This window comes from Comamonas sp. 7D-2 (assembly GCF_022749555.1).
In the GTDB taxonomy this organism is placed as follows: domain Bacteria; phylum Pseudomonadota; class Gammaproteobacteria; order Burkholderiales; family Burkholderiaceae_C; genus Comamonas; species Comamonas thiooxydans.
Genome location: NZ_CP094238.1, coordinates 640,344 through 697,109 on the forward strand (window position 1 = coordinate 640,344; position 56,766 = coordinate 697,109).

The following is a 56,766-nucleotide window of genomic DNA, read 5'->3' on the forward strand; positions in this document are numbered from 1 at the left end:
GAAGGATCGTCTCCCTTATTCCCTTGTTGACCTTGGTCGACTTCCCGAGAAAGGAGCGCACATTGCCCTCGAGGAGTCTGCTTCCGTAGGTGTCGTAGATGCGTGCAAGCGCCTCCCCAGGAAGGACGCAGAGATAGCCGTTGTACTGCGACTGGTTCAGGCTCGCGTGCAGGCAGCGAATGCCTCCCTCGGCTAGGTCAGAGAAGTCGACGGTCAGCGGTTCCCGTCCTCCCCTGCTCGAAAGGGCTGAGGCGAACCGCGTCGCGTCCCAGATGTGGAATTCCGCAGGTATACCTGCGACCAGCGCGTCGGGCCAGTCGCGCAGCTTGTCGCTCAGGATGCCGTCGGTCACGAGGTACAGCCGCAAACGCGGAATCGCCTCGCGATGCGACGCGAGAAGATCGGCGAAGTCGGTCACAGGGTCCTCGTCGGCAGGGAGATGGCCGTCGTTTCCTGTGAAGGTTTCCTCGATGAACGCGCTGAGACGGTTGAACTCCGTCTTCGCCGAAGTCGGCGTCACCGAGTGAGGTTGCTCTTCGCCCCCGAAATCTGCGATCACGACACGAAGCGATCCGTCAGCGTCGTCGAATGCATATCCATCAACACCCAGACTCCGTCTACGCGTACCTATTCCTCGATAAGGACAAGGCATGAAGTCGACGACCTCTTCCACCTCCTCGAGAATTCGACCGGCAACAGCAACGAATCCAGCTTCGGGATCCGATCCGCTGAACTCACTTATAGCCTGCGACAGCAAGTCGCTTCTGAATTGCAGAACCACGTTGTCCAAAACGTTCTCCTCCAGCTACTTAATTTCGGCTACACCTACTCTTCTTCGCCGCGTCAGTGCTTGACTTGTTACTTCATGTATCCTATTAGTGTAGCAAGCAAGATTTGGAGGAGAGAGAGTCCTATGCAGGACGGCACGAATGCGGGTGGAGCCCCGTACAAAGGGCGATTGCAGCTAGTTATAGGCGCAAGTACGAGGGAATTGCCGCCATGGGCCGACTGGCTCATGAGTCTCGGTGAATGGATGCGTGAGCAGTCACCCAAGTCTGGCAAGCGCGCTGTCATCGTGAGTTTGCCGTCGCGTCCGCTGGCCTCGGCCTTCGTTTGTTTGGGCTCTCTGTGTGCAGCAGCTCGGATGCACGACGAATCCCTAGACTGGGAGGCGCTCCGCGGATTAGCGGTTGGCACTAACGTGCACTGGCGAAGCCTAAACGGGGTAAGGTCGAAACGATTCTCCGGACGTGTTGCTTCGCTTGTCTCTGGGGACGATGGAGACTTCCTCATCATCGATGAGGTTGACTCGCGGGGCCGGCCCAAGGGGAACAAGACATACTTGCCCAGGAAGACAGCGCTCTCCTACGGTGTGACTTTGGGGGCGGTCTCCGCTCGTGCAGATGCAAGTTTGACGTCCGCAGCCGCACTCATGCAGGCACTCAACAGTGACTCGTCAGTGGCGTGGTCGCGATCCCCGATGGCAGATAGCACCGTTGTCACCGAACGGAGCAGTTTCTTGCTGAACCTGGAAGGGATCCAACTTCGTGCGCATCAGAGTTACGCGGTGCCGATGCTTGACGCTCTCTCGATCGCCGATGCCCAGGGACGAGAACACGGAAAGCTCATGGTGGCCTCAGCTCGAGCGGAGGTCGTCAATGACGCTCCCGATGGTGTGACGGTCCTGGACGGGGCGCTGGCTGTGTCGAAGCTCGGATACCTGAAGGCCCGTAGTGTGGTCATCCTGCTCTCGCATTCGGAGTATGACGAGGAAGTCATGCATGAGATCCGACCATTCCTGAGTCATGCAACGGATTCCGGGATCCATGGTTGGACTCCGAATGCAAGGGTCGGTGATGTGCCGCCAGGCATTGAGGTATTCGTCTTCGGTATGGACGCCCGGGACGTGGGAGATGCGTGTGATGTCGCCTGACCAGACCGTCTCCGGAGCGCGCATGCCAGAACGAGTTCCGCTCTTCGATGTCATCGACGGACGCTATGCGAACGCCGGATCTTGTCGAGTTAGGAGGATCGTCATCGATCATCCACTTTACGCGGACATCGCCAGCTGTTGCGCTCGCGTCTTCTCGATGGTGGATCGTGAGGATGACCATCAACGGCAGCTCGCCAGGAGTGTTTGGCTGCTGAAGTCGACGATCGCTCAGACCCTGCTTCCATTCGATGACAGTCGTCTGGGGGTTCAGCCCATGATCGAGAAGCTCGTACAGCAGGCGGAAACGGTACCTTCGGTCTCGGGGACAGTCAAAGCGCTCTCCGACGCGGTCGCATCTCTGGTTTCATCAGGGCGGAATCCGAAGCGCGAGATGTTCCTTGATACGCTGGGGAAGTCCACCTCGCAACCAGATGGCACCGGGGTGTTTGCGGGGCTTCAGGGTGGCCTGACTCCAGGTTGGCCTGCCACGATTGATGCGTCGCAGGATTTTCCCGCTGGCGCTTGCACGGTACTCAGGTCACGAAAGGACATTGCTGACAGCGGCTTCTCGGTCATCGTGATTCCCGGCACGCTCAAATTTGTCTCCACGCGGATAGCTATCGATCTCTTGTATGGCGGGCGAGCCAGGGATGTCGTGCTGCTCGTCTATCGACGCGAGAACCTGTTCGTTCCTGAGCCGGTAGGGCTTCCGATTGATGGAAGATTCCACAGAGCGACGCGAACTTCGGAAGAAGTAGACGTCGTGGAGGGGGGGGAGGATCAGCCTCTCGATCAATGGGCTAACGACACTTTCTGGCAGGAAATCCGTAATCAGCAAGTCGGAGGAGTTCCGCTTTCGGAAAGAGATGTCGCGGTGCCCGCGCGTTTTGTGCTCTTCGCAGACGGCAGCGGCACGTTTCTTCCGGATGAGGGCAGCGTGGTGGAGATCTCTCGACTGCTAGATCGGCCCGAGCAGCCGCTGGCGGGGACCGGTCAACTGCCGCGCAAGTCGGTACGGGACCTGGAGGAGCGGGATCTCGTGATGATGAGACTTCGAGGAAGTGGCGACTATCTCGACGAAGTGGCCGACCGAATGATGGCGCGGGAAGGGCAAGCTTCACTAAGGAGCACTGCGACGGCTTGGAAGGGCGAGCTCTTCCGAGCGCTCAAGCTGCACGGCGAAGGGGTCGTCGCGCGTCGCGCACGCGAAGCCGGCCTGAAGTTGCGCTCCGCAAGCTATCTATGGACGTGGGCAAGCGACGACGTGATCGCACCGCACGATGTCGAGAGCTTTCGCGCTTTGATGCGCGCCCTTGGTGACCTTCGGGTCGGCATGGAATCTGATTCGTGCGATGAGTACGCCTTGGACAAGTGGGCCGAGATGGAGCGGTTGAAGCACTTCCACCAGCACGCTGCATCTGAGATTCGCAAGGCCTTGCTGGAACGGGTCCACATGCTCGTTGTAGCGCGCTCGCGCGTGGACGTGGTCGAGTCTATCCAGTTGCCCGGACTCGAAGCTGGCTCCATTGGACTTCTCAGGGTGTCCGCTGTTGATGTGTCCTCGTTACGAGTACCGTTGTCGCGTCTCTTCCGTCTCGTTACAGTGAAGGTGTCCTAGTGGCTCGAATGATTCCACCGCAGATTTCGGCGAAGGCGCCCAAGGGCGAACAGTTGATTTTTCGCAAGCTGCGTGATGATCCAGGATCCCGGGATTGGATCGTCTTCCATTCCTTCGACATCCGTCGCCATGCCGTCCGGATTGAGGGCGAGGCAGACTTGGTCGTTGTCGTACCGGGCCTGGGTATCCTGTGCATCGAGGTTAAGGGCTGCGGCGTCAGCAGATACGACGGACTGTGGACCTACGAGTACGACCCTCCAAGGACATCGCCGGTTGGCCCCTTCAAGCAGGCGAGCGAGGCATCTCACTCTCTGCGCGACTACCTATTCCGACGGAATGCGAGCTTGGCGCCGTTGGTGTTCTATTCGGCAGTGATCTTCACCGAGATCGAATTCGATGAGCGGTCACTCGAGTGGGACCCCTGGCAAGTGATCACGAAGTCGATCCTACTCAGGAATCCGATCTCGCGGATTGTCGAACGAATCCTCGAGAGCGCCCATTCCAAGCTGGCGTCAATTCGTCCGAAGCTCGCTTGGTATGGCGAGCGAAGCCGACCGACGGCAAAGCAGTTGGAATCGATAACTGCGTTGATGCGTGGCGACTTTGAGTATGTGGCTATCGGCGGCATGGCCCTCGATGTGGCGGAGCAGTCCATCCGCCGGTTCACCGAGGAACAGTTCATCGCTCTGGACCTCCTTGCCGAGAACGATCGGGTACTGTTCAAGGGACCAGCCGGCACAGGGAAGACTCTGCTGGCGATCGAGGCCGCCCGACGTGCTGTGAGGGCAGGAAGGAGCACCATCCTGGTCTGCTTCAACAGTCTTCTGGGGTCATGGCTCAAGCAGGAGGCGGCTGTGGTCTCGGAAGAAGCTAGAGCGCTGGGTGTCTCGTTTCAAGTGGGTACGCTTTCGGGACTGATGCTCGGCCTCCAGAAGTCGCCTGTCCCTGACAGACCCGAGCCTAGCTTCTGGACCGTGGACCTCCCTATGCGCGCCACGGAAGCTCTGCTGACGAGTGAGTCGAAGTTCCCTGCCCACGACGTCCTAATCATCGACGAGGCACAGGATCTCCTCTCGGATGCGATGCTCGACGTCCTCGAGCTCATCACGCGCGGCGGCTTGTCGGCCGGCCGATGGGCGCTGTTCGGTGATTTCGAGCGACAGGCTATCTATGCGGGGCTGGACGGGCAGGCAGGCCTCGATCGGCTGAGATCCAGGGCAGGAGGCAACTTCACGACGTCGCCCCTTCGGATCAACTGCCGAAACTCGCCGCGGATCGCAGAGGCGGTAACGCTAACGAGCGGCCTCGCGCCGGGATACAGCCGAGTCCTAGCGGAGACGGAATCCTCGGATGTCGATCCGGTTTTTTACAAGTCCGCATCACACCAGGTGGAACAGCTCGCGAGGACGCTCAAACGCCTACTCAAGAAGTTCCCTCCCGATCAGATCGTTGTCCTTTCTACGCGCGCGGACACTTCCTCGTGTGCCGCCGGACTGGCCGCCTCGAACGGCGATATCGGCCTGACGCCATACAAGGGCGATGTGTCCAACGCGGTCGGGATCCGGTATGCCAGCGTGCATTCATTCAAGGGCCTTGAGGCGGTCGCGATCGTCCTGACCGACATCGACTCGGTCGATGACGCTCACGACAAGTCGCTCCTGTACGTCGGAATGACTCGCGCGCGGCACAGCCTGACCATGCTGATCAACGATCGAGCGCGTGGTCACTATGATCGATTGCTGATGGACGGATACAAGACGCTGATGCGAGAAGGTTCCAGATAGATGACAAAGCTTGAGACGAGTTTGGCCAATCGCGAGACGATGTTGGCGCGCCTGCGAGCCGAGATCGTCGGCCCGGATCCGGCCGGAAAAAAGGTTGGACTAGTCGACAAACAGGCTATGACGTGGGACGAGTTCCGCGTCGCACGACAGCAGCTCAACGGGGAAGAGATCGTTTGGCAGGATCCACCCACGAAGCGCTTCGGCGCCGGGATCCTCTTTCCTCAGGGCACAGACGAGTTGCTCGCGCAAGTCGCTGCTGATGCCGATAGCGAAGGCTTTGCGGATGCCAAGGATCTGGAATCGGAAGGAGCCGCACTCGACGACGAATCGGGAAAGACGGATGACGGAACTCGGCTGGCTGCGACCGCGGAGTCCGAGGATCCGGACGAGCAAGGCATCACCCTGGCCAACGCATTTCGGCCATCTGCACTCGGCTTGAGCTTCCTCGCTGACCTCTCCAGCAAGGACGCCGGGTATCGCATCGATCTGGTCAGCATCGGACGCATTGCCGCTGATCGAACGGTGACCAGCGCGTGCGGTGTTTACAGGCCTCTGACGGTGATTGTGGGGGGCGCAATCGGGAAGCCTGGACTGTCGCGCAAGGTGTGGCTGAGGCACGCAGCTGTCGACACCGCCGGCGGAATGCCGGGGGTGTCGGTCTCAGGTGCGGAACTGCTAGCGGCGAAGATTCCGATTCGGCTCCCGATCAACGCAGCAGGACTGCAGCTGGAGATGGTGATCGTCTCCCGCAGCTGGCCCGGCGCTCCCTCCCAACATCATCGACTCGTCACGGCCTCCATCGTCAATACCGCGAAGGCACAGCGTGAGGAGCTCGACTCGCTGAGCTTGTTCCAGGCAGGTCTACGCGTCTCGAGCGTGTCCGGAGCACCGACGATTGATCCGTATCCGGACTACCTCGCAGGCGAATTCCGCGATGAGGATCCGCTGGCCGACGACAACGTCAACCGGGTGCTCTATAGGCAGAGTCGAACCTTTGCCATCGGTCACGGTTGCGGAGCCGACTGGATTCACGGGCGCCCCAGCCGCGTCTCCGAGGTCTGGACAGACGTCCTGCCTGTCTTCGAAACTCCGGCTATGAGCGCTGACCTGTACGTAAAAGGGGAAGACGGTAGAACGCGGAGCCTTCGCACCAGCATGCGCTGTCTCGCCGGGCTTGACCCCGATGATGACGGATTGGGCGACGTTCACGCTCTGATTAAGGAATATCGTCGATGGATCGACGAGCTCAAGTCCGTCACAGCGAACGTTCCGCTGGAGGACCGGCCGACCGCAGCGGCGCTGATCGATCGATGTCGAGACTGCGCTGACCGCATTGAAGACGGCTTACAGCTTCTGAACGCGCTAGGAGCTGAGGGCGACCTTGCGAGAAGCGCCTTCAGACTCGCAAACGAGGCGATGCTGATCGCGCAGCTGAGATCGCGTCAGCCGCTTCGGCTTCCGAAGCGCGATGCGGCGGAGAGGCTGGCATGGGACAAGCCGATCGCCAGGATCGAGCCCGCAGCGATAAACCAGTCCCAGGGCTATTGGAGGCCGTTCCAGATCGCATTCCTGCTGATGTCGCTCCGAGGCATCGTCGAACCATCTCACGCCGACAGAAAGACCGTTGACCTGATCTGGTTTCCGACCGGCGGTGGCAAGACAGAGGCCTATCTCGGGCTTACGGCATTCACGGTGTTTTTCAACGCCCTCTCCAAGGAGGATGTGACGGGCGTTGATGTACTCATGCGCTACACGCTGAGACTCCTGACCGCGCAGCAGTTTCAGCGCGCAGCCACCCTCTTCTGTGCAATGGAGAGCATCCGACGCAGAGATGTCGAAAAGCTAGGGGAGCGCGCCTTCCGAATCGGCCTTTGGGTCGGGGGCTCCGCCACGCCGAATCGTCGCGCAGATGCTCTCCAGAAGCTACGTGCGCTGACGAAAGACCCCGATGCAGAGAACCCGTACGTGCTGCTTCGCTGTCCGTGGTGCGCCTCCAAGTTCGGGCCACACGAAGCATCTTACGATGAGCCGAAGCGAGCCAGGGGCTTCGGTAAATCCAGGGGGGGCGCAACCCGCTCCGAAGTTCTCGGATACTCCAAGGAACGCTCACCTGCCGGCGACACGGTGGTGTACAGGTGCGCGGACGACGCGTGCGAATTCGGCGGACACCCGGGGTCGACAAGACCGCCACTTCCCATCGTAGTGATCGACGAGGATCTCCTGGAGCATCCCCCGAATCTTTTGATCGGCACGGTGGACAAGTTCGCAATGCTCGCGTGGAATCCTGCAGCGAGAAAGATTTTCGGTCTCAACGATGCCGGACTTCACGAGGGGGTTCCGCCAACTCTGATCATCCAGGACGAGCTGCACCTGATCTCTGGACCGCTCGGTTCGATGGTGGGCGCATACGAGGCGGTCATTGAGGCTCTGTGCGTCGATCCAATGGGCGGGGGCATCCTTCCCAAGGTAGTTGCATCGACTGCCACCATCAGTCGTGCACGCGAGCAGGTGAAGTCGCTTTATGCTCGAAGCTCAGTGGCGCTGTTCCCGCCCGCCGGACTCGATGCGGCAGACTCATTCTTTGCACGCCAAGCTGTTGATGAGCACGGCATACCCCTGCCCGGCCGGCTGTACGCGGGCGTGCTGGCACCGGCTCACGGCTCGGTCCAGACATCCGAGGCAAGAATTTTTGCCACGCTGATGCAGAGCGCTGCTCTCCTGGAGGGGGAGCCCTCAGACGTCGATCCCTGGTGGACCCTCCTCGTCTTCTTCAACTCACTCAGGGAACTGGGTGGGGCGCTGACGCTGTTTTCCGCGGACACGCGCGAATACCTGCGCGTGATGCTCGGGCGGCATGGCGTTGACTACTCGCGTATCAGGCAGATGTTCCGGGTGGAGGAGCTCACAAGTCGCATTCGCGGAGACCACATCCCGCGTCTCCTTGAGCAGTTGGAGGTCCGCCTTTCAAGTCCAGAGGGGAAGCACGGCGGAAGTTCGCTGCCCACACCCGTCGACGCGTGCTTGGCTTCAAACATCATCGAGGTCGGGGTCGACATTCCTCGCCTGTCTCTGATGGCAATCGTCGGTCAGCCCAAGACGACTTCACAGTACATCCAGGTGTCCAGTCGGGTTGGTCGCGATACCAGCAAGCCCGGCCTTGTCGTCGTGATCTATGGCCAGACCAAGGCGCGAGACCGAAGTCACTACGAGAAGTTCAGGGCCTACCACCAGAAGCTTTATGCGCAGGTTGAGCCGACCAGCGTCACGCCGTTCAGTCCTCCTGCCGTGGATCGTGCTCTCCATGGTCTGTTGGTTGCCCTCGTTCGTCAGATGGGCAGTCGCGAGCAGGAAGCTTCCTTGCCGGATCCGTTTCCGCTGAAAGCGGGAAGCGTACTCCGCGCCAGGATCGAGGGAATCATTCGTGATCGCGTCCTCGCGATCGCGCCGCACGAAGAGAACTCTGTGATGCGGAAGCTCCAGCAGAGGCTCGATGAGTGGAAGGCATGGAGCCCCGTCGAATACGGTAGGTTCGGACAGCCGCCCGAAGACGCCCCGCTGATGCATCCTGCGGGAAGTGCGGAGCGACCCGAGTGGAATCACCGCAGCTGGGCCACCATGTCCTCCCTTCGAAATGTCGATGCCAGCTGCGAGGCCGACGTCACCGATGCATACATTCCGACCCCAGGAGCCCAACCATGAACCGACCCGTTCGACGATCCCAGGCTATCTCGCCTTTTGGCATCGGTGCGCTCATCGACTTCCCCGGCCCAGTCTCGCTAGTGCACGCCGGCCTCGACGCCTGGCCGTTCGACCCCGCCAAGCCGGAGCATCGCGAATTCAAGGTCGAAGATGAACCCAGGCTTGCCCGGCGCCTGGGGGTCGACTTCTTTGTGCAGCCGCCCGACTTCCGCATGCCGAACGGTGCGGGATCAACGGAGGCGGTGAACGTTGGGCTGAAGCTGCCATTTCTCCGGTTCCCGCTCTGGCACTCGTGCCCTCGGTGCGGGCGCATGTTCGAGACTAGGTATCAGGATCGATCAGCCCCGCAATGCACTGGGCCGGTTGGAAGTGGGGGCGACAAGGGTAAGACACACAAGGCCCGCCGAACCGTGCAGGTTCGATTCGTTACGGTCTGCCGAGACGGACACCTGCGCGACTTTCCGTGGATAGAGTGGCTTGGTCTCGAACCTGAAGAATGGAACCGTACGCGGTCGGACCGGTGGCTTCGTCTGCTTTCCACGGGCTCGGCGTCGATCGCAGGGGTTATCGTGGTTGCCGAGCGCCAGCAGGCGGACGGTGTCGTCGAGGTCAAGCGCCGCTCCCTGACCGGTGCGTTCGGCGGCGAACTCGGTGTGAAATGCGACTCGCAGGTACCTGCTCTTGGCATCGGTGATGGGGGAGACAACCCTGGCGAAGCTTGTCCGCAGAAGCTGCAGGCCGTGCTGCGAGGCGCGAGCAATCTGTACTTTTCCGATGTTCGAAGCTCCATCTACATCCCCGAGGTGAAGGACGCGGCATTCCCTCAGGACGTTCTGGATATTCTTGAAGACCATGAGTTCAAGCAGGAACTTCTGAACGCGGCGATCCTTTCCGAGGAAGGAACGCTCTCGCGAAAGGCGGTGAGCGTCATGCTCAAGAGGCGACGCCCTGAATCGGAGGTCGACCCTGCCCTCCTCGCAGAGGCAGCGAACAAGCATGTACTGCACGAAGCGCTGACCCAGCATCGTCAGACGGCCACGTTGCTCGCCATAAGAGCAAAGAACAATGACGGTCGTCTGACGGCGGGGATGATCAGCGAAGTGATCAAAGCCTCGCTCGTCTCCGAATGGGAAATCGATCCCGCATTGCTCGTCGCCCAGCTCAACCACTGGCTCGAGTCGAGATTCGACGACTCGCCGGGCGATGGACCGCCCACCGGCACCGAAGTCGCGGAGGGGGCATTTCGCTTTGAGGAGTACGCGACCTTCTGCCGTGACGGGCAGGAGGGTATGCCGAAGATCAACCTTCTGGTTCGAAGCCACTCGATGGAATCGTATGAACCAATGGTTCGAGATCGATTCAGTCGGATCGCACTGCTCGACAAGCTGCGTGAGACTCGTGCCTTCGTCGGTTACAGCCGGCTATTTGCCGCGTCGTCGCAGGACTCCGACAAGCGCTGGAAGCTGATTTCACGCGCGCGGAAGAACTGGCTTCCTGCAGTCGTGGTGCGAGGAGAAGGCATCTTCCTCGTGTTCGACGGCGCGAAGCTGGATCGCTGGCAGTCCGTGCACGGGGCATTCCACCGTGAACGTCTCTTGCAGGTGAACAGGAACGTGCATGCCCAGGCAAGCCGTCGCGAGACTCTCGCCTCCGATGTAGATCCGAAGTTCGTCCTGCTACATACGTTCGCACATGCCCTGATAAACCAGTTGACGTTCGATTGCGGCTACGGCTCATCCTCTCTGCGGGAGCGGATCTACTTCTCGGATGAGCACCCGCGAATGAGCGGAGTGCTGATCTACACGGCTGCCGGTGACTCAGAGGGGACGATGGGAGGCCTGGTTCGCATGGGATCTCCGGACTTGCTCGAACCCACCATCGCTCGAGCCATAGATCGCGCTCGGTGGTGCTCAAGCGACCCTGTGTGCATCGAAAGCCTCGGCCAGGGCCCCGACAACTGCAACTTGGCTGCCTGCCATTCCTGTGCGCTTCTCCCGGAGACTTCCTGCGAGCAGCAGAATCGACTTCTCGATCGCGGGGTTCTTGTCGGCACGCTGGATCGCCCGGACACGGGCTTCTTCTTTTAGGAGAAATGAGCAACCTCGCCATTGACTTACGAAGCGGACTTGCCGGTCAGGGAGGCTTACGGAAGGCAAGCGACGGCCTGAGGACTCAGGCCTCCATCTCAGATTTGATCGCGTGAGATCGGGATTGTGGAAAGCAGCCTCCCGCTGACGCTGAGGTCGACTTTGCCTGCGTGCGGTGCAACGAACGGCCGCTCAAGCTACGCCTAGCTCGCGCGCTGATGCCCGGGGTGTGCCCATTACCGGACACTTGACGCACGGCATCGACCGACCGAGATCGCTTGTGGATTCAATCGGTCGATGCAACACATTCGTTAAACATGTCAGCCGGGGTTTTGTACCCCAAGGTCTTCCTTGGGCGCTCGTTCAATTTTCTTGCAACCGCATCCAACTCATCTTGCGAGTAGCCGGAGATGTCGAGGCCCTGAGGTAGGTATTTTTATGCAACTTCTGCTACTGAAAAGTAGCAATACACATTCCAATGCTATCTTTAGAGTGTCGATTTATAGAGTGCATAAAGGTGTACTTCTTGGGTGTCAAAGAAGTGCCTATCACCTGAAATTTTCCTTGGAAAAGCTGTGCGGAGCCGCCGGCTGGAGCTGGGCTGGTCGCAAGAGGATTTGGGCTTTGAGGCTGGACTCCATCGAACCTATGTTGGAGTTATCGAGCGCGGTGAGAAAAGTATCTCTGTAGGTAGCCTTGTTCATCTAGCAGAGACGTTGGGTGTCAAAGCTTCAGATTTACTTCATGAGGCGGGGCTATAGGCTTGAAAAGTCCTGCGAATCAACTTGGAAAATTGGCTGGTCTATGCAACTTGCCTATCCCGTTGGATGATGAGTTGATCAATGGCTTGGTTGGCCGCATAGCCAGACTGAACGGCTTGAGCACCTCTCAGGCTGTGCTGCAAGCCCTAGGGGGTGAATTTCAAATTCCTGGTCGGGGATCGCCCTTGCAGCTAGTGTCGATGTTTCTCAATTTCGATGAAAGAACATTGGCAAAGCAACATTCAATGCTGCCAGTCTTGAATCCTATCTCGGGGCGTGTCGCTGCTCTAGGCGAAGGTGATGACTGCAGATCAAAAACTAAAACCTATACCAAAAGACGTCTCCCGGTAAATGGCCTTCGGTGGTGCCCAAAGTGCGCATGCTTGGATCGTGCCGCTAGAGGCTTTAGTTACTGGCGTCGCCAACATCACCTGATTGGTGTGGATTGGTGTGTTGTGCATCGTGAGCCTTTGCTGAAGGCTCCTTTGAGCGCTGACATAGACGCTCCTGGGCATGAGCTCATAGAAGCCGGTGCTGAACACATGCCTGACGCCATTGGTGACGAAGCTCTTCACCCTGTTGTACAGCGTTTTGAGCAACTCATGGTCGGATGGCTGCTCCAACCTGCGCCCACTGATCATGCTGTGTGGTCAGCAGTCGTCAGGACCGAATGTCAGAAGGCTGGGTTACGCATCTGTGAAGTGGGGCAGCGTTCCATCGCGAGTGACCTGATATGTGATCTGTTTCCCAATAGTTGGCTAAATCGCTACATGCCAGATGTAACGATAAAGTCTCCTCAAGTCTGCGTTCGGAAAGTCGATGGTGCGTGTATTGATAAACATGTGGTCTATCCGACGCTCGTTTGTACCGCCCTCATGGCAGTGCTGTTCAGCTCCAGCGAGGAAGCATTCCGCGCGCTTGAGCAGGGCACTCGGCAGTTTAAGAATAAGGAGCGTGCAAGTCAGCAAGAAAGCCATGCCTTGGATGCATTTCTAACTGGGCAACGGCTGCACGACTCCTTTGCAAAATTTGGGGTTGACGCTTTAAGTGCAGAGGACGCAATACGAAAACTACTGAAGAGGCGTTCCGTTTCTTCGATATCTTTCAAGTAGATTTTTGGCAGTCAGTGAAGCTCTGCGTTGAGAAGGAAGCGCAGCACTTTGATTGTTTCAGGCCATCTCTCTGGGGTTTGAAGCACTTGGTTAATTTTCGGTATCGAGCGGCTGATTTCATCTAGGCTCCATTTTCTGGTGGCTGTGAATTTTTCCGCTAAATTGCGCAATGTCTTGGCGATGCGGGCATCCGAATTTTCAATTCGAACGGCTGCATGGTTGGAGCCTTTACGTTGACTGATCGACTGAGTACTGGCGATAAGCCACATCCGGTCATTGCGATAGAGCCATGCATATGCCGCTGGCTGTAGGCATCTGAGGCCTTTGATGCCAAGAAAAGCGTGCAAGCCAACAACTTTGCTCCAGGAGTCGCGTGCATGGGTACGGCGTTGCTCGTGCTTGGCAGCGTGCCATTGCGCTTGAAGATTGGGGACCGTGCGCAGAATTTTGGTAACGGAGGCGGTTGAGACCCCTAGGTCCACTGCCACACTCTCTTTGTCTTGTCCTTGAGTAAGTCGCGTGATGGCTTCTTGCAAACAAGGCTGCAATAGTGTCTTTGGGCGTCTCTTAGGCTCATGTGCCTGCTTGCTAGCCCAATGGGCCATAGTCGTGTAATCGACATTGGCGGCTTTTGCGGCAGCACTCAGTGAGATAGACCCCTGCAAAGCTCTTTCAAGACAATATTTTTGAGACTTGCTGAGGCTTGAGCGGTTGGTCGGTTCTGCATCACGTGTTGCTGGGACCTCAGCAGAGCTTTCCGCTTCGACCTTATAAGCTTTCAGAAATTCATCGAAGGTACTAAACCACGTTGCGATCCATACCAAATAGCGCAATGGATGGGTTAGAGAACGGCCAGAGATCAGGCGAAGCAACTGGCTGTTCAATAGAGATGAGTCTGATTGATGTGCCAGCTCAGGAAGACAACTCAAATGACTTGATAGCTCTTCTAACTTCGGAGTCAGACTTGACTTGCGCAGGCGACCAGATGCTGTGGTTGCGCCCATCTCACCAAGACGCCGTCTAAAAATATCACCTATTCGGATGGGATCGTCCAGACTACCAAGGGGGAGCAAAGTCAATTCAGATGCCATGGCCTCCAGTTTTAGGAGCCAGCTCTGCTGGTCTGGCGAAAGTGCTTGAAGGCTGGGAACTTTTTGGCAGTAAGCCCCGGAGGGGAGTAACCAGCCAGCACGCCCCTTTTGCGATGAAACTTGGAGTGTTTGGTGATGCTGGCGGCATAGCCAAACGCCTGGTAGCTGCTGACTTCGCCGCCAAAACGACCATCCATGTTGCCTATGGTCTTCTTGCATGCACTTTGGGCATGTTTTCAGTGGGTGAGCGGCCCCTAATCCGCTCGTCAGAAGCCCCAGTCGATACTTCATGTGGGCAATGCCATACCCTTGCATTGCAGAGATTGCTTCTAAGCCAATTCTTGCGGGTTTAAACGGTAGGTAAAACGGCAGCAGGGTTCGTTGTTGAACGATTTCCAGGCTGCTTCCTAGCGCTCCGTTGGCCCTGGTAGCCAGGGTGTCTAGGTGGGCAGTGAAGTCGTGCGTGATTGCTGTTTGTGCGGTACCAAAAAGGTGCAGCGCAGTCACTCTGTCAAAGGCGCTGGCTGCCGATCGGTGGTATCGGCTGCACCAACTGAAGATCGTTTCATCCGGAAATGGGGTGATCTGGATTTCAAAGCCACCAAGCGCAGTTTGATCATGCATCGTGGCTGTCCGGCTTCGTCACGGGCTTCGTTGTTCGACGCGTATCTTTCAGGGCTTCCCGCAAAGTCTGTGCACCTTGTAAAAGCGATTGTGCAGAAACGGGTTCACGTCGAGGTAATCGGATTACGGTGGCTGAGCTTGGTTCGCTTGAAGGTTGATCAGTAGTGCTTCTGAGAGCTTTTAGCTTCTTCCTCGCGCCGCTACTCAGGGTGCTTTCAACCATGGCTGATGGAATGTCAAGTTCAGGCCATGGCGTTCGAGCCGATGAAAGGTGACTCGCGGTAGCTTTTGTCTTCGATATGGTGTGGGGGCGGAGCTCCATGAATGGACATACCAAATCAGATCGCTTTTCCAATAGGTAGTCTGAGACAGACAGAGAATTGAGGTCCTCGACGTCCTTGCGATGGCTGCTATAGGCCGAGCTTTTATAGCTGCGACGCACATCATCTATCGTCACATGCAACTTCCCTTCGGTGCGTGCCTCCTTATAGCTTTGTAGCAGCAGGTGACGTAGGGCTCTAAACAATCCTGCGGTGTATCTATGGAGCTCAAGCGCATCAGCCTCTACGTTGAGTCTGAAGGTTGCTGGACAAATGCTCAGATACTCACTTAGACATGAGATCCACCATGGGTCGTCAGCCGTAGGTGGATGCAGCACGATGGGGTTTGACAATAAGCGGTCTCGTTCCTCCTGCGGCCTCTGAGTGAGTTTTCTGATCAGCGAAAAATTCGCGACATATACAAGGGGCGATCCAAGGTTCGCGAGCGCCATGATGAGCTGCGAAGTCTTTGTGCTGGCTGAGCTGCTTTGTGTGAAGAACTGCATCTCGTCGACTGTGAGAGTGCTGGTCGCGGTCGCCAGTAACCAGTCGCGAACATGCTCCATGAGCGCGTCAGTTGAGAGTTTCTTTCGGCCTTGCAGTGCCAGCGGATTGGCCATGCTTCTGAGAACGCCCTGTAGTGCAGACTGGCCATCAATTTCAAGTCGACGAACAGGGGTGATGCGTAGTTGCTGCTCATCGGTGAGGTACTCAGGGCCATGCTCAAGTTGGCAAATACGCTCCAAGGCCTGCATCAGGGAAGATTTGCTGACTCCTGCTAGGCCTGTCAGGCAGAGAGTCGGCTGAATGCACTTCTTGGTTGGCGGAGATGCCGAGCGCAAGCGGTTGTAATCCGTGACAGATGGATAGCGATCCATTGCGTACGCATGAGCGCGGTCCAATAGACTGCGCAGTATCTGGATATGCTGTGGACCAGGTACAAATGCTGTACTCCAACCAGCATTCAATCTTTGGCAGGCATCGTTCACGGTAAGTGAGCTGAGGCCGCGTATTGGTTTGACTGGAAGGTATGCCGCAGTACGAATTAAGCCATCGGATTGGTGGCGTGCAAACCAACTGAGCCAGGGCTGAGATTTGCTCATCGTCTGCCTCCTGCTCGCAGGTAGCCGATGCTTTCTTGCCGCTCTTTGACAGAGTTCGCTTTAGAGCGCTTTGTTCGACCAGATTTCAGGGCTGCTTGCTCAAAGGCTTGGCCGGTATGGTTCCGGAAAATTTCTTCGTACTCGGCACGTGCAGCGATTTTGTGGGCCTGAAGGGCCAGCTTTTCATCACGACGAATTTGCTGCAACTGTTCAACTTCATTGGCTGAAAGGTAGAGCTGCTCGTCATCATCACGAATGGAGAGTGTTGCATCTACTTGGATCAATGCACCACCAATGTCAATCCACAGATGACGAACACAAACATTGAGCATAAAGCCCTGCAAGGCATAACGACCTAGGTTGTGGGCCTTCTGCAATGCACCGGACTGCTGGAGCGAGGCGGAGTCGAACCGCGCTTCCTTGAAATAGACGGCGTCGTCTTTGACCGTGACGGTGATTGGGTCTAAATACGTGCGTACGGCCTCTTCAAATCCCATGCAGATGCCGTAGTTCCGTCCTTTTTTGCTGAGGTAGTTCCACAACGAGACGGGGGTGGGTTGTAGATGCTCCGCGAGAGCTTCGTTGTTGATGCGATCGGTAATGTCCGTGCAGTGGTTGTCGGCCACCGCGCGCAGAATCTCCTGGATAGCCAACTGGGGAATCGATAGACGTGTTTCCCGATATGTGGGACGCCCCTCTAATTTGACTGATTTCGGATGCAGCGTTTCGATGGATGCCTTTGACTGACCCGCATAGCTGGGGGCACCTTCTTTAATGATCGGTTGAAATTCGCTTTCAAACGCATCGGCCTTTGCAGTGCTTCCAGGTCCACGATCGTTGATTACGTGTGGAGAAATGCCAATGCTTGGCCAATCGGCAGGATTCAGGGTGATGCCGAAGAGCTGAGCGAAGATGCACTTGTCGATGGCCGCGCAAAATTGGGCCATTCGGTAGGCCGCCGCTGTTTCGCCTCCGACGGAAAATCCAACGCCAACGAGCATCCCAGAGGCGATACACCGGATACGGACTACCCAGAGCGGCGGCAAGTGACTATTCGGAAGATACCCGAGGGCGACTTGCTCGCAGCAGTATGCGTCTTGCTCTGTCCGCTCCATCAAATTCCCCACACTCTCGGCAAAACGGCCCTGGGAGTGCACGAGTCGGTTTCTGACTCTTGAGTGGCCGAATTTGTATGTTTGCCGAGCTTCGAGAGGGAAGGCTTGTGCTACACGGTAAGCGAACTGACCGAAGGATGGAAATGGTTTACCTGCAGGATGAATGAACGACTTTCGGCCAGTCGCATCGGTTTGAGCCACGCAGCCGAAAACATATTGCAGTGTTCTGCGGTATATGTGGCTTAGGTGCTGGCCAGGTCCAGCGAAGCGCCGATAGCCTTTCAAAATGCTATCGATGACCTCTGGATCGTTTGTTCCATGCCCGTGGTTTGCCCCGTATAGACGTGATGGGCGGCCAAGCTTTTGCTTGTTGCCGACGCGACTCCAGCGGCCAATTCGATGCACTGAGTAGTGCAATGCCCAACGGCTAAAGCCAAAGCAGACGTATGCGTAAAAGGATCTGCGCATGCGAGTTTCATTTTGCGCGGGCTTGCAGGCACGAGCATGGGCATTGATCACTGTGTCCGGAGACTCAGCTGCTAACACCTGATCCAAGTTCATCACTAACGGCCACAGGTGCGCTAACGATTCATCGATGCGTGTGCTATGACTTTTTTTGCGCGTATTTCTAGGCTGAGCGTAAATGCGGAGCTCATCTATGTGCATTCCGTTGAACCATGGTGGAAGCTCCTGCTGCATTGTGCAAGGAGCAATCAGTGACTCCTCGATGGCGCTTTCGAACTTGAAGCGCGAGAGGTAATGCAGCACGGGTCGAAAGTCGTTCGGAGAACTCGAGATCTCAGCTGGTAAGCAGTCGTCGGCGGCATCCTTGCGTAATGACTTCTTCGTGTTTTTTGACTTTTTTTGAAACTCAAGCAGCAGGACTCTCTCCCTGATGTGGTCGTTGCGAAGTAGGTGATAGATGGATCCCTTGCGCAGGGCTTCAAAGCCCTCTGGGGCATATAGCTGTGTCCCTGTTTGCATGCTTGCACCTCATGTGGATTGACGTGCAAACCAAGACGCATAGACCTGAAGAGGGTCTCGACGTTGAGGCTTAAGCGGGCGATCGATAAAGACCGCGCTATCCATAAGTTCGGCTCGAACATCTCGTTGCCATAGCGCTCTAGCGAAGCAGGCTTGGCTTAGGGCCAGTGGAAGATGGTATCGATGAGACACTGACAGGAGGATGTCGAGTGGGCGTTGTCCTGTTTGAATGCTCGCTTGTAAACGCTCGCAAATTTCCGTATAGATCCCGGCCTCTACTTGCGCAGCACGATGCTGTATGAGCAGAAGACTGCGTAAATTTTCAAAAAATGGGATGCATAGGTCAGATTCGACGATGCGCTTGGTCGGGATACCTGCATCGGCGTAATACAGCTCTTCGATCGCATGTCTGCTGCGTGCAGCTGTGATCTCCGCTTTAGGGTTGGCAGCCGGTTTGCTACCAGGGAAGCGCTGGTCAAATGCTTCAGCTACATCCTTGATCGTCCAATTCACGCAGTACGGACCATCATCATCCCTTAGGAAGAGAAGCAGGTCGCCAACGAAATGGACTGGAACACGAAAACGCCCAGAACCATTGAGTGGATCGATTTCTGTCCACGGATGGCGCTCAATAAAGCCAAGGCGATCACAGACGTCAATGCTTCCCCTTAGTTGGGGAAGCGCTATCTCTGCTGCGAAGGGGTGACCAAATAGCGGATGAGGGCGCGGTTCTGTGGCAAGGATCCGCTGCTCGTGGATTTCGAATAGCGACCGATTGAACATGGCCAGCAGAAGGACCGTACTTTCGCTGGATGAAAGCGTGTGTATGTGACGAGCAAGTCGATCGAACCAAGTCTGAGCAAAGCGACTTCGCGAAGGGGCCTCTTCTCGGGTTGCGCGAATTGCTGGCTCGTAGCGGCTTCCCCATTGGGGAGGATCTTGACGACGGATTAGCTCTTTGAGACGTGACAACGTCACATGGTTAGACTTGGCCACGGGCCATCCTTTCCTGCCAGCTTGGCTGGTGCGAAAAATTTAGGGAAAGGAAAGCCCTTGACTCCTGTCTGTAGCAGGAGTAGATTTCAAGCGTAGACCAAAATCTGGGGAGCTTTCCTCGGTACATGACGCCACTGAGTTGCCGCTCCGTGGCGTTTTTGTTTGTGTGCTATTGCATGCAATCCTCCTTGAGGAACGTCAGCCCTGATTGTTCGGAATAGAGCTCAGTCGGCTGATGGGCCTTTGACATTAATGGCCGTGGCGCGTTGAGTGCTAAGCCATAGTGCGACATCACGAGTGAGTGCGAAGCTGCCTCGGCGATGTTGCAACTTGAAGATTGGTACGGGGACCGTACCTCGCGCCAGCGCCTGCTGAAATGAGGCTGGCGTCGGATAGCCCAGTTCTTTGATCAGCGCATTTGACCCAAGTACGGTCCCATATTGCTCGGACAGGCGCAGCATCAGTTCTTCGTTGATGCTTTCAACATCGGTGCAGTGAAGTGTGGTGCTGTTCACGTAGGGTCCTGTAGGGTGTTTGCTCCATGCTATGGGCTTGACCTAATTTTTCATACCCTGATTTTGGGGAGTGAATTACCTTGATGAGAATGGCATAAGTGATTGTCGCTTCAGGGAAAAAATCGGGGCATGACGTTTTCGCATCCTCGCGAATCACTTTGGCATTTGCCTCGATTTGCTGGTTTTGTGAGCTGAGTAGTCTGTTGAATACGAATCGGACAGTTGATGTTCAGCGTGCAGTTGAACCTGTTGACGATGCCCGAGCGCTGACAGTGAGTAAGAGGTGGAGTAGCTATAAGCTCGGCAAGCAATATCCGCGAAAGAGGTTGCAAGCTCTGGCCGAAGAGAGAGTGCCTGGAACCAGATGGGTAATTGACTTGCTACTTTGGGATGCTCTGCGTGTCGATTGCTGTGTGGAGTCAATCGCAGGTCGTCTGAAAGGGTGTACGTCTCAAGAGGGCGATGAGTTGCTGCTGCGTATGCTGAATTCCAAAGCCCATCGTTGGGACCGGCGATGGCTTCGGAAGCGCTGCGAATCAATGGTGAGGCAAGGCTACCTAGACGGGCTTGCTGTGTTGTTGGTCTGTATGCGTCTGGCGAGGTCGGCGGGCAACTGGAAACTGAATCTTGCGTTCGAGTTGTACGTTAATGACAGCTTGCTAGTGCTTGGGGTTTGGTTGAAGCGTCACGGAGTGGCTTCGGCATTGGCCGCCTATTACGAAGGTGAATTTCTGCCTCGATATGGCAGTGAACGTCTACGTTACAAGTTTGACGGAGCAACCTACGCGTATTCGATTGCCCGGTATGAAGAACTACAGACTAAGAAAGAGGCGAGGATTGGAAGGCTTTTGACCCTACAGGAGCAGGTAGCAGCGATACACAAACTGCTCAGGGTCTAGGAGCATTGGTGTGTGGAAGATGTTCATCCTTTAGCGTGATGTCTGTCTAGCTTGCACCAGTAGTAATCGACTTGAAGCTGACACTTGAGCGGGGGCAGTCCAGCTCACATCTACCTATACCTACGTTTTGTGGCACGCTGAGCCTCTATGAACAAAGTAGAGTCATCGGACATAGCACCGAAGCCAACACGGGCTGAGCGTTCTGATGCAGCCGCGAGACGGCAGCGGGTGCGCGATGAAGTGCTGGCTGAATTGGGCGACGATGTCCGCAAGAGCTTTGAGAAAAAATTGGCTGAGGCAAGAAAGAAATCTGTCTTGAGCCCATTGGGCTTTGTTGTCCCAAAACTTTCAGGCAAAGAAGCTCTGTACTTCATGCATCTGACAGGTGGTTTTGCGATATCGCGCAGATGAAGGAAGAAAAGCGATTGTGAAGTCCTCCTCGGATTCCTGAGCCAGTCAAAAGTAGAGGTTGGGGAAGAGTTTGACACGGTACTCGACCGGAGGAAGCCGGCCCAGGGCTGCATGGGGACGCTAGTGGTTGTATCGGTGCAGCCAATCGGCTGTCATTTCAGGTACCTCCTGCAGACTGTCGAAGACATAGCAACCGAGTACTTCGGTGCGGTAGGTCTTGTTGAATCGCTCGACATAGGCGTTCTGCGTGGGTTTGCCTGGCTGGCGCAATGCCCTTGCTTTGCGCCCACTGGAGTAGTGCGTTGGCGATGAACTGTAGAAGTTCCGATCTGATCTGACAGTTGCTCCCGTTTCGGGCGGTACGGCTGTCAGATTAATTCAGCGCTTTTACCTTCTCATCCCAGACCTCCTTTGCATCCATCAGCGTTTGCATCGGCGTCCGGCCACAGCACATCTTGCCTTGATGTGTCCGCTGCCCGTTGTAGTAATTGAGCCAGTCGTCCAGATCCATCTGCAGCTCGTCAATCGAACGGTAGATCTTGCGCCGGAATGCCACCTGGTAAAACTCCTGCAGGATGGTCTTGTGGAATCGCTCGCAGATGCCATTGGTCTGCGGGTGACGCACCTTCGTCTTGGTGTGTTCAATGTCATTGACCGCCAGGTACAACTGGTAGTCGTGCGTTTCGGCCTTGCCGCAATACTCCGTGCCTCGGTCCGTCAGGACTCGCAGCAGCCCCATGCCTTGTTCAGTCAGGAAGGGCAACACCCGGTCATTGAGCAGATCAGCACCCGTGATCGGTGTCTTGGTGGTGTAGAGCTTGGCAGCAGCCCATTTGGAATAGGTGTCCACAAAGGTCTGCTGGTAGATGCGCCCGACGCCCTTGATCGTGCCTACATAGAAGGTGTCTTGGCTGCCCAGATAGCCGGGATGGGCTGTCTCGATTTCTCCGCAAGCCAGGTCATCTTCACGCTTTCTCTCCAAGGCTGTCACCTGGGCTTCTGTGAGCACGGCGCCCGTCTTGGCGACCTCAGCCTCCAGGTTTGACAGGCGCTGTTTGAAGCTGGCCAGTTGATGGCGCATCCAGATGGAACGCACACCCGAGGGCGACACAAAGATGCCCCGCTGGCGCAACTCATTGCTGGCACGCAGTTGCCCATGCGCTGGCTGCTCAAGGGCATAGGCGAGGACAACCGCTTCAATGGCTTCATCAACCCGGTTCTTGGGGTTGGGCTTTCGCCGAGAAGTCTGAATCAGGGCTTCGATGCCACCTTCTTCGTGGGCATGCTGATAGCGATAAAAGGTGTCACGGGAGACGCCCATGACTTTGCATGCTTTGGAGATGTTGCCCAGCTCACTGGCCAGATTGAGCAGGCCGACCTTGTGCCGAATGATGGTTTGGTTGAAACTGTTCATGAGGTTTCTCCGTTGGGCGCTTGCGCGCCCGGATTGATAAAGATTCGTACCCTTATCAAAACGGGAAACCTCACCTATTGGCAAGGCCCACTGTCAGATCAAGTCTGAACTTCTACAGATGAACTCAGGGCCGTTGTTCAAGCGAATGGAAAGCGGTGCGCCTCGAACCTCATCCAGCTCGTTGAGCTCTCGCGCGACCTGCGCAGGAGGCAGACTGGTATCGACTTCAATGCGCAGCCCCTCCCGGTTGAACTCGTCAATGACATTGAAGGTGCGAAACCTGCGCTCTGACCATAGCGCGTTAGACATGAAGTAGCAGCTCCAGGCTACCTGCATGCAGCGCCAAGTTGGCATACATGCGCTTGAGCTTGGCATTCTCGTCTTGCAATTGGCGAAGCTGCGCTAGGTACGAGACCGTCATGCCCGAGAACTGACTCTTCCACTTGTAATAGGTCGCATCACTGGTGCCATGCTTTCTGCATGTCTCACGGACATTGGCTCCCATCGCAACCTTTTTGAGGATGCTGACTATCTGCGCTTCGCTGAATCTGGATTTCTTCATGTAGAGACTCCAATGGTTTGGGAGTTCTCTACTTCTACGTGGTCCAGGTTTTCAAGGGGACTTCAAGTTCGTCTCTGATCGCGCAACGTGTCCGATGGACCAATGGAGTGGTGCTCGGCCTCATAGGCTTGTATCAGCGTGCCAATGATCTCCAGGCGCTCTCCCTCGGGTGAGTTGCGCTCGGGGTTAAGCTCAATGAGTTCGGAGACTTGGTGCAGGGCCTCCAGGTAGTCGGCTTCGGTATGGATGGCTTTGACTTGCATGGTTTGCGCCCTTACCTAGACAGGCCAATAGTTACAGCCCACCTGCGCTGCGCATCTCGGCTAATTCGTCCAAGGCGCAGATGACTAGCGCAGCAGGCAAGTTCGTGTCAATCTCGATGCACAAACCCGACCTTCTTCTGATCGCTACCTGGCTGTGTTCCGGAGCATACACATGTTCCGTCAGTGCAGCTTGGGGAATGAATGCAGAAAGATCAATAGCCATCGTGGTGCCTGCTATGCACTGGACTGCCCCTATGCCTGTGGTACTGGAACAGGGGGAGCGAATATTTTTGTTGTGCCTCAGTGACCTTGAGTGCTCCTCCACGACACACTTTGATGAACTGAGGCACTGGGGCTTGCGGTATCCGACGAACTTTGCGTCGCAGGCTAGCCTTCGAAAAATCAAGCACTTGTCTCAGCACATTCCGACGAACTTAATTTTTTATAGTCAGTGCCACGAAAAAGCGCTCCCATGGGAGCGCTTTTTCGTTTGGGCATGGCAGGTGGATGGCTGGCTTCAGCGCTGGCTAGACTCCTGCCGCTTTGAAGACCCGGCGCAGTACCTGCATGGGCAGAAACTTCACGCGGCGGCGTTTGAGTTCATGTCGGTAGAGGCGCTCCCTCTCAATGAAGTTGATTTTTTCTTTCATTGCGATGTGTCTGGATGGCTAACCCAACTAATCTAACAGCGTAGTGAGCATTTTTCGTAACACCCTGTCAGATGGATACGGCATCAACATCCCGGCGTTGAAGCCCGCATGTCTTGGCATGCATGCAGCCATCTTGGCTCGCCTATGAAAAACGCCCCTTGCGGGGCGTTCGAGCAGAGCGATTTTGCTTACATATTATTGGGCAGCACGGTCACGATCTGCGGGAAGAACCACAGTATGACCAGTGCCAGCACCATCAGCAGGAAGTACGGTGCGCAGACGCGGGCCAGATAGGTGATCTGCTTGCCCGTCATGCCCTGCAGCACGAACAGGTTGAAGCCCACCGGTGGCGTGATCTGAGCGGTCTCCACCGTGATCACGAGGAAGATGCCGAACCACAGGGGGTCTATGCCTGCGGCCTGGATGATGGGCAGAACCACGCCGGAGGTCAGCACAATGGTGGAGATGCCGTCCAGAAAGCAGCCGATGAGAATGTAGAACAGGCCCAGCACCGCAATCAGCATGGCGGGCGACAGGTTCAGACTGCCCACGTATTCAGCCAGCTGGCGTGGCAGTCCGATATAGCCCATGGACAAGGTCATGAAGGCTGCACCGGCGAGGATCAGCGCAATCATGCAGTACAGCCGGGTGGCTCCGAACAGCGATTCCTTGAAGTTCTTCCAGCTCAGTGCACCTTGCAGGGCCGACAGAATCAGCGCTCCCATCACGCCTATGCCGGCAGCTTCGGTCGCCGTGGCAATGCCGCTGTAGATGCTGGCAATCACGCCCGAGATCAGCAGCACGACGGGGATCAGGTGGCGCGACTCGTAGACTTTCTGCTTGAAGCTCATGGTGCTGTCGGCCTTGGGCACCTTGTCCGGGTTCATCAGGGCCCAGACCACGATCCAGCCGCTGAACATCAGTGCCAGCATGATGCCTGGCAGCACGCCTGCCATGAAGAGCTTGGAGATCGACAGCTCGGCAGATACGCCGTAGACGATCAAGATGATGGAGGGCGGGATCAGGAGGCCCAGAGTGGCGGGGCCGCCCAGCGAGCCGATCACCATGTTCTCGGGATAGCCGCGTTTGCGCAGCTCGGGCACATTCATCTTGCCCACGGTGGCACAGGTGGCGGCCGAGGAGCCGGATACTGCCGCAAAAATCGTGCAGCCTATGACATTGGTGTGCAGCAGGCGGCCCGGCAGTGCATTGACCCAGGGCGCCAGACCACGAAACATGCTCTCGGACAGATTGGTGCGGTAGAGAATCTCGCCCATCCAGACAAACAGGGGCAAGGCCGTCAAGGTCCAGCTGCTGGCAGAGCCCCAGATGGTCATGGCCATGGCATCGCCTGCTGCGCGCGCGGTGAAGAATTCCATGCCGAACCAGGCAACGCCTGCCAGCGTCAGACCGACCCAGACGCCGCCGCCAAGCAGGACCAGCAGCACCACGATCAGTGCAATGCTTGCGGTGATTTCATTCATGAGGGGTTCCCTCCTTCTCTACCGCCTTGCGTTTGCCCAGCAGCTCCAGCACCAGCTCGTCGCAGAACGCGATGAAGAAAACAATCGTGCCCAGAGCCATGAAGATCTGAGGAATCCACAGCGGTGTGGCGTCTATGCCCACGGAGATGTCTTCGATCTCCCAGGACTGCCAGACCAGGCGCGTGGAATAGAAAGCCAGAAAGGCCGAAAGAATGGTGGCGATGCCCAGGGCGGTCAGTTCCAGGGCCTTGTAGGCCTTGCCCTTGAGCGCACCCAGCAGCAGGGTGACGCGGATATGTTCACCTTTCTTCAAGGTGCTGGCCAGGGCCATGAAGCCGGCGCCCGCCATGGCGTAGCCTGCGTAGGCATCGGTGCCCGGGGCGCTGAAGCCAAAGAGTCTGCTGGTGATGGTCAGCAGCACCATCGCCAGCACGCCGATCATGGCGATGCCGGCAAGCCAGGCACTGCCGTCATAGAGGCCGTTGAGTAACTTGCGCATGCTTGTCTTCCTGAGAGGATGAGGTCATCGGCCACCCGCCCCGAATGACGGGGTCGGGCGAGTCGATGCAATCTGCGCCTTACTTGCCAGCCTTGTAGCCGTCGAGAATGGCCTGGCCGTCAGCGCCGGCCTTGTCCGTCCATTCCTTGATCACGGTCGCGCCGATCTTGCTCAGGTCTGCCTTGAGTTGGGCGGAGGGCTGCTCGACCTGCATGCCGCCTTGCTTGAGGGCGGCAATCGAGCGTGCATCCACTTCCCTGGACTCTTTCCAGCCGCGCTGCTCGGCAGCGGCGGCGGCCTTGAGCACGGCCTCCTGCGTGCTCTTGTCCAGTGCGCCAAAGGCCTTCTTGCTCACGGTCACGGCATTCTTGGGAATCCAGGCCTGCACGTTGTAGTAGTACTTCAGGCTTTCAAACAGCTTGTTGTCGGCACCGGTTGCGCTGGAGGTGATCAGGCCATCCACCACGCCGGTCGCCAGAGCCTGGGACAGCTCGGCCTCCTGCACGGTCACGGGCTGGGCGCCAATCAGTTCGCCAATGCGGGCGGTAGTGGGGGAGTACACGCGCCACTTCATGCCCTTGAGGTCGGCCGCGGAATTGACGGGCTTTTTGGTGTAGATCCCCTGGGGAGGCCAGGCCACGGAATACAGCAGCACCTGTCCCTGCTTGTCCAGCAGCTTCTGCAGCGCGGGTTTCTGAGCCTGATAGAGCCTGTAGGCCTCGTCATAGTTGCTCACCAGGAACGGAAGTCCGTCGGCGCCGAAGATCTGCGACTCATTCTGAAAGCTCACCAGAAAGAATTCGCCCATCTGTGCATTGCCGGTCTGCACGGCACGCTTGATTTCGGGCATCTTGAACAGCGACGCACCAAAGTGCGGCGTGATCTTGAGCTTGCCGCCCGTGGCAGCATCCACATCCTTTACAAACAGTTCGTTGTTCTTGGAGTGAAAGTTTCCAGGCCCGTATGCGGTGGCGAAATCCCACTTGGTTTGTGCCATGGCATGACCGGCAATGCCGATGCCGGCGAGCAAGGTTGCTGTGGCGCAGAAAATGCGACGCTTCATGAGAACTCCTCGGATAAGAGATGCAGACGAATGAACTCAGGCAAGAGTTGTGCCAAAAGTAGCATTTGTCTCAACAAACATCCATGAGGGATTTCAACGAGTTTCAAAGAAACGTAGGGTGTTTTATTGCTTTGTTTCTATTGAAAATGGCATTTTGTTGAACAAGATCCCTCAAGGGGCCTTAATCCCTGCCTCTGCCAGACGCCGGGCATAGGCGGCCAGAATGATGCGCTCGGAATGCACCAGGTAGGCACTGAGCTCCTGTGCCGCCTCCGCAGGCCTGCCGGCTTCGAAGATCTGCAGAATCTTCAGGTTCATGCCCACATAGGGTGCATGCAGAAAATGCGGGTCGCGCAGCAGGCCGAAGGCCAGACGCAGCTCCGCCAGCAGATGCGAGAACATCTCGTTGAGGCGTTCGCTGTCGGCCAGGGCCACGATGGCTTTGTGAAACGCCATATTGGCTGTGCCCACCTCGGACCAGTCCTCCGCCTCGCTGTGTCGCTGACCGCTTTCCACGGCCTCGCGCATCCGCGTCAGTGCAGGGTGCATGGGGTAAGCCTGTGCAAGGGCCTGGCACTCGATCATGCGCCGCACGCGATAGATGTCGATGATGGACGCCATGCTGGGCACGGCCACCGATACGCCCTTGTTGGGCTCGTGTACCAGCAGACCTTCCTTGGTCAGCATGCGGAACACCTCGCGCAAGGTGTTGCGCGAAATATCCAGCGCTTCGCTGAGTGCCGCTTCGGACAGTCGCTGGCCCGGGCTCAGCACGCCCTTGACCAGCTGGCTGCGTATTTCCTCGGCGATGCGTTCCGTCAGGTTCTGGACCTCTGCTGCGACTTTCATGGCGTTCCCTTTTGGCTGTCGCCAGAGTGTAGCCATCGTTCTGTTGACTCAGAGAAGTCCAAAAGAGTGGTGCGACCTAGGGTTTGCTCTATTACAAAGTCTATTTGTTCTGCAAACAATTTCATTTGTGGAATCAATCTAAATAGATTGTTCAACAATTTGAGGAATGAAGCAGATCTGAAACAGAGCTGATCAGCCTTCTTCAAAAGAGCTGGGCGGGGTTGCCGATAGCGTTCCCGTCTTTGGTAGAGCCCGCCGCGCAGCGGATCAGGGCGTGATTTCCGGAGGCTTCCATGCCTGTAGACGTAAACCTGTGGCCGCTGATCGGCGTGCTCATCATCATTGCCGGCTTCGCGCTGCGCTTTAATCCCATGCTGGTGGTCATCGTGACCGCCATCGGCACAGCCTTTGCGGCGGGCTTTCCGCTGGACAAGGTTCTGGCCGCCATCGGGACCGGCTTCATCAAGACCCGCAACCTGCCGCTCATCATCTTGCTGCCGCTGGCCGTGATCGGCCTGCTGGAGCGCCATGGCCTGCGTCAGCACGCACAGAACTGGATCAGCTCCATCAAGTCGGCCACAGCCGGCCGCCTGCTGATCGTCTACCTGGCCGCGCGTCAGCTCACGGCAGCCATCGGCCTGACCAGCCTCGGTGGGCATCCCCAGATGGTGCGTCCGCTGCTGGCTCCCATGGCCGAAGGCGCGACGGAAAACCGCTACGGCAAGCTGTCGGGCAAGGTGCGCGAGAAGCTGCGCGCCATGTCGGCTGCCACGGACAACGTGGGCCTGTTCTTTGGTGAAGACATCTTCGTGGCCTTCGGTGCGATCGTGCTGATGACCACCTTCCTGAAGGAGGCGGGTATCGAGGTCGAGCCGATTCATGTCGCGCTGTGGGGCATTCCTACGGCCATCTCGGCCTTTGCCATCCATGCCTTCCGCCTGCATCGCCTGGACAAGCAGCTGGCGCGTGAAATTGCTGCGGAAAAGAAAGTTGCCCAGGGAGAACAGGCATGACCATCACCATTCAATACCTGTACTACCTCGTCGGCCTGGTGCTGGCGGTGACGGCCGTGATGACGCTGCGCGACGGCAGCAACCCGCGCCGTTTCTCGGCGGGCCTGTTCTGGGCGCTGTATGCGCTGGTGTTCCTCGTCGGTGATCTGCTGCCGCCCGTATGGGTGGGAGCGGTCGCGGTCGTCATGGCCCTGATTGCGGGCTTCGGCGGCGTGATGGGCGGCAAGCATCAGCCACGCACCGATGCGCAATACCTGGAAAGTGCCAAGCGCCTGGGCAACAGGCTGTTCGTGCCGGCGCTGGCCATTCCGCTGATCACCATGGTGGGCACGCTGTCGGCCAAGCATCTGGTCTTTGGCGGCACTCCCTTGATCGACCCCAAGAACAGCACGCTGGTCAGTCTGGGCATAGGCTGCGTGATTGCGCTGGTGCTGGCCTGCAAGATGACACGCGAGACTCCCGTGCAGGGCCTGCGCGAGTCGCACCGCCTGATCGACGCACTGGGCTGGGCCCTGGTGCTGCCCCAGATGCTGGGCATGCTGGGTCTGGTGTTCTCGGATGCCGGCGTGGGCAAGGCAGTGGCCTATGTGACCACCACCTACATCAACATGGATGTGCGCTTTGTGGCCGTGGCAGTGTACGTGATCGGCATGGCGCTGTTCACGGTCATCATGGGCAATGGCTTTGCAGCCTTTCCGGTGATGACGGGCGGTGTGGGCGTGCCCGTGCTGGTTGGCGTCTACCATGGTGACCCGGCCGTGATGGCGGCAGTCGGCATGCTGTCGGGCTACTGCGGCACCTTGCTCACGCCCATGGCGGCCAACTTCAACCTGGTGCCCGCAGCACTGCTGGAAATTGACAAAAATGCCGTCATCCGTGCGCAGGTTCCCACGGCCATCACCTTGCTGATCGTGAATGTGTTCCTGCTCAACTTCCTGATGTTCCGTTAAGAGAGAGTTGCCATGACTGAGGCTGCCCACCGAATCCTGCTGACCGGCTTCGAGCCCTTCGACAAAGACAGCGTCAACCCCTCGTGGGAAGTGGCGCGCGCGCTGGACGGCGAGCTGATTGCGGACGGTGTGGTGCATGCCGTGCAACTGCCCTGCGTGTTCGGCGCGGCCATGGTGGTGCTCGACGAGGCGCTGGCCCGGCTGCAGCCCTCGCTCATCATCAGCCTGGGGCTGGCTGGCGGGCGCAGCGAAATCACGCCGGAGCGCGTGGCCATCAATATCGACGATGCCCGCATTCCCGACAACGCGGGCCATCAGCCCGTCGATCAGTCCGTGGTGCGCGATGCGCCCGCGGCCTACTTCTCGACCCTGCCCATCAAGGCCATGGTGCGCCATCTGCGCGATGCGGGCATTCCGGCTTCGGTATCGAACACGGCGGGTACTTTTGTCTGCAACCATGTGTTCTATGCCCTGATGCACAGGCTGTCTCGCCGTGCGGGCCCCGGCGTGCGCGGCGGCTTTATTCACATACCCGCGCTGCCGCAGCAGGCGGCACGCCAGCCCGGCATGGCCAGCATGGCGCTGGAAACGCAGATTCAGGGCATACGCACAGCCATTCATACGTCCATGACGGTGCAGCAGGATTTGCAGGAACACGCAGGTCAGCTGCATTGAGGCTGACCGGGAGACGAATGATGAAAATGGATTTGAACAGCGATCTGGGCGAGAGCTTTGGCGCCTGGCGCATGGGCGACGATGCAGCCATGCTGGACATCGTCAGCAGCGCCAATGTGGCTTGCGGCTTTCATGCCGGCGACCCGGCCGGGATGCTGGCCACGCTCAGGGCTGCCAAGGCGCGCGGCGTGGTCGTCGGCGCACATGTGGCCTACCGCGACCTGTCGGGTTTCGGGCGTCGCAACATGGATGTGGCCAGCGGCGATCTGGTGGCCGACGTGATCTACCAGATCGGCGCCCTGCAAGGTCTGGCGCAGGCGGCCGGCACCAGCGTCCAGTATGTCAAGCCGCACGGCGCGCTCTACAACACCATTGCCCAGGACAAGCGCCAGGCCATGGATGTGATCAATGCCATCAAGGCCATCAATCCCAAGCTGGTGCTGATGGCTTTGGCAGGTGCGCCCCTGATAGCCTGGGCCCGCGATGCGGGCCTCTGCGTGGTGGCCGAAGCCTTTGCCGATCGCGGCTATACGCCCGACGGCGCCCTGGTCTCGCGCCGCGAACCCGGTGCCGTGCTGCACGACGAAAACCTGATCGCCCAGCGCATGCTGACCCTGGTGCGCGAGGGCGTGATTGAGGCCGTGGACGGCAGCCTGGTGCGCGTGGAGGCAGACTCCATCTGTGTGCACGGCGACAGTCCCGGTGCCGTGGCCATTGCGCGCAACATCCGCCAGCGTTTCGAGCAGGAGGGTGTGCAGATCGCTTCCTTTGTGGAAACAGCACCATGAGTTCCATGCGCTTTTTGCCCGTCAACCGCCAGGCCATTCTGGTGGAGCTGGCCGACCTGCAGCAGACGCTGGTGCTGCTGGGTGCCTTGCAGGCCCAGCCCATAGAAGGCGTGCAGGAGCTGGTGCCTGCCGCGCGCACCATTCTTGTCCAGTTCGCGCCCCATATCATCGGCGCGGCGCAACTGGTGAGGCGCATTGCCGACTGCGATCTCAGCGGCAGCGTGCAGCGCTCGGATGTGCTGGTGCAGATTCCCGTGCGCTATGACGGCGAAGATCTGGCCGAAGTCGCGCAGATACTGGGCATCACGGCCGAGGAAGTGGTGCGCCGCCACACCGGCAGCGAATGGTCGGTGGCCTTTACCGGCTTCGCGCCGGGCTTTGCCTATCTGAGCGGCGGGGATCCCATCTTCAACGTGCCACGCCGTGCCACGCCGCGAACCAAGGTTCCGGCCGGTGCAGTGGCGCTGGCCGGCAGCTTCAGCGCAGTCTATCCACAGGTCAGCCCGGGCGGCTGGCAGATCATTGGCGTCACCGATGCCGCGATGTGGGATCTGGCGCGCGATCTGCCGGCTTTGCTGCAGCCCGGCTACCGCGTGCAGTTTGTCGATGATGCTACTCAAAAGGTAGCTGCTGGCGATTTATCTGGTTCGATTTCAGATGGAAAAGTATCTGAGATCAAGAGCGAACAGGCGCAAGCAGCTACGAGTTTCAATGGCTGCGCCTTGCGTGTGCGCGCCACGGGTCTGCTCACGCTGTTCCAGGACATGGGTCGCCACGGCCAGGCCGGGCAGGGCGTTTCTGCCTCCGGTGCCATGGATCAGGCCGCGTTCAAGATGGCCAACCGGCTTGTCGGCAATGCCAGCCAGCTGCCGGTGCTGGAGACAGTAGGTGGCGGCCTGTCGCTGCAAAGCGTGGGCGAGAACGTCGTTGCAGTGACGGGCGCGGATGCGCCCATCAGCATCACCACGGCCGACGGACGCCGCTGGTCTGCGCCACGCCATGCCGCGATTGCACTGGCCGATGGCGACACGCTGAGCCTTGCCCAACCCGTCGCCGGTGCCCGCTGCTATGTGGCGGTGCGCGGCGGCTATGAGGTGGCGCCCGTGCTGGGCAGCGCTTCGACGGACACCCTGGCCCATGTCGGCCCGCCTGCTCTGCACAGTGGCCAGTTGCTGGCGGTGCAGCCGGCACGCCATGCCGTGGTGGCCGAGCTGGCCCTGCCGGAGCAGGAGTTGCCGGCCCCAGACGGCGAGGTGGTGCTGGATGTCGAGCTGGGTCCGCGCACCGACTGGTTCACGCCCGAGGCCGTGGCCTTGCTGGCCGCCCAGCGCTGGCAGGTCACGCCCCAGTCCAATCGCGTGGGCTTGCGCCTTGCCGGCGAACAGGCGCTTACGCGCGCCGTGACCAGCGAGCTGCCCAGCGAAGGCACGCCGCTGGGGGCCATCCAGGTTCCCGCCAGCGGCCAGCCCGTGCTGTTTCTGGCCGACCACCCCTTGACCGGCGGCTATCCCGTCATCGGTTGCGTGGCACCCCATCATCTGGATCTTGCGGGGCAGATTCCCGTAGGTGCCTGGATTCGTTTTAACCCCATCCGCGCCTTTGCAGAGCTGGTGCCTGCAAGCGCGCAATGAGGAGTGAGTTGATGAAAAAAGTTCTGATTGCCAACCGTGGCGAGATCGCCGTGCGCATCGCGCGAGCCTGCGCGGATTACGGAGTGAAGTCCGTCGCCGTCTATGCCGATGCCGATATCGATGCCCTGCATGTGCGCCGCGCCGATGAAGCCTACGGCCTCGACGGCGACAAGCCCGCCGACACCTATCTGAACATCGCCAAGCTGATTGCGATCGCCAGGCGCTCGGGCGCCGACGCCGTCCATCCCGGCTATGGCTTTCTGTCCGAGAGCGAAGCCTTTGCCCAGGCCGTGCTGGATGCGGGTCTGATCTGGATCGGCCCGCGCCCCGACACCATTGCCAAGCTGGGCGACAAGGTCGAGGCGCGCAAGATTGCGCTGCAGGTCGGAGCGCCGCTGGTGGCTGGCACGCCGGATCCCGTCAAGGATGCCGACGAAGTGCTGGCCTTTGCCCAGCAGCATGGCCTGCCCATCATCATCAAGGCTGCTTTTGGTGGCGGTGGCCGTGGCATGAAGATCGCCTGGCGCATGGACGAAGTGGCCGAGCTGTATGCCTCTGCCGTGCGCGAGGCCGTGACGGCTTTCGGCCGTGGCGAATGCTTTGTGGAGCAGTTCCTCGACAAGCCGCGCCATATCGAGGCGCAGGTGATTGCTGACACGCATGGCAATGTGGTGGTGCTGGGCACGCGCGACTGTTCGCTGCAGCGCCGCAACCAGAAGCTGGTGGAAGAAGCGCCCGCACCCTTCATCACCGAGGCGCAACGTGAACGCATTCACAGCGCAGCCAGAGCCATCTGTGCGCAGGCAGGCTATATCAGCGCCGGAACCGTGGAATTCCTGCTCAGCGGCAATGGCGCCATCTCCTTCCTTGAGGTCAATACCCGCTTGCAGGTCGAGCACACCGTGACCGAGGAAACCACGGGCATCGATCTGGTGCAAGAACAGCTGCGTGTGGCCGACGGCTTGCCGCTGTCTTTCACGCAGACTCCGGCACCACGGGCCCATTCCATCGAGTTCCGCATCAATGCCGAAGATGTGGGGCGCGGCTTTCTGCCCACACCGGGTCTGATCACGCGCTTTGCCCCTCCTTCGGGGCCGGGCGTGCGACTCGATTCGGGCGTCGAAACCGGCTCGGTGATCCCCGGCACGTTCGACTCCATGATGGCCAAGCTCATCGTCACCGGGGCTACGCGTGAGCAGGCCCTGGCCCGTGCTCGACGTGCGCTGGCCGAGTTCCGCATCGAGGGCGTGGCTTCGGTGCTGCCTTTCCACAAGGCCGTGCTGAATCAGGCCGACTTTGTGGGGACTGCGGGCTTCAATGTCCACACCCGCTGGATCGAGACCGAGTTTGCCGAGCCGCTGGCAGCGGCTGCTCGCGCCGAACCTGTGGCTGATACCAGCCTGCTGCGCACGGCCATCGAGATCGACGGCCGCCGCGTGCAGCTGGGCCTGCCCGCCATGCTGCTGCAAGGTCTGTCCGCGCCGACGACTGGCGTGTCTCAGGCAGCCGCGCAGCAAAGCGTGGACCCTGAGGCGGTCATCTCGCCGATTGCCGGCAATCTGCATGCCTGGAAGGTCGCCGATGGCGACGAGGTCAAGGAAGGCGATGTGATCGCCGTGATGGAAGCCATGAAAATGGAAATGCAGGTCTCGGCCCACAAGAGCGGTCGTGTCACATTGGCCGCGCAGGCAGGCTCTGCGCAGACCTTGGGCGCCGTGATCGCGCATATCCGATAGGCATAGCCAGCCCCGCTCGAAGCGCGACCTCTGTGTCGCGCTTTGTTTTTCTAGCCTCGCTTCACGCAGCTCATGGCCATGGCTACCAGTGCGTCGAGAAACTCGGGTGAGCGGGCCTGCTCCGGCACATCGTGCACGGCGCTGTGAATGATCTCGCGCAGGCCCTGGCCCAGCAGATAGGCAGCCAGTGGCAGGTTGTCGGTCTGTACCTGCGAGCCATGCATCTGCAGCAGTGGCAGCCAGGTGGTGTTGATGAATTCCTCCCGGCTGGCCTGCGGTGCATGCCACAGGCCCAGATGCAAGGCCGTGCGATAGCGCGTGTGAAAAGCATGGCTGAGCTGATGCAGGCGCTGCTCGACTCGAATCATGTTCGCAAAGATCTGGCGCAATATGGCTTCGAGCGACAGGCCCTGCAACTGCTCGCGCATCTGGAAAAGCTGCTCGGATTCCTGATCGAGCAGGCGTTCATACACTGCCGCAATCATGGATTCCTTGTTGGGAAAGTATTGGTAGATGGAGCCCACGGCAGCACCCGATACCTCTGCAATGCGATTGACCGTGAGAGCGTCCTCGCCCTCTTTTTCGAGAAGGCGCAAACAGGCTTCGGCAATGGCATCGACCAGCGCTCTGGAGCGTGCCTGCACAGGCTGTTTGCGCGGTTGCGGCAACTGGTCCTTGGGGCGTGGGGTGGCGGGCGCTTCCATGAAATGCAAGTCCTGTCTTCGGTTTATCTGTTGGCGCTGATTTTTTCTTTTTCCATCAATGACTTGCGACGTCTTTGAGGGGGCTGGAATGCGAGTGGAAAAACGCACTCCCTCTGCCTAGACTTTGTACCAGGCAGCTCACCATCCTAGCGCTAAGGAGCGGCCCGACAGAGCCTGAGGCAGACGCGGTGGAGGAGACAGAAGCACTGCACTCGGGCAAGACATTGCATAGAGGAGAAAGCCCATGTCATTCCCCATCTCGGTTCGGATTCTCGGCCCGCGCATCGGTGCCGAAGTGCCGCAGCTGGACCTGGCAGACCCGTTGTCTGCGCAAACCTTGCAGGAGTTGGAAGCCGCCCTGCTCAGACATGAAGCACTGGTGCTGCATGTGCCCGATATGACGCCCGACCAGCATCTGGCGATTGCCCGGCATTTTGGCGAGGCCGAAGTCCATACCTTCTATCCCAATCTGGGCCAGGGCCATGAGCAGATCACAGTCATAGACTCCAAGCTCGGCGACCGTGCCGATATGTGGCACCACGACGAGAGCTTTCTGCCCAGTCCGCCCATCGTCACCATGACCCATGCGCGCATCCTGCCGCCCACGGGTGGAGATACCTGCTGGATCAGCATGACCAGTGCCTACGATGCGCTGTCGCCGCAGATGAAGCAGTACCTCGATGGTCTGAGTGCCTGGCATGACATGAACAGCCCCATGACGGCGGCGCTGCAGCATGGAATCTGCACGCATGAGCGCTATGTGGAAGTGGTCGCGCAAAACCGTCGCCAGTTGCACCCCATGGTGAGAGTGCATCCGCTCACGGGGCGCAAGGCGCTCTACGTCAGCCCCACCTATGTCACGCATATAGATGGTCTGCCACAGGCTGAAGGCCGTGCCATCCTGGCCTATCTGCATGCGCACTGCATGCAGGTGGAGTTCCTGTTCAAGCACCGCTGGGTACTGGGCGATATGGTGATCTGGGACAACCGCAGCGTGGTGCACAACGCCATCATGGACTATGCGCCGCACCAGCGTCGCATGCACCGTGCATCGGTGTTTGCACGCCAGGGCGCTGCCGCCCAGAAGCACAACGGACAGGAGGCAGCATGCGCCACGACGGACTGAACCGGGAACTGCTGTCCAGATACGCGCCGCGCCCGGGCCGCAAGCCGCTGCTGCCCTCGCTCGGTGATCGCCAGCAGCTTGCGCTGCTGTGCCGCGTGCTCTCGCGCGAAGGCTATAACGACCATATCGCGGGCCACGTCACGCTGCGCCTGGATGACGGCAACTATCTGGCCAATCCCTGGGAGCTGACCTGGAGCGAGCTGACGGCATCGGACATCCTGCGGCTGGATGCGCAAGGCCAGGTGATCGAGGGCGACTGGAACATCACTCCGGCCATCCTGCTGCACATGGACGTGCATGAAAAGCGCCACGATGTGCGCGTGGTCATCCACAACCATCCCGAATGGAGCTCGGTCTGGTCGGCCACGGGCAAGGTGCCGCCGGTGTATGACCAGACCTCGGCCCTGGTCGATACCGACCCCGTGGTCTATGACGAATACCGGGGCACGGTGGAGCAGCGCGAGCTGGGCAATGCCGTGGCCAGCGCACTGGGCCAGAGTAAATGGGCGCTGCTGGCCAATCATGGTGCGCTGGTGGTGGGCGAGAGCATTCGACAGGCGCATCTGCGTGCCATCACGCTGGAGTGGCGCTGCCGCCTGGCCTGGCGGGTGCAGGCGCTCGGTGGCGGCACCCCCTTGAGCGATGCCGTGATCCAGGCGACCGGAGCGCGCACCGACCTCAACGGCTTTCCCTTCCTCTGGGAAGCCATGTGCCGCGAGGAAATCCGCCGCGACCCCCGCGTGCTGGACTAAGCCCGCTCTGGCTTCCCGCCCGCTGAGAGCGGGAAGCCAGGACTGCATCGATCTGCCGAAAGCTCTCTTATGTCCATTCATGAATCACCGCTCCCGCAGCGTCCCCGGCTGCTGCTGAACACGGCGCTGACGCCAGCCATGCGCGAGAGACTGCAGCTGCAGTTCGAGCTGCTAGACGCGGCTGCGCTTGAAATCTCCCGCAGCAGCTCGCTGTCCGGCCAGGTGCGCGCAATGCTGTGCAATGCGCAGTCCGTCATCGGCAGCGAGCAGTTGCTGCAGTGGCCTGCACTGGAGCTGATCGTGGTCATTGGCGTGGGTATGGACGGCATCGATCTCGACGCAGCAGAGCAGATGGGCATCCAGGTGTGCAATACGCCAGCTATCTCTGCCGAAGATATAGCCGATCACACGCTGGCCCTGCTGCTGGCTGCCACGCGCGAGATTGTGCAGGCCAATGAGTTTGTGCGACATGGTCGCTGGCTGCGGGGACGGTATCCACCCACCTTGCGTTTTTCGGGGCAGCGCATGGGCATCGTCGGCCTGGGGCGCATCGGCCGTGCTGTGGCCAGGCGGTCGCAGGCCTTTGATATGTCGATTGCCTATACGGGGCGTGCTCCCAAGAACGATGTGCCGTACCGCTGGTGCGGCAGTGTGCTGGAGCTGGCCGCAGATGTGGATTTTCTCGTGCTCTGCGCCAGCGGCGGGCCTGCAACCCGGGGGCTGATCGATGCCCGCGTGCTGCAGGCCCTGGGGCCGCAGGGCGTGCTGGTGAATGTGGGGCGTGGTTCCATCGTGGATGAACAGGCGCTTCGGCAGGCGTTGCAGGAACGCACGATTGCGGCTGCGGCGCTCGATGTGTTCGTGCATGAGCCGCAAGTTCCCGAAGCCTTGATGAATCTGCCCAATACGGTGCTGACGCCGCACATGGCAAGTTCCACACGGCATGGCCTGAAGGCCATGCTTGAGCAGGCCGAGTCGTACCTGCTCAAGCACTTCGGACTGCCCGAAATCACAGATTGAACCGCCGCAGGTTTGCACCCTTGCTGCAGAGGTTTTTGCCGGGGGGTTGACCTTTACATGATGTCAATCTCTACAGTGGCCTCCAACGTGAATGGAGAACGCGATGAATGCACTGACCAAAAGCGGAGCCTTTGAGCTGTCTGTCGAAGGAATGACCTGCGCATCCTGCGTGGGCCGGGTGGAGCGGGCGCTCAGGAAAGTGCCCGGTGTGCAGGAGGCCGTGGTCAATCTGGCCACGGAAAAAGCCAGCCTCACCGTGGCTGATCCGGCGCAGGCTGCGACCATCCTGCCGCAGGCCGTGGCGGCGATTGAAAAAGCAGGTTATGCGGTACCCGCGCAAAGCGTGGACTTGCAGGTGGGCGGCATGACCTGCGCGTCCTGTGTGGGCCGCGTGGAGCGGGCGCTCAAGAAAGTGCCCGGAGTGCAGGATGCGGTGGTGAATCTTGCGACCGAGCGTGCCAGCGTGCAGCTGCAGGGCAGCGTGGATGTGAGCAGCTTGATTGCAGCGATAGAAAAGGCCGGCTATGAAGCCCAACCCGTGCTGCACAACGTTGCAGCAACCGGGGAGGACGCCGCAGCCCAGCGCCAGGCGCAGGAGCGCGAGTCGCTCAAGCGCTCGCTGATCTTTGCGACCGTGTTCGCACTGCCCGTGTTTCTGCTGGAAATGGGCGGTCACATGGTGCCCGCATTCCACCACTGGATTGCGGGCAGCATCGGCACGCAGAACAGCTGGTACATCCAGTTTGCGCTGACGGCCGTGGTGCTGTTCGGGCCGGGTCGGCGCTTTTTCGATAAAGGCGTGCCCGCCCTGCTGCGCGCTGCGCCCGACATGAATTCGCTGGTCGCCGTGGGCGCCTCGGCGGCATTTGCCTATTCGGTAGTCGCGACCTTTGTGCCGCAATGGCTGCCCGCAGGCACGGTGAATGTGTACTTCGAAGCCGCGGCCGTCATCGTCGCGCTGATCCTGCTGGGCCGCTTTCTGGAGGCGCGTGCCAAGGGCAATACCTCGGAGGCCATTCGTCGTCTGGTGCAATTGCAGGCCAAGACCGCGCGCGTGCGCCGCGATGGCCAGGTCCAGGAAGTCGATATCGCCCAGGTGCGTGCCGGCGATGTGATCGAAGTGCGCCCGGGCGAGCGTATTCCCGTCGATGGCGAGGTCATCGAAGGCCGCAGCTTTGTCGACGAATCCATGATCAGCGGCGAGCCCGTGCCGGTCGAGAAGGCGGAAGGCGCCGAAGTGGTGGGCGGCACGGTCAATCAGAACGGGGCGCTGGCTTTCAGGGCTACCAAGGTGGGCGCCGATACGCTGCTGGCGCAGATCATCCGCATGGTGGAGCAGGCCCAGGGCAGCAAGCTGCCGATTCAGGCGCTGGTGGACAAGATCACCATGTGGTTTGTGCCGGCCGTCATGGCGGCGGCCCTGCTGACTTTTGTGATCTGGCTGATCTGGGGTCCCGATCCTGCGCTGAGCTTTGCCCTGGTCAATGCCGTGGCCGTGCTCATCATTGCCTGCCCCTGTGCCATGGGGCTGGCCACGCCGACTTCCATCATGGTGGGAACCGGGCGTGCCGCGCAAATGGGAGTGTTGCTGCGCAAGGGCGAGGCACTGCAGCAACTCAAGGATGCCAGGGTGGTGGCGGTGGACAAGACCGGCACGCTGACCCGTGGCCGTCCCGAGCTGACCGACCTGGTGCTGGCCGATGGCTTTGAACGTGCCGCCGTGCTGGCGCAGGTGGCTGCCGTGGAGGATCGCAGCGAGCACCCGATTGCGCGTGCCATTGTCGATGCGGCCAAAGCCGAGGGGCTGGAGGTTCCGGCCATCAGCGACTTCGCATCGGTGACCGGTTTCGGCGTGCGTGCCCTGGTGCTTGGCGATCAGGTGGAGATCGGTGCAGACCGCTTCATGCGCGAACTCGGCCTGAGCGTTGAGGGCTTTGCGGCCGAGGCCGAGCGCCTGGGCAGCGAAGGCAAGACGCCGCTGTATGCCGCCATAGGCGGCAAGGTGGCGGCCATGATTGCCGTGGCCGATCCGATCAAGCCCAGCACCAAGCCCGCGATCGATGCCCTGCACGCACTGGGCCTGAAGGTGGCCATGATTACCGGCGACAACCGCCACACGGCCGAGGCGATCGCCAGGCAACTGGGCATTGACGAGGTGGTGGCCGAGGTCCTGCCAGGCGGCAAGGTCGAGAGCGTGAAGCGCCTCAAGGCCGAACATGGCACGCTGGCCTATGTGGGCGACGGCATCAACGACGCGCCGGCCCTGGCCGAGGCCGATGTGGGCATCGCCATAGGCACGGGCACCGATATCGCGATCGAGGCGGCCGATGTGGTGCTGATGTCGGGCGATCTTTCGGGCGTGCCGAATGCGATTGCGCTGTCCAAGGCCACCATGAAGAACATCGGCGAGAACCTGTTCTGGGCCTTTGCCTACAACGTGGCGCTGATACCGGTGGCGGCAGGTCTGCTCTATCCGTTCAACGGCATGTTGCTGTCGCCGGTGTTTGCGGCCGGAGCCATGGCACTTTCGAGCGTATTCGTGCTCTCCAACGCGCTGCGGCTCAAGCGCTTCAAACCGGCTCTCTGAAAAGAGGGCATGGGGTGGGCGCCGGAAGATATTCTGGCGCTTGCCCCTGACCCGGGGCTATTGCTTGGGCAGTTGCGGCACGTCCACGAAATCGTCGAGGCTCAGGCCTTTTTCCTGCAGCAGGGCTTCGAGCACGGGCTTGAGCCGGCCCAGGCTGGCTTCCACGGTTTCGCGTACGGTATCGACCACCACCTGGGTGCTGCGCTCGATCTCGATATTGACCAGATCGCCGACCTTTTTGTCGCCGAACACCGTCATGCGCAGGGTTTCGGGAATCAGCCAGACCTCGAACCAGCCCTCCTTGCGATTCACCTCGGCCACCGTCAGGCTGGCGCCGTTGACGGCGATATAGCCCTTGGCAAACACATAGGGGCGAAAAGCCTCGGGAATGCCGAAGCGGATCTTGTGATTGGTCTCTGTCTGCATCAGCTCCAGCAGCGGCGCCGTGAAGTCCACATGGCCCGACAGCGGGTGGCCGCCAATCTCGGCGCCATCCCTGGCGGCGCGCTCCACGTTGAGCGTGTCGCCGGCCTTGTAGCTGCCCAGCGTGGTGATGTTCAGGCTTTGCAGCATCACGTCAAAGCTGGCGCTGGTGGGCGAGAGGTTTTCGGTCACCGTCAGGCAGACGCCGTCGTGCGAGACGCTGGCACCAATGGCCAGATCCTGGCAGAAGCCTTCGGGGAACTCCATGATGAAGGTGCGCAGACCGTCCTGGTCGCGCAGCGCGGCAATCTTTGCCACGGCCTGAATGATGCCGGTAAACACGGGGCAGACTCTCTTCTCAACAGGCGGGCGCCGGGCGCTGGCCTTGGGTCAAAAAAGCTATTTTGCCTGTGTTCTGCAGAGCGGACAGAACGTCTGCTGCATTGTGAGAAGGGCCGCTTGCTCAGGGACACCGAGGAAGGGCCTGGGCCGGCCGTGCCGCCCCGCACCGAGGGTGTCGTCCCCCTCCGGCGTAGCCAGAGAGGGGGAGGGCGGGGCCGCCTAGGCGCGCAGCGCCTCAGGGGGTGAGCGCCGCATTTTCCCAGAAGCCGCTGATCAGCGCCTCGGGCTTTTTGAGCGCACGCACCCAGGCGCAGTCGGGCCAGGCTTGCATCTGTACATTCATGCCGGCAAACACTCCATAGCCCGGGCCGGCCGCGATCTCGCCATCGGCTTGCAGGGTCTCGCCGCTGCGGATGCTGCAGGTCGCGCGGATATCGCCCTGTGCCTTGATGCCCCAGCCGGCCTGAATATGGTTGCCGCACAGAATGCCGTCGTTGCCGGCAATGCCGTGGCCTACATCGAGCAGGCCCTGCACCTCGATGGCGCCGCCTGCCTTCAGGCCCTTGCCGCAGTGCATATCGCCTTGCACCTGCACTTCCTGGCCGATATGGGCATTGCCCTTGAGCTTCACGTGGCTGCCGCCGCGCAGTTCCCAGCCGCAGCGCAGGTCTTCGGCGCGCAGCTCGCCCTCGACTTCCACACTCCAGGCCGCCTTGATGCTGCCGCCGGCCTGGAGCAATTCACCGGCGAAGATGGCGCCGCCGCATTGAATCTCTTCGCCTGCTTCGAGCTTGCCCGCCCGTATGCCGCCACCCGCATGCAGGCTGCGGCCCACCAGCAACTGGCCGGTGACGCGCACATCGCCGTGCACGATCAGGGTGCCGGCATAGACGAAGTTGTCGGCCTCCAGGTGCTCGAGCTCCAGCACGCTGTTGGTGGAGCCGAAGTTCTCCAGCAGCCAGCGTGCATCTTCCACGCGGCCGGCGGCCACCTGGGTGTCCATGGCGGCCTGGTAGTCGCCGCCGGCCAGGTTGTTGCGCACAAACCAGCGGTAGCCCATGGCACATGGGTTTTTGCCGCGCAAGAAATTTTGAGTGAGTTCCATGTCCATGGCTGACCTCCGGATCGTCCTTTGAGCAAGATGCGGTGCGCGTGACGGTACGGACGCCTTAGACGTGGACGTACCTCTCCCATGCACCAGGGAAATGCTGTTTGGGAAGGCCGTGCGGAGGATGTGAGCTGTGTGCTTCAAGCCATCCGCACGGCGGCGGAAAGCATGGCCGTGACACCGCTCAGGCTCACGAATGCGGTGGGAATGCCATGGCGGCGTGTGTGCAGCGCACGCAGCACGCAGGCACGCGCGGGCAGCTCTGCGGCAAGGGCAGAGCGGCGCAGGCGGGCAGCGGTGGACAGGTGCAGGCAGGCCATGGCTAAGAAGATGTCTGAGCCCCGATTATGCCGCGCGGCCCGGGCCGGTGCAGATGACCCCCTGCTTGTCCGTTGTTTCATGGCGCTGTGCATGGCCGGGCGCCGCGCAAGCGCCGCCCCGCAGCGTCGGTGCCGTCCCCTCCGGCGAAGCCAGAGAGGGGGAAGACGCGAAGCGGCACAGGGGGACTCTATCTCAGCGGCTTTGCGCGGCGGCCTGGCACAAGCGCTCCACGGCCTGCGCGATCTGCGGCACCTCGGGCGCGGCAAACGACATGCGCAGCGTGTGCAGGTCGGGATCGGCAGGATAGAAGGCCTTGCCAGGCACATAGATCACGCCCCGGGCCACGGCGGCGTCGAAGAGCTTTTGCGGATCTATGCGGCGGTCCAGCTCGGCCCAGACGAACATGCCGCCAGCGGGGCGCGAGCAGCGTATGCCGCTGTCCGGTGCAGCGTTCAGGCCCTGGACCAGGGCCTGCATGCGGCGCTGGTATTCCTGGCGTGCGCGCTGTACGGTAGCCGGGTAGCGGCCGCTGGCCAGATAGCAGGCGGCGACCGACTGCGTCAGCGGCGAGGTGCAGAGATCGGCCGTCTGCTTGGCCACCGTGCAGCGGCGCAGCAGCGGTGCGTCGGCCAGCATCCAGCCCACGCGCAGCGCGGGGGCCACGGTCTTGGACAGGCTGGACAGATAGATGACGGGGTTGGAGCCGGGCTCGGCCAGCCGCTCGCCCGCGGCGCGCACGGTGCCCGGCATGGCCTGGGGGACGTCGCCGGGCTCGTCGAAGCGCAGCTCGCCATAGGGATCGTCCTCGACCACCCAGAAGCCGTGTTGCCGGGCCAGTTGCACCAGGGCCTCGCGGCGTTCCTGCGCCAGCAGCGTGCCGCGCGGGTTGGAGAAGTTCGGCACGGTGTAGAGCAGCTTGGGGCGCTGGCCGGCCGGCAGTGTGTCCAGCAAATCGGCCAGGGCCTCGGTCTGCAGGCCTTGCTCGTCCATGGGAATGGGCAGGATGCGCGCCTGGGCCAGACGCAGGGCCTGCAGCGTGGCGGGATAGGCCGGCACCTCGACCAGCACCGTGTCGCCGGGCTCGACGAGCACGCGCACCAGCAGGTCAAAGGCCTGCTGTGATCCGGTGGTCACGAGGATGTCGGCGGCCGTCGCATGCATGCCGCGCTCGCGCGCCTGCTGCGCCAGGGCCTCGCGCAGCTCGCCCAGGCCTTCGGTGGCGCCATACTGCAGCGCGCCGGGGCCCTGGGCCATGGCCTGCTGTGCAGCCTGTGCCAGGCCTTCGGCATCGAAAAGGCTGGGCGATGGATAGCCGCCGGCCAGCGAGATCATGCCGGGGCGCGAGAGATAGGGAAACAGCTCGCGTATCGGCGATCCCGCAGGCTCGGCAAACACCGCGGCAAAGGGCGCCAGTGCGCTGTCCCGACTCATGCTGCCGCTCCCGACAGCATTGCGAGAACCTGGGCCCTGGATTGCTGCTCGGAGGCCTCGTACAGGACGATTTCGTCATGCACGCGCGCGCCCAGCGCGCTTTCGAAGACCTGCTGCGCGGCATGGGCCTGGTATTGCTTTTGCTCCTCGCCGCCGAGGTTGGACTGGAAGATGCCGGCCGCGCTCACGGGTAGAAAATCTTCATAGGTAATCGGCTCGGCCTGCACCAGACCCTGGTCGATCAGTGCTTCCAGGTCTGCACCGGCAGGGCTTTGGGCAAGCGAGGCCTGAGCCTGCCCGGTCAGGCGGTAGCGGTAGAAGGCCAGACCCTGGCGGCGCAATTGTTCGTGCGTGTCGGGAAACTGCGTGAAGACCTGCTGCAGGCGGTGTGCATAGTCGGGCGCGGCGCTGCCCGCGCTGTCTATGCCGCGCACCAGGCCCAGCAGCTCGTCGTACAGGGCGCGGCCCTTGCGTGTCAGCGCGACACCGCGCTGCTCGATCTCGCCAAAGCGCGCGGTATGGGCGCCGGAACTGTCCGCGTTGGCGTCGGCATCGGTAAAGCGCACGGCCTCCTTGAGTGCCTTGAAGCTGGTCTGGCGCAACAGGATGGGGCAGGCGCGCTGTGGCGGGCCTTCGACCACGTCCTTGGCATCCATGCCGCGCGTGGGCATATCGGCCTGGGCCATGTCTATGTCCAGCGTGCGTGGCGTCAGATGGTTGATGTGCGGGCCCTTGAAGCACACCACATCGGCCACCAGGCGGTGGGCTTGCTGCAGGGCCTTGTAGGTGGCGGCATCCACGGTGGCGTCGCTGTGCCAGCGGAAGGTTTCCAGGGCCTGCTGCACAAAGGCGTCGGCGTCGCTGCTGTCCAGGCCTCCGTCACGCTCGGCCTGGGCAATGAGCTCCAGTGCGCGTGGCGTGAAGATGCTGCGGCGCTCGAGGATCTCGGCGGCCTGCGCGCGCAGCGCTGCATCGGCAATCAGCTCCAGGCGCAGCAGCGAGGTGAAGACGCGAAACGGGTTGGCCAGCAGTGCCTCGTCGTGCACGGGGCGAAAGGCCGTGGAGTGCACGGGAACGCCAGCCACCGAGAGGTCGTAATAGCCCACGGGCTCCATGCCCATCACGGCGAACAGGCGGCGCAGCGTGGCCAGTTCCTCGGCCGTTCCCACGCGGATGGCGCCATGGCGCTCCACATCCAGGCGCTCGAGCTCGCCGCTGCTGTTCATGCGCTGGCGCAGCTCGGGGTCGGCCTGCAGCGCCACGGCGTTGACATCGGCCACAAGGTCGATCAGGGTGCCGTACTGCGGCACTTCCTTGCGGTACATCTCGGACATGGCTCGCGAGAAGCGCGTGCGGATCTCGTCGACGCTGACAAAGCGGGCTGCGGTGGAAGAGGCGTGGGGCGTGGCGCTCATGACAAAACAGAAGGGCAGGGGTTCGTGGGATGGCCGCGCCGCTGGCGGGGCCGCAGGAATATGCAGCATGTTCTGCGTCGTCATGACTTTGGTCAAACGATAATCCGGCCTGCAGGTCATACCTGGATGGAATGAACCCGCATCCGAATCCCTCCCACATCCTTGCCGCCATGCAGTTATCCCGTCGCTTTCTGCCCCCCATGTCCCTGCTCTGCGCCTTCGAGGCCTCGGCGCGGCATCAGAGCTTTACCGCAGCGGCCGCCGAGCTGCATCTGACGCAAAGCGCCGTCAGCCGCCAGATCCGCGCGCTGGAGGAGCGCCTGGGCACCGAGCTGTTCGTGCGCGAGCGCCAGACCGTGCGCCTGAGCGCTGCGGGCCAGGCCTATGCGCAGGAGATACGCGCTGCCCTGGCGCGCATCTCCAATGCCACGCTGGGCTTTCGCACCAATCCGCAGGGCGGCAGCCTGAACCTGGCCATCCTGCCGACCTTCGGCACGCGCTGGCTGGCGCCGCGGCTGCCGCAGTTCTTCAGCGCCCATCCGGGCATCACCATCAATCTGACAACGAGGCTGTCGCAGTTCGATTTCCAGCTCGAGGCCGTGGATGCGGCCATTCATTTCGGCTTGCCGAACTGGCCGGGCGCGGAGCTGGAGTTCCTCATGAGCGAGACCGTGGTGCCGGCCTGCAGCCCCGATGTGGCGGCCCGCCATGGTTTTGCCCGGCCCCAGGACCTGCTGCGCGCGCCGCTGCTGCATCTGGCTTCGCGCCCTGACGCCTGGCAGCGCTGGTTCGGCAGCCAGGGCTGCCAGGGCGGCGATATGCAGGGCATGCTGTTCGATCAGTTCGCCACGGCGGCCCAGGCCGCGATAGCCGGCGTGGGCGTGGCGCTGCTGCCCAAGTTTCTGATCCTGCGCGAGCTACAGGCCGGCGATCTGGTCCAGGCTCTGCCGCAGCTGCCCGAGGTGCAAAGTGCCGAGCGCTACTACCTGGCCTGGCCGACCAGCCGCTCGGCCTATCCGCCGCTGCAGGCCTTCCAGGGCTGGCTCAAGCAGGTCGCGCAGGAGTTTGCTTCCTCTGCGCCGCTGAAATGAAAAAAGGAGCTGCCAGCGCAGCTCCTTCAATGAGTTCAGCAATGAATGTGCCTGAAATGATTGCTCAAAAAGCGCAACCAGCTATCAATAAAGCATGACTCCAGGCGCAGGCTTGCGGTCGTTTCAGCTGTTGTAGGCTTCCAGCGGCTTGTCATTGGGCGCTTGCAGCAGCTGCTTGAGCGTCTCGCTCATGGGCAGATTCAGCGGCATTTCCTTGGGCGGAATAGGCTGCATAAACCACTTGTCGTAGATCTTCGCCACCTCGCCGGACTTCATCATGCGCACCAGGGCATCGTCCACGGCCTTCTTGAAGCCGGGATCGTCCTTGCGCATCAGCAGCGCGATGGGCTCCGACCCCAGCGCCTCGCCCACAATCTTGTAGCCCCTGGGGTCCTTGGAGTTGGCGATCACGCCGGCCAGCAGATTGTCGTCAAGCACAAAAGCATCCGCGCGGCCCGACTCCAGCATCAGAAAACTCTCGAAATGGTCCTTGCCCAGCTGGGTCGGCAGCTTCACATTGTTGTCATGGCTGTATTTGCGCAGCAGCTGCACGGCGGTGGTCCCCGCCGAAGCTGCCACGGTCTTGCCGTCCAGCTGCTTGAACGAGGTCACGGGCGAGTCTGCGCGCACAGCCATGCGCACCTGGCTGACATAGGTGGTGACGGCAAACGAGACCTGCTTCTGGCGGCTGAGGTTGTTGGTCGTGGGGCCGCAGCCCAGATCCACCGTGCCGTTCTGCACCAGAGGCATGGTGTTCTGCGCGGTGATGGCCATGTATTCGATCTTGGCGCTGGGCGCGATCTGGGCCAGCACCTTTTCGCACAACTCCACGTGGTAGCCGGTGAAGCGGTGGTTGGCGCCTATGGCATAGGCCATGGGGGCCGAGCTTTCGCGCACGCCTATGACCACCTTGCCGGTCTTTTGCAGCTTTTCCAGCGTGCTGCCGGAGGCGGTCTGGGCCTGGACGCCGGAGGCGGCCATGGCGGCTACAAGGGCGGTACATGCCAGCGTTATGTTCGCGGTCATCAGGCGCATGGGGGAAGTCTCCTCGGGAAGTGGGCGTATCGAAAACGCAATGCAATTGTTGTGCGCTCGTCCATGGTGCCGCGCATTGCCTGCAGCCATGAATCGGCAAGACCCGTTGCCGGGGCGGCCTGTTTGTCAAGATCCTGCATCAACTATCCGGCAAATGGCAGCGGTTTCATAACGATGAAACGGAAGAAGGTCATGCTTGCGGCGTATGACCCGGCAGCGCGTGTCCAGGTGCGGCAGCCGGCTCGGCAAAGCCATAGCGGGACGGCTGACCGGGCTTTTTGGGTAATATCTGCGCCTGTTGCACAGGCCCGCGCGCATCGTTTGCGGCGCGTCCAGCCTTGTGCCGCCAGGGCCGGCCGTGTCGCTGCCGCCTGGTCCGGCTCCGTTTTCGGTTCGCGCAGCGCCGCCCGCAAGGGCGCCACAGAATGACTCTGCATGCGTGAACCTGTTTTGAGACAGACTCCATGACTGCCAATACCCCCCCCTCATTCCTGAGCCGCATCGCCATCGCGATCGGCAGTTTTTTTGCCATTCTCGGTAACGGTCGCCTGGCCGCCGACGTGAGTCGTGTGCGCGCCGGTGAGGCTTTTGCCGCCGACGTCGCCCCCAGGGAGGTACGCGTGGAAGTGCCGGTCGAGAAGATCGTCGAGGTTCGCGTCGAAGTGCCGGTCGAAAAAATCGTGGAAAAGACCGTCGAGAAGCGCGTCGAGGTTCCGGTCGAGAAGCTGATCGAAAAAACCGTCGAAGTGGAAAAGCTCGTCGCCACCGACAGCGCCGCCCTGCAACTGCTGGGCCTGATGCAGCGCGAGGCCCGTTTTGTGGACTTCATCCAGGAAGACGTCGCCCCCTATACCGATGCCGAGATCGGCGCGGCCGCGCGCGTGGTGCATGAAGGCTGCCGCAAGGTGCTGCGCGAGCATTTCACGCTCTCCCCCGTTTGCAGCGAAGCCGAAGGCTCGCGCATCACTTTGCAGGCCGGTTTTGACGCTGCTGCCGTGCGACTGACGGGCAATGTGGTCGGCCAGCCGCCGTTTACCGGCACGCTGTCCCATCGCGGCTGGCTGGTGACTCAGGTCAAGCTGCCCCAGCTCACCGACATTCAGGCCGCCAAGGTCATCGCCCAAGCCGAAGTGGAGCTGTGATCCATGAATATGTTTGCCTCCATCGCCGCATCGGGTGCGGCCAGTCAAGCTGCGAGCACTCCTGATTCCGTGGCTGCCGCCGCTCAGCCACAAGGCCCTGCAGGCCAGGCCGACGCCCCGTCTGCCGGCGCTAGCTACAGCATCGGCATCGATCTGGGCACCACCCACTGCGCGCTGTCCTATGTGAACAAGAACGCCAGCGATGGCGAGAAGGTGGTGCAGGGCGTGCTGGACATTCCCCAGCTCACGGCTCCCGGCAGTGTCGAGGCCAGGCCGCTGCTGCCGTCCTTTCTCTATCTGCCGCACGAAAGCGAGCTGACCGAAGCCGAGCGCAGCTTGCCCGGTGCACCCGGCGACTTCATCACCGGAGAATTCGCCCGCAGCCGCGGCGCAGCCACGCCCATCCGTCTGGTCAGCAGCGCCAAGAGCTGGCTCTGCCACCCCGGCGTCGATCGCCGCGCAGGCATTCTCCCCGCCGATGCACCCGAGGAAGTCAGCCGCATTTCGCCGCTGACCGCTTCAACCCGCTATCTCGAGCATCTGCGCCGCGCCTGGGAGCAGGCCCATCCCGAGGCCCCGTTTGCCCAGCAGGACATCACCGTCACCATCCCCGCATCGTTCGACCCCGCCGCGCGCGAGTTGACGGCCGAGGCCTGCAGGGCTGCGGGCTTTGCCAGGCTGACACTGCTCGAAGAACCTCAGGCCGCGCTTTACAGCTGGATCCAGGCCAGTGGCGGCCAGTGGCGCAAGCAGGTCAAGCATGGCGACATCATCCTCGTCGTGGACGTGGGCGGCGGCACCACCGACCTCTCGCTGATCGCCGTGCTGGAGCGCGATGGCAATCTGGAGCTGCAGCGCATTGCCGTGGGCGAACACATTCTGCTGGGCGGCGACAACATGGATCTGGCCCTGGCCTACGGCGTTGCACGCAAGCTGGCGGCCGAAGGCAAGCAGCTCGATGCCTGGCAAACCCGGGCGCTGGCCCATGGCTGCCGCGCAGCCAAGGAGCAATTGCTGGCCGACGCCAATTTGCAGGCCGTGCCCGTGGTTGTGCCCAGCCGGGGCAGCAAGCTCATCGGCGGCAGCATCCGTACCGAAGTCACGCGTGATGAAGTGCTGGCCATGCTGGTCGAGGGCTTTTTCCCCAAGGTGGCCGTCAGCGACAAGCCCAAGACCCGTGCGCGCGGCGCGCTCACGCAGCTGGGCCTGCCCTATGCGCAGGACGCCGCCGTCACGCGCCACCTGGCGGCCTTTCTGAGCCGCCAGGTTCATGCGCTGGCCGAGATCGAGGGCCTGAGGGGCGATCAGATCGACGGCTCCACCTTTTTGCATCCCACGGCCATCCTGTTCAACGGCGGCGTGCTCAAGGCGCCCCAGATCGAGCAGCGCATCCTGGAGGTCATCAACGGCTGGCTGGACGACGAGGCCTGCGAGCCTGCGCGTCTGCTGGACGGCGCCAACCTCGATCTGGCCGTGGCCCGCGGTGCGGCCTATTACGGCCATATCGCCACCAGCGGCCGCGGCGTGCGCATTCGCGGCGGAACGGCTCAGTCCTATTACGTGGGTGTGGAGAGCAATATGCCCGCCATCCCCGGCATGGAGCCGCCCCTGTCCGCCCTGTGCCTGGCACCGTTCGGCATGGAGGAGGGCACGGAAGTCGCTCTGCCTGACGAGGAGTTCGGCCTGGTCGTGGGCGAGCCCGTGCGTCTGCGCTTCTTTGGCTCGTCCGTGCGCCGCACCGATCAGGTCGGCACCATGCTGGACTTCTGGTCGCCCGAAGAGCTGGTGGAGCTGCAGGAGATCGAGCTGAATCTGCCCGCCGCCGGCCGCGCTGCCGGCGAGGTGGTGCCCGTGACCCTGGCGGCGCGCGTGACCGATATCGGCACGCTGGAACTCAATGCCGTGCCCGTGGGTGGAAGCGAGCGCTGGAAGGTGGAGTTCGATGTGCGCGCGGAAACCTCTGCGGAGGCCGCCGAATAAGGCCGCTGAGTTGCTTGACTGCGAAAGCCCGTTGGCCGATTGGTTGGCGGGCTTTTTTGTTCTCTCTTTTGTTCTCTTGTTTGCGGCTGCACTTCCAGCCGAGACCCGCCCTCTGTCCGTGACAAAGGCATGTCACAAAAAGGCTCAGGCCCAATCACGCCAGGCGCAAGATCATGAAGCTCTTCTTTTGAGAAGCAGGGCGCGCACCATGCCCACCAGCAACATGGCACGCGCCCCACTCAAGCAGAGGTCTAGAACGCGTGGCGCAGACCCACGCTCAGGCTGCTGGCATCCTGCCCATAGCCCACGCCACCCTTGAAGTTGTAGCCATAGGCCACGCCGGATCCGTTGTCGATGCGTGTGTAGGCAGCGTAGAGCTTGGTGCGTTTGCTCAGGTGGTGGTTGTAGCCAAGAATCCACTGGCGCGCGCTGCTGCCGGGCACATGGCTCCATCGGCTCGCCCAGCCGTAGCCCAGGGCAAGCTCCGAAGCGCCAACCCGGTAGGCCGCAGTCACGCGCGCAGCGTCACGCGTGCCGCAGCCGGCACCGCCATTGCTGCACAGCGAGCCCGAGCCGTTGTCCGAGCGCTGGTAGTAGGCACCGATCTGCAGCGCATTCCAGATGTAGTGGCCGCGCAGGGCAAACTGCCTGTCGTCGCCCAGCTGGGTAAAGCCCGCGCCCAGGGCCAAGGGGCCGCGTTCCCAGTTGGCATAGAGGTCGTAGCCGTTCTTCTGCACGGCACCTGTCGTCTTTTCGTGTAGCGATGCCTGAGCCTCCAATGTCAGCCCGGCCATCACAGGGCTGCGATAGGCGATCTTGTTGGTGTTGCGCATCACGTAGTCGTAGAGCGCATCGGCGATGGAGCCGGTATCGTGGTTGGGCTCATCCAGTGCACCATAGTCGGCAATGCCGAAATAGGTGGCAGCACCAAAACGGCCCAGACGCAGCTTGCCCAGACTGCCCGAGAGGTTGACTTCGCTCTGGCGCTGAAAGGCCAGGGCGCCGGTGCTGCCGGTACCGGCGCCGGTATCGGATTCGAAGCCGGATTCGAGCTGGAAGCCGGCCTTGAGGCCGCCGCCCAGGTCTTCGCTACCTACAAAGCCGAAGCGCGAGTTGTTGTTGAAGAGCCCGGTCAGGCTGCTGCCTCCGACCTTCTGATGCTCGACCGAGGTATTGAGGCGGCCATAGATCTGCACGCTGCTTTGTGCGAGCGCGACGGAAGCTCCGGCGGTGGCCAGAGCGGCGAGGAGGACACGAGACACAGTTGTTGTTTTGACTGGCATGTAGCGACTAGCCTTCGATCTTTGCTATGAAACTTGCGCGAATCTGCGCGCTTGTTACAAGGCAAATCCCGTGCCAGCCACCGTGCACTGCTTTGGACAGTTGTCGTCGCAGCAGCCGCTCATCCCGGCAGGCGGTTCGGGCATCCGGCTCTTGTTACGATCGGCGACAGAGTTTTACGTGTTTCCGCCTCAGCCCATGCATTCATCTCGCCCCACCTACGCCGTCGGCATCGACCTGGGCACCAGTCACACGGTCGTGGCAAGCGTTGCGCTGGACGCTGCGACAAGCGATATCGCGCTGCTCGATATTGCCCAGCGCAGCACGGCAGGCGAGGTCGTGGCCCAGCCGCTGCTGCCTTCGGTGCGTTACCAGGCCGCCCAGGGCGAGCTGGGCGAGGCCTGGCGCCAGCCCTGGCCGCCGCAGGGCGCGGATGAAGCGGTGCCTGCCGTCATCGGCCGCTGGGCGCGAGATCTGGGCGCTGCCGTGCCGGGGCGGCTGGTGGCCAGTGCCAAAAGCTGGCTCTCGCATACCGGCGTGGATCGCACAGCCGCCATCCTGCCATGGGGGGCTGGCGAGGACGTGGCCAAGGTATCGCCGCTGGCGGCCTCAAGCTCCTATCTGGCCCATGTGAAAGCGGCATGGGACCAGGCCCGTCCCGAAGCGCCACTGCACCAGCAAAGCGTGGTGCTGACGGTACCAGCCTCGTTCGACGAAGGTGCACGTGCATTGACGCTGGAGGCTGCGCAGATGGCGGGTCTGCCGCGCGTGCAACTGCTGGAGGAGCCCAAGGCCGCGTTTCACGACTGGCTGGTGCTGCAGGGCGATGAGCTGGCTGCGCAACTGGCGGACAGCCGACTGGTGCTGGTGGTGGATGTGGGCGGAGGGACTACCGATCTGACGCTGATTCGCGTGGATGCATCGGCCGATGGCAGCCTGCCCACGCTGACGCGCACGGCCGTCGGCGAGCACCTGATGCTGGGCGGCGACAACATAGACCTGGCGCTGGCCCATCAGCTTGAGCCGGCTTTTGCGCACAAGGCGCCAGACCAGGGGCAGAGGCTGTCTGCACAGCGCTTTGCCCAGCTGGTGCAGCGCTGCCGCATGGCCAAGGAGCAGTTGCTGGTGCAGAACGCGCCCGAGCAGATCGGCATCACCTTGCTCGGGGGCGGCAGCAAGCTGATGGCGGCGACTCAAAGCGTCACGCTGACTCGTGAGCAGGTGCTGCAGTCGGTGGTCGAGGGCTTTTTGCCGGTCGCGCAGATCAGCGATATGCCCGCCAGGCGGCAGGGCGCGCTGCGCGGCTTTGGCCTGCCCTATCCGGCCGATGCGGCCATCAGTCGTCATCTGGCGCATTTTCTCGCCCAGCATGCGAGTGGGGGCCTGCCCGATACCGTGCTGCTCAACGGCGGCGTGTTCCATGCCCATGCCATGGTTCAGCGTCTGACGCAATTGCTTGGCCGCTGGCGCGGCAGCCCGGTGCGTGTGTTGCACAACCCGCACCCGGACTGGGCCGTGGCGCGCGGTGCGGCAGCCTACGGGCTGGCACGCCATCAGGCCGAGCTGGCGGTGGCACAGATTGCTGCGCCCAACCCGCCCGAAGCACAGGCCGGGCAGGCGTCGGCAGCGATCAAGACCATGGTGCCGCGCATTGGTGGCGGTTCGGCACGCAGCTACTGGCTGCTGCTGCCGGGCAAGAAGGGCGAGGCGCCCCAAGGCCTGTGCCTGCTGCCGCGTGGCACGGAGGAGGGCGTGCGCATGGTGCTCTCTGGCCGGCGCTTTGCGCTCAAGCTGGGCCAGGCCGTGCGCTTCAATGTTTTGGCCAACAGCCTGAGCCATGTGCCAGCTCAGGCCGGCCAGATTGCACCTTTGATCGGCGAGGGCTGGGTGGAGCTGCCGCCCCTGGCCACGGTGCTGCCCGCGCCCGAAGGCCGGGCCGTAGCCCAGGTCGAGGTGCAGTTGCAAGCCTGCATGAGCGAGGTCGGCACGCTGGAAGTGCGCTGCGTGGCAGTGCAGGATGCGGGACAGTCCTGGCTGCTGCCCTTTGCTGTACGCGGTGCTTCGGCTTCGGAACCCATAGCTGACAGCGCCGGTGAACAAAGCGCTGAAGGCCCAAAACAGTCTAATTCTTTGGCAGCCAGGCTGCCCGAAGCCGTGGCCCTGGTGGAGCGCATCTTCGGCACGCAGGCGCAGGAGGTGACGGCCCGGGAAGTGCGCCAGCTGCGCCAGTCGCTCGAAAGAATCCTAGGCCCGCGCGAGGACTGGGAGCTGGGCCTGCTGCGAGCCCTGTTCGATGCGCTGCTGGCCCGCTCCAGGCGCCGCCGCCGCACGGCCGACCATGAGCGCGTTTGGCTCAATCTCGCAGGCTGGTGTCTGCGCCCCGGCGTAGGGGCGCAGCTCGATGGCTGGCGCATAGACCAGGTCTGGGCCTTGTATGGCCAGGGTCTGGGTCATGCCAAAGAGGCAGCCAACTGGACGGAGTGGTGGGTGTTCTGGCGTCGCGTGGCTGCGGGTCTGAACGAGGCCCGGCAGATGGAGCTGCTCGAAGACGTGGCCGGCCATATGCACAAGGCCGTGCAGCAGAACGCGCGCGGCAAATCCAGTCATGGCAGCTATGACGACATGCTGCGCCTGTTCGCGGCCATGGAGGCCGTGCCCTGGCAGTACCGCCAGGAAATGGGGCAGTGGATGCTGCAGCGCCTCAGGCGCGAGGATGAAACCGTGCAGACCTGGTGGGCCATAGGTCGCCTGGCGGCACGCCAATCGCTGGCCGCCAACGCCCATCTGGTGATGCCGCCCGACGCGGCGCTGGAGTTCCTGAACGCCACGTTGGCCCAGGACTGGCGCAAGAACGAAACCGCGATGTTTGCCGCCGTGCAGATGGCCCGCATGACGGGCGACCGCGCGCGCGATCTGCCCGATGCCGTCAGGGCGCAGGTGCTGGAGAAGATGCGCAGCAGCGGTGCGCCTGAGCGCTGGATGGCCATGGTCGAGCAGGTGGTGCAGATGGAGGCAGAGGATCACAGGCGCAGTTTGGGCGACAGTCTGCCGCCGGGGCTGGTGCTGCTGTGAAGAGGCTGTGCGGCTGCGGCCAGGCTTTTGGTCACGGCATTTGCAGGAGGCAGCCCCTGCCAAAGACGATGGCCGAACAGTGAGTGTTGTTCAGGCCGCTCTGCGAGCGATGCAAGAATGACCTGTTGCATGGTGCGACAGACCGGCATGGAGGGCTGGCAGCATCCATGTTCACCACCACAGGAAGTTATTGCCATGAAGTTTGAAGAAGCTGCGCGCACCGAGATGGCGCGAAACGCTGTTTTTATCTCTGCAAACCAACGCCGCTCGCTGCTGTTGGCAGCGGTGGCTGCCGTGGTGATGGCGGCTCCTCTGACGCAAGCATTGGCGCAGGGCGGCAACTGGCCTGCCAAGCCGATTACCTTTGTCGTGCCCCAGGCACCGGGCGGTGCCAACGATGTGATTGCGCGTGCCGTGGCCCAGGGGCTGGAGAATTCGCTGGGACAGCCCGTCATCGTGGAAAACCGCGCCGGCGCCAACGGCAATCTGGGCACGGGCCAGGTGGCGCGCAGCGCGGCCGACGGCTACACCTTTCTCGTGACGGCGCAAAGCGCCTACACCATCAATCCGGCGCTCTATTCCAGGGTGCCGTTCGATCCCATCAAGGACTTCACTCCCGTGATACAGCTGGCCGTCGCGCCTTATCTGCTGGTGGTGAATCCGAACTTCCCCGCCAGGAATCTGGACGAACTGGTGGCCTATGCCAAGGCGCATCCGGGCAAGGTTGAATACGCTTCTGCCGGCAACGGCACGCTCAACCATCTGCTGGGCGAGATGCTGAAAAAGCAGAGGAACCTGAGCCTGCTGCATGTGCCTTACAAGGGGGCATCGGCCGCCGCCACCGATGTGGTGGCCGGCCAGCTACCGGTGACCTTTGGCAGCTTTCCCGGCGTGATGCCTTTTGTCAGCAGCGGCAAGCTGCGCGTGCTGGGTGTGGCCTCCGACAGGCCCACATCACTGGCGCCCGAGATCCCCGTGCTGGGCAAGGGCCTGGCCGTGACCAGCTGGTACGGCTTGTTTGCACCGGCCGGTACGCCGCAGCCGGTGGTGGACAAGCTTTATCAGGCCGTCAAGACCGTGCTGGCCAGGCCCGAGATGGCCGAACGCCTCAAGACTCTGGGCGCAGAGCGCGTGGAGTCCACGCCGCAAAGCTTCAAGGCCATGCTGCCGGCCGAGCTGGCGTACTGGAAGCAGGTGGTCAAGGACTCCGGCGCGCATATCGACTGAAGGGGACGACAGCTTGTTGATACATCCGGCCGCTGCCGGGCCCTTGCGTCGCTCACGGGCGGGCTTGACCCTGCTCATTG

Annotated in this window: 47 protein-coding genes and 3 pseudogenes (2 of these 50 running past the window's edge); 26 read left to right on the forward strand and 24 right to left on the reverse strand. The window is 61.0% G+C overall.

The features are described from left to right. Positions 1–781, reverse strand: partial view of an AIPR family protein gene (locus tag MPZ60_RS02895; RefSeq protein WP_242882094.1) — the 5' portion only. It extends 1,283 nt beyond the left edge of the window; the window shows 781 of its 2,064 coding nt (coding positions 1–781); it begins with the start codon at positions 779–781; its stop codon lies off the left edge, out of view. 738 nt (positions 782–1,519) lie between these two features. On the opposite strand from MPZ60_RS02895, the gene MPZ60_RS02900 reads away from it, so the two are divergent. From MPZ60_RS02900 to drmB, 5 genes are read left to right on the forward strand one after another with little or no spacing between them, the layout of a single operon-like run. After that, complete coding sequence (locus MPZ60_RS02900) at positions 1,520–1,933, forward strand: hypothetical protein (RefSeq protein ID WP_242881929.1); 414 nt, start codon at positions 1,520–1,522, stop codon at positions 1,931–1,933. A gap of 22 nt (positions 1,934–1,955) precedes the next feature. Beyond that, on the forward strand, positions 1,956–3,551 hold the full coding sequence (locus MPZ60_RS02905) for a hypothetical protein (RefSeq protein WP_242881928.1): 1,596 nt from the start codon (positions 1,956–1,958) through the stop codon (positions 3,549–3,551). A gap of 8 nt (positions 3,552–3,559) precedes the next feature. Beyond that, the gene (locus MPZ60_RS02910; protein ID WP_242881927.1) at positions 3,560–5,335 is read left to right on the forward strand and encodes a nuclease-related domain-containing DEAD/DEAH box helicase; all 1,776 of its coding nucleotides are present in this window, start codon (positions 3,560–3,562) and stop codon (positions 5,333–5,335) included. After that, a complete protein-coding gene (locus MPZ60_RS02915) occupies positions 5,336–9,034 on the forward strand; it encodes a helicase-related protein (protein ID WP_242881926.1) in 3,699 nt (1,232 codons plus the stop codon). It begins immediately after the preceding gene. Further along, the gene (drmB, locus tag MPZ60_RS02920) at positions 9,031–11,121 is read left to right on the forward strand and encodes a DUF1998 domain-containing protein (protein ID WP_242881925.1); all 2,091 of its coding nucleotides are present in this window, start codon (positions 9,031–9,033) and stop codon (positions 11,119–11,121) included. Before MPZ60_RS02915 ends, drmB begins: the two co-directional genes overlap by 4 nt. A gap of 286 nt (positions 11,122–11,407) precedes the next feature. Here drmB and MPZ60_RS02925 read toward each other — a convergent pair. Beyond that, positions 11,408–11,557 (reverse strand): annotated as a pseudogene (locus tag MPZ60_RS02925) (IS30 family transposase); the annotation flags it as partial. A gap of 139 nt (positions 11,558–11,696) precedes the next feature. On the opposite strand from MPZ60_RS02925, the gene MPZ60_RS02930 reads away from it, so the two are divergent. The 3 genes and pseudogenes from MPZ60_RS02930 to MPZ60_RS02935 all read left to right on the forward strand — a co-directional run bounded on the left by MPZ60_RS02930 (position 11,697) and on the right by MPZ60_RS02935 (position 12,994). Further along, positions 11,697–11,882 carry a helix-turn-helix domain-containing protein gene (locus MPZ60_RS02930; protein WP_242882093.1) on the forward strand — a complete coding sequence of 62 codons (186 nt, stop codon included), beginning with the start codon at positions 11,697–11,699 and terminating at the stop codon, positions 11,880–11,882. Between the two features lie 62 nt (positions 11,883–11,944). Beyond that, a pseudogene (locus MPZ60_RS25180) lies at positions 11,945–12,343 on the forward strand (TniQ family protein); the annotation flags it as partial. An 81-nt stretch (positions 12,344–12,424) separates the two neighbouring features. Beyond that, positions 12,425–12,994 (forward strand): hypothetical protein, encoded by a 570-nt coding sequence (locus MPZ60_RS02935; protein WP_242881924.1) that lies wholly within the window; start codon positions 12,425–12,427, stop codon positions 12,992–12,994. A gap of 11 nt (positions 12,995–13,005) precedes the next feature. On the opposite strand, the gene MPZ60_RS02940 is transcribed toward MPZ60_RS02935, so the two are convergent. The 5 genes from MPZ60_RS02940 to MPZ60_RS02960 form a co-directional block, all read right to left on the reverse strand. Then, positions 13,006–14,709, reverse strand: a complete 1,704-nt coding sequence (locus MPZ60_RS02940) for a TnsD family Tn7-like transposition protein (RefSeq protein ID WP_242881923.1) — start codon at positions 14,707–14,709, stop codon at positions 13,006–13,008. Further along, positions 14,702–16,132: an AAA family ATPase gene (locus MPZ60_RS02945; protein WP_242881922.1), complete on the reverse strand. Its 1,431-nt coding sequence runs from the start codon at positions 16,130–16,132 to the stop codon at positions 14,702–14,704. The genes MPZ60_RS02940 and MPZ60_RS02945 overlap by 8 nt, the downstream gene beginning before the upstream one ends. Further along, the gene (locus MPZ60_RS02950; RefSeq protein WP_242881921.1) at positions 16,129–18,231 is read right to left on the reverse strand and encodes a hypothetical protein; all 2,103 of its coding nucleotides are present in this window, start codon (positions 18,229–18,231) and stop codon (positions 16,129–16,131) included. The genes MPZ60_RS02945 and MPZ60_RS02950 overlap by 4 nt, the downstream gene beginning before the upstream one ends. 9 nt (positions 18,232–18,240) lie before the next feature. Beyond that, positions 18,241–19,227: a hypothetical protein gene (locus MPZ60_RS02955; protein ID WP_242881920.1), complete on the reverse strand. Its 987-nt coding sequence runs from the start codon at positions 19,225–19,227 to the stop codon at positions 18,241–18,243. A 224-nt stretch (positions 19,228–19,451) separates the two neighbouring features. Further along, on the reverse strand, positions 19,452–19,742 hold the full coding sequence (locus tag MPZ60_RS02960) for a hypothetical protein (RefSeq protein WP_242881919.1): 291 nt from the start codon (positions 19,740–19,742) through the stop codon (positions 19,452–19,454). Positions 19,743–20,788: 1,046 nt separating this feature from the next. Here MPZ60_RS02960 and MPZ60_RS02965 point away from each other — a divergent pair. Continuing rightward, entirely contained in the window at positions 20,789–21,052 is a 264-nt protein-coding gene (locus MPZ60_RS02965; protein WP_242881918.1) for a hypothetical protein, read from the forward strand. Between the two features lie 123 nt (positions 21,053–21,175). Here MPZ60_RS02965 and MPZ60_RS02970 read toward each other — a convergent pair. From MPZ60_RS02970 to MPZ60_RS02990, 5 genes and pseudogenes are all read right to left on the reverse strand, one after another. After that, positions 21,176–21,316: pseudogene (locus MPZ60_RS02970) on the reverse strand (transposase); the annotation flags it as partial. A gap of 109 nt (positions 21,317–21,425) precedes the next feature. Next, positions 21,426–22,466, reverse strand: coding sequence for an IS481 family transposase (locus MPZ60_RS02975; RefSeq protein ID WP_242882092.1), 1,041 nt, complete (start codon positions 22,464–22,466; stop codon positions 21,426–21,428). A 93-nt stretch (positions 22,467–22,559) separates the two neighbouring features. Then, the gene (locus MPZ60_RS02980; protein WP_242881917.1) at positions 22,560–22,775 is read right to left on the reverse strand and encodes a hypothetical protein; all 216 of its coding nucleotides are present in this window, start codon (positions 22,773–22,775) and stop codon (positions 22,560–22,562) included. Continuing rightward, a complete protein-coding gene (locus tag MPZ60_RS02985; protein ID WP_242881916.1) occupies positions 22,768–23,028 on the reverse strand; it encodes a transposase in 261 nt (86 codons plus the stop codon). Before MPZ60_RS02985 ends, MPZ60_RS02980 begins: the two co-directional genes overlap by 8 nt. Positions 23,029–23,090: 62 nt before the next feature. Continuing rightward, positions 23,091–23,291, reverse strand: a complete 201-nt coding sequence (locus MPZ60_RS02990; protein ID WP_242881915.1) for a hypothetical protein — start codon at positions 23,289–23,291, stop codon at positions 23,091–23,093. A 197-nt stretch (positions 23,292–23,488) separates the two neighbouring features. Here MPZ60_RS02990 and MPZ60_RS02995 point away from each other — a divergent pair, with 197 nt between their 5' ends. Continuing rightward, positions 23,489–23,977, forward strand: coding sequence for a hypothetical protein (locus tag MPZ60_RS02995; RefSeq protein WP_242881914.1), 489 nt, complete (start codon positions 23,489–23,491; stop codon positions 23,975–23,977). 152 nt (positions 23,978–24,129) lie between these two features. On the opposite strand, the gene MPZ60_RS03000 is transcribed toward MPZ60_RS02995, so the two are convergent. The 4 genes from MPZ60_RS03000 to MPZ60_RS03015 form a co-directional block, all read right to left on the reverse strand. Continuing rightward, complete coding sequence (locus tag MPZ60_RS03000; RefSeq protein ID WP_003061766.1) at positions 24,130–25,425, reverse strand: TRAP transporter large permease; 1,296 nt, start codon at positions 25,423–25,425, stop codon at positions 24,130–24,132. Further along, the gene (locus MPZ60_RS03005; RefSeq protein WP_034357232.1) at positions 25,418–25,924 is read right to left on the reverse strand and encodes a TRAP transporter small permease; all 507 of its coding nucleotides are present in this window, start codon (positions 25,922–25,924) and stop codon (positions 25,418–25,420) included. The genes MPZ60_RS03000 and MPZ60_RS03005 overlap by 8 nt, the downstream gene beginning before the upstream one ends. Positions 25,925–26,003: 79 nt before the next feature. Further along, complete coding sequence (locus MPZ60_RS03010; RefSeq protein WP_034357235.1) at positions 26,004–26,987, reverse strand: TRAP transporter substrate-binding protein; 984 nt, start codon at positions 26,985–26,987, stop codon at positions 26,004–26,006. A 171-nt stretch (positions 26,988–27,158) separates the two neighbouring features. Beyond that, positions 27,159–27,836, reverse strand: a complete 678-nt coding sequence (locus MPZ60_RS03015) for a GntR family transcriptional regulator (RefSeq protein ID WP_003074324.1) — start codon at positions 27,834–27,836, stop codon at positions 27,159–27,161. Between the two features lie 293 nt (positions 27,837–28,129). Here MPZ60_RS03015 and MPZ60_RS03020 point away from each other — a divergent pair, with 293 nt between their 5' ends. The 6 genes from MPZ60_RS03020 to MPZ60_RS03045 are packed head-to-tail and all read left to right on the forward strand — an operon-like array spanning position 28,130 to position 34,629. Then, positions 28,130–28,849 (forward strand): DUF969 domain-containing protein, encoded by a 720-nt coding sequence (locus tag MPZ60_RS03020; RefSeq protein WP_034357237.1) that lies wholly within the window; start codon positions 28,130–28,132, stop codon positions 28,847–28,849. Then, positions 28,846–29,799, forward strand: a complete 954-nt coding sequence (locus MPZ60_RS03025) for a DUF979 domain-containing protein (protein ID WP_034357240.1) — start codon at positions 28,846–28,848, stop codon at positions 29,797–29,799. Before MPZ60_RS03020 ends, MPZ60_RS03025 begins: the two co-directional genes overlap by 4 nt. A gap of 12 nt (positions 29,800–29,811) precedes the next feature. Then, positions 29,812–30,474, forward strand: coding sequence for a pyroglutamyl-peptidase I (gene pcp / locus MPZ60_RS03030; protein WP_034357242.1), 663 nt, complete (start codon positions 29,812–29,814; stop codon positions 30,472–30,474). Positions 30,475–30,494: 20 nt separating this feature from the next. Then, entirely contained in the window at positions 30,495–31,262 is a 768-nt protein-coding gene (locus MPZ60_RS03035; RefSeq protein ID WP_034357668.1) for a LamB/YcsF family protein, read from the forward strand. A gap of 5 nt (positions 31,263–31,267) precedes the next feature. Then, positions 31,268–32,893: an urea amidolyase family protein gene (locus tag MPZ60_RS03040; protein WP_034357670.1), complete on the forward strand. Its 1,626-nt coding sequence runs from the start codon at positions 31,268–31,270 to the stop codon at positions 32,891–32,893. A gap of 11 nt (positions 32,894–32,904) precedes the next feature. Next, complete coding sequence (locus MPZ60_RS03045; RefSeq protein ID WP_034357245.1) at positions 32,905–34,629, forward strand: biotin carboxylase N-terminal domain-containing protein; 1,725 nt, start codon at positions 32,905–32,907, stop codon at positions 34,627–34,629. A gap of 50 nt (positions 34,630–34,679) precedes the next feature. Here MPZ60_RS03045 and MPZ60_RS03050 read toward each other — a convergent pair whose 3' ends face one another. After that, on the reverse strand, positions 34,680–35,333 hold the full coding sequence (locus MPZ60_RS03050; protein ID WP_034357247.1) for a TetR/AcrR family transcriptional regulator: 654 nt from the start codon (positions 35,331–35,333) through the stop codon (positions 34,680–34,682). Positions 35,334–35,577: 244 nt separating this feature from the next. Between MPZ60_RS03050 and MPZ60_RS03055 the strand changes: the two genes are divergently transcribed. The 4 genes from MPZ60_RS03055 to MPZ60_RS03070 all read left to right on the forward strand — a co-directional run bounded on the left by MPZ60_RS03055 (position 35,578) and on the right by MPZ60_RS03070 (position 40,818). Continuing rightward, complete coding sequence (locus MPZ60_RS03055) at positions 35,578–36,459, forward strand: TauD/TfdA family dioxygenase (RefSeq protein ID WP_034357250.1); 882 nt, start codon at positions 35,578–35,580, stop codon at positions 36,457–36,459. Continuing rightward, the gene (locus MPZ60_RS03060) at positions 36,441–37,211 is read left to right on the forward strand and encodes a class II aldolase/adducin family protein (protein WP_034357253.1); all 771 of its coding nucleotides are present in this window, start codon (positions 36,441–36,443) and stop codon (positions 37,209–37,211) included. Before MPZ60_RS03055 ends, MPZ60_RS03060 begins: the two co-directional genes overlap by 19 nt. Before the next feature lie 69 nt (positions 37,212–37,280). Then, a complete protein-coding gene (locus MPZ60_RS03065) occupies positions 37,281–38,231 on the forward strand; it encodes a 2-hydroxyacid dehydrogenase (RefSeq protein WP_080746182.1) in 951 nt (316 codons plus the stop codon). Between the two features lie 103 nt (positions 38,232–38,334). After that, a complete protein-coding gene (locus tag MPZ60_RS03070) occupies positions 38,335–40,818 on the forward strand; it encodes a heavy metal translocating P-type ATPase (RefSeq protein ID WP_034357255.1) in 2,484 nt (827 codons plus the stop codon). A 57-nt stretch (positions 40,819–40,875) separates the two neighbouring features. Here MPZ60_RS03070 and MPZ60_RS03075 read toward each other — a convergent pair whose 3' ends face one another. The 5 genes from MPZ60_RS03075 to MPZ60_RS03095 all read right to left on the reverse strand — a co-directional run bounded on the left by MPZ60_RS03075 (position 40,876) and on the right by MPZ60_RS03095 (position 45,858). Beyond that, on the reverse strand, positions 40,876–41,583 hold the full coding sequence (locus MPZ60_RS03075) for a riboflavin synthase (RefSeq protein WP_003061796.1): 708 nt from the start codon (positions 41,581–41,583) through the stop codon (positions 40,876–40,878). Between the two features lie 235 nt (positions 41,584–41,818). Further along, positions 41,819–42,688: a hypothetical protein gene (locus tag MPZ60_RS03080; protein WP_034357674.1), complete on the reverse strand. Its 870-nt coding sequence runs from the start codon at positions 42,686–42,688 to the stop codon at positions 41,819–41,821. Between the two features lie 143 nt (positions 42,689–42,831). After that, positions 42,832–43,011, reverse strand: a complete 180-nt coding sequence (locus MPZ60_RS03085; RefSeq protein ID WP_012836954.1) for a hypothetical protein — start codon at positions 43,009–43,011, stop codon at positions 42,832–42,834. Positions 43,012–43,204: 193 nt separating this feature from the next. Further along, the gene (locus tag MPZ60_RS03090; RefSeq protein ID WP_034357257.1) at positions 43,205–44,443 is read right to left on the reverse strand and encodes a PLP-dependent aminotransferase family protein; all 1,239 of its coding nucleotides are present in this window, start codon (positions 44,441–44,443) and stop codon (positions 43,205–43,207) included. Further along, positions 44,440–45,858, reverse strand: coding sequence for a VOC family protein (locus tag MPZ60_RS03095; RefSeq protein WP_034357676.1), 1,419 nt, complete (start codon positions 45,856–45,858; stop codon positions 44,440–44,442). Before MPZ60_RS03095 ends, MPZ60_RS03090 begins: the two co-directional genes overlap by 4 nt. Positions 45,859–46,028: 170 nt before the next feature. Here MPZ60_RS03095 and MPZ60_RS03100 point away from each other — a divergent pair, with 170 nt between their 5' ends. Further along, a complete protein-coding gene (locus tag MPZ60_RS03100) occupies positions 46,029–46,949 on the forward strand; it encodes a LysR family transcriptional regulator (protein ID WP_034357260.1) in 921 nt (306 codons plus the stop codon). Between the two features lie 123 nt (positions 46,950–47,072). Here MPZ60_RS03100 and MPZ60_RS03105 read toward each other — a convergent pair whose 3' ends face one another. Continuing rightward, positions 47,073–47,984, reverse strand: coding sequence for a transporter substrate-binding domain-containing protein (locus MPZ60_RS03105; protein WP_012836958.1), 912 nt, complete (start codon positions 47,982–47,984; stop codon positions 47,073–47,075). A gap of 464 nt (positions 47,985–48,448) precedes the next feature. On the opposite strand from MPZ60_RS03105, the gene MPZ60_RS03110 reads away from it, so the two are divergent. Then, entirely contained in the window at positions 48,449–49,126 is a 678-nt protein-coding gene (locus tag MPZ60_RS03110) for a DUF2760 domain-containing protein (RefSeq protein WP_012836960.1), read from the forward strand. A gap of 3 nt (positions 49,127–49,129) precedes the next feature. After that, the gene (locus MPZ60_RS03115; RefSeq protein WP_034357262.1) at positions 49,130–51,106 is read left to right on the forward strand and encodes an Hsp70 family protein; all 1,977 of its coding nucleotides are present in this window, start codon (positions 49,130–49,132) and stop codon (positions 51,104–51,106) included. Between the two features lie 251 nt (positions 51,107–51,357). On the opposite strand, the gene MPZ60_RS03120 is transcribed toward MPZ60_RS03115, so the two are convergent. Next, complete coding sequence (locus tag MPZ60_RS03120) at positions 51,358–52,389, reverse strand: porin (protein ID WP_034357265.1); 1,032 nt, start codon at positions 52,387–52,389, stop codon at positions 51,358–51,360. 196 nt (positions 52,390–52,585) lie between these two features. On the opposite strand from MPZ60_RS03120, the gene MPZ60_RS03125 reads away from it, so the two are divergent. From MPZ60_RS03125 to MPZ60_RS03135, 3 genes are all read left to right on the forward strand, one after another. Continuing rightward, positions 52,586–55,459, forward strand: coding sequence for an Hsp70 family protein (locus MPZ60_RS03125; protein ID WP_034357267.1), 2,874 nt, complete (start codon positions 52,586–52,588; stop codon positions 55,457–55,459). Positions 55,460–55,654: 195 nt separating this feature from the next. Beyond that, positions 55,655–56,686 carry a tripartite tricarboxylate transporter substrate binding protein gene (locus MPZ60_RS03130; protein ID WP_034357269.1) on the forward strand — a complete coding sequence of 344 codons (1,032 nt, stop codon included), beginning with the start codon at positions 55,655–55,657 and terminating at the stop codon, positions 56,684–56,686. A gap of 64 nt (positions 56,687–56,750) precedes the next feature. After that, positions 56,751–56,766: the start of a DUF2809 domain-containing protein gene (locus tag MPZ60_RS03135; RefSeq protein ID WP_238585627.1), read on the forward strand. The gene runs 359 nt beyond the window's last position; 16 of the gene's 375 nt are visible here — the first part of the coding sequence; the start codon lies at positions 56,751–56,753; the stop codon falls past the right edge of the window.

What these genes read in the sequence shown, in the direction of transcription:
- MPZ60_RS02905 (WP_242881928.1), top strand. Translation starts at nt 1,956, where the DNA reads ATGCCAGAACGAGTTCCGCTCTTCGATGTCATCGACGGACGCTATGCG.
- MPZ60_RS02910 (WP_242881927.1), top strand. Translation starts at nt 3,560, where the DNA reads ATGATTCCACCGCAGATTTCGGCGAAGGCGCCCAAGGGCGAACAGTTG.
- MPZ60_RS02915 (WP_242881926.1), top strand. Translation starts at nt 5,336, where the DNA reads ATGACAAAGCTTGAGACGAGTTTGGCCAATCGCGAGACGATGTTGGCG.
- drmB (WP_242881925.1), top strand. Translation starts at nt 9,031, where the DNA reads ATGAACCGACCCGTTCGACGATCCCAGGCTATCTCGCCTTTTGGCATC.
- MPZ60_RS02935 (WP_242881924.1), top strand. Translation starts at nt 12,425, where the DNA reads ATGCCTGACGCCATTGGTGACGAAGCTCTTCACCCTGTTGTACAGCGT.
- MPZ60_RS02940 (WP_242881923.1), bottom strand. Translation starts at nt 14,709, where the DNA reads ATGCATGATCAAACTGCGCTTGGTGGCTTTGAAATCCAGATCACCCCA.
- MPZ60_RS02945 (WP_242881922.1), bottom strand. Translation starts at nt 16,132, where the DNA reads ATGAGCAAATCTCAGCCCTGGCTCAGTTGGTTTGCACGCCACCAATCC.
- MPZ60_RS02950 (WP_242881921.1), bottom strand. Translation starts at nt 18,231, where the DNA reads ATGCAAACAGGGACACAGCTATATGCCCCAGAGGGCTTTGAAGCCCTG.
- MPZ60_RS02965 (WP_242881918.1), top strand. Translation starts at nt 20,789, where the DNA reads ATGAACAAAGTAGAGTCATCGGACATAGCACCGAAGCCAACACGGGCT.
- MPZ60_RS02975 (WP_242882092.1), bottom strand. Translation starts at nt 22,466, where the DNA reads ATGAACAGTTTCAACCAAACCATCATTCGGCACAAGGTCGGCCTGCTC.
- MPZ60_RS02980 (WP_242881917.1), bottom strand. Translation starts at nt 22,775, where the DNA reads ATGTCTAACGCGCTATGGTCAGAGCGCAGGTTTCGCACCTTCAATGTC.
- MPZ60_RS02985 (WP_242881916.1), bottom strand. Translation starts at nt 23,028, where the DNA reads ATGAAGAAATCCAGATTCAGCGAAGCGCAGATAGTCAGCATCCTCAAA.
- MPZ60_RS02990 (WP_242881915.1), bottom strand. Translation starts at nt 23,291, where the DNA reads ATGCAAGTCAAAGCCATCCATACCGAAGCCGACTACCTGGAGGCCCTG.
- MPZ60_RS02995 (WP_242881914.1), top strand. Translation starts at nt 23,489, where the DNA reads ATGAATGCAGAAAGATCAATAGCCATCGTGGTGCCTGCTATGCACTGG.
- MPZ60_RS03000 (WP_003061766.1), bottom strand. Translation starts at nt 25,425, where the DNA reads ATGAATGAAATCACCGCAAGCATTGCACTGATCGTGGTGCTGCTGGTC.
- MPZ60_RS03005 (WP_034357232.1), bottom strand. Translation starts at nt 25,924, where the DNA reads ATGCGCAAGTTACTCAACGGCCTCTATGACGGCAGTGCCTGGCTTGCC.
- MPZ60_RS03010 (WP_034357235.1), bottom strand. Translation starts at nt 26,987, where the DNA reads ATGAAGCGTCGCATTTTCTGCGCCACAGCAACCTTGCTCGCCGGCATC.
- MPZ60_RS03015 (WP_003074324.1), bottom strand. Translation starts at nt 27,836, where the DNA reads ATGAAAGTCGCAGCAGAGGTCCAGAACCTGACGGAACGCATCGCCGAG.
- MPZ60_RS03020 (WP_034357237.1), top strand. Translation starts at nt 28,130, where the DNA reads ATGCCTGTAGACGTAAACCTGTGGCCGCTGATCGGCGTGCTCATCATC.
- MPZ60_RS03025 (WP_034357240.1), top strand. Translation starts at nt 28,846, where the DNA reads ATGACCATCACCATTCAATACCTGTACTACCTCGTCGGCCTGGTGCTG.
- pcp (WP_034357242.1), top strand. Translation starts at nt 29,812, where the DNA reads ATGACTGAGGCTGCCCACCGAATCCTGCTGACCGGCTTCGAGCCCTTC.
- MPZ60_RS03035 (WP_034357668.1), top strand. Translation starts at nt 30,495, where the DNA reads ATGAAAATGGATTTGAACAGCGATCTGGGCGAGAGCTTTGGCGCCTGG.
- MPZ60_RS03040 (WP_034357670.1), top strand. Translation starts at nt 31,268, where the DNA reads ATGCGCTTTTTGCCCGTCAACCGCCAGGCCATTCTGGTGGAGCTGGCC.
- MPZ60_RS03045 (WP_034357245.1), top strand. Translation starts at nt 32,905, where the DNA reads ATGAAAAAAGTTCTGATTGCCAACCGTGGCGAGATCGCCGTGCGCATC.
- MPZ60_RS03050 (WP_034357247.1), bottom strand. Translation starts at nt 35,333, where the DNA reads ATGGAAGCGCCCGCCACCCCACGCCCCAAGGACCAGTTGCCGCAACCG.
- MPZ60_RS03055 (WP_034357250.1), top strand. Translation starts at nt 35,578, where the DNA reads ATGTCATTCCCCATCTCGGTTCGGATTCTCGGCCCGCGCATCGGTGCC.
- MPZ60_RS03060 (WP_034357253.1), top strand. Translation starts at nt 36,441, where the DNA reads ATGCGCCACGACGGACTGAACCGGGAACTGCTGTCCAGATACGCGCCG.
- MPZ60_RS03065 (WP_080746182.1), top strand. Translation starts at nt 37,281, where the DNA reads ATGTCCATTCATGAATCACCGCTCCCGCAGCGTCCCCGGCTGCTGCTG.
- MPZ60_RS03070 (WP_034357255.1), top strand. Translation starts at nt 38,335, where the DNA reads ATGAATGCACTGACCAAAAGCGGAGCCTTTGAGCTGTCTGTCGAAGGA.
- MPZ60_RS03080 (WP_034357674.1), bottom strand. Translation starts at nt 42,688, where the DNA reads ATGGAACTCACTCAAAATTTCTTGCGCGGCAAAAACCCATGTGCCATG.
- MPZ60_RS03085 (WP_012836954.1), bottom strand. Translation starts at nt 43,011, where the DNA reads ATGGCCTGCCTGCACCTGTCCACCGCTGCCCGCCTGCGCCGCTCTGCC.
- MPZ60_RS03090 (WP_034357257.1), bottom strand. Translation starts at nt 44,443, where the DNA reads ATGAGTCGGGACAGCGCACTGGCGCCCTTTGCCGCGGTGTTTGCCGAG.
- MPZ60_RS03095 (WP_034357676.1), bottom strand. Translation starts at nt 45,858, where the DNA reads ATGAGCGCCACGCCCCACGCCTCTTCCACCGCAGCCCGCTTTGTCAGC.
- MPZ60_RS03100 (WP_034357260.1), top strand. Translation starts at nt 46,029, where the DNA reads ATGCAGTTATCCCGTCGCTTTCTGCCCCCCATGTCCCTGCTCTGCGCC.
- MPZ60_RS03105 (WP_012836958.1), bottom strand. Translation starts at nt 47,984, where the DNA reads ATGCGCCTGATGACCGCGAACATAACGCTGGCATGTACCGCCCTTGTA.
- MPZ60_RS03110 (WP_012836960.1), top strand. Translation starts at nt 48,449, where the DNA reads ATGACTGCCAATACCCCCCCCTCATTCCTGAGCCGCATCGCCATCGCG.
- MPZ60_RS03115 (WP_034357262.1), top strand. Translation starts at nt 49,130, where the DNA reads ATGAATATGTTTGCCTCCATCGCCGCATCGGGTGCGGCCAGTCAAGCT.
- MPZ60_RS03120 (WP_034357265.1), bottom strand. Translation starts at nt 52,389, where the DNA reads ATGCCAGTCAAAACAACAACTGTGTCTCGTGTCCTCCTCGCCGCTCTG.
- MPZ60_RS03125 (WP_034357267.1), top strand. Translation starts at nt 52,586, where the DNA reads ATGCATTCATCTCGCCCCACCTACGCCGTCGGCATCGACCTGGGCACC.
- MPZ60_RS03130 (WP_034357269.1), top strand. Translation starts at nt 55,655, where the DNA reads ATGAAGTTTGAAGAAGCTGCGCGCACCGAGATGGCGCGAAACGCTGTT.